Below are 57,671 nucleotides of genomic sequence, written 5' to 3'. Positions count from 1 at the left end.
AGGACAAAAAGCACAAATGGTATGTATTCCTACAACATCAGGAACAGGTAGTGAAGTAACCCCGTTCGCGGTTATTACTGACAAAGTGGCAAACAAAAAATATCCACTTGCAGACTACTCAATGGTTCCAAACGTTGCGATCGTTGACCCTATCTTTACGACAAACCTTCCAGCATCTGTTACTGCAGATACAGGACTTGATGTCTTGACTCATGCTACAGAAGCGTTTGTATCAAACTTTGCAAACGATTATACAGATGGACTTTGCATTCAAGCGGTTAAGATGGTCTTTGAATACCTCGAACGTTGTGTTCATGATGGTAAAAATGACTTAATTGCACGTGAAAAAATGCATAATGCATCAACAATGGCTGGTATGGCATTTGCGAACGCATTCTTAGGAATGAACCACTCATTGGCTCACAAAATCGGAGGACGTTTCCACGTACCTCATGGACGTATCAACGCAATCTTGATGCCACATGTAATTCGTTATAACGGAACCCATCCAGAAAAACCATCATTATGGCCAAAATATAATGTCTACCGTGCACACGAACGTTATGCAGAACTTGCACGAATCTTAGGATTAAAAGCAGATACTGTTGAAGAAGGTGTTGAAAGCTATGCTCAAGCATGCCACGACCTCGCAGTGCGTTGTGGTGTCACAATGAATCTTAAAGCACAAGGTGTTGATGAGAAAGAATTCCTCAAATACGAAAAAGAAATTGCTTACCTTGCTTATGAAGATCAATGTTCACCATGTAACCCACGTCTTCCAATGGTTGAAGATATGCGTACAATCTTAAAACAAGCATATTATGGCGAATAGTTAATCAAACATAAAACACGATGATTTTGTCATCGTGTTTTTAATTGGATTGAAACAATTTTTATTCGTTTTCTGAAAACTGTTGCAACAATCCTTTAACGTGCTATAATCACTGTAATAAATATCAAAAAGGAGGATATTATGAAGAAATTAAACCAAGAAAATGAAGCAGAATTGCGAGCTTTCTTAGCCGTTGAACCTCACTATAATCTCTTCCTCATCGGTGACTTAGATGCTTTTGGATTTGATGATACGATTCAAACATATTATGGTGATTATAAAGATGGGGAACTTATTGGCGTGATCTTTCGTTTTCGAGATGATTCGATCCACATCTATGCTACAGAGATTCAAGATTCACTGATTGTAATGATCGACAAATTATATAAAGACTTACCCTTTAAACGAATCATGGTTACGAAGCCAACCATGGACTTATTGGGCGACCATATTTTGCCTTACATTCAAGAACCTCGCCCAACAACCATGTCGGTTTATACACCCAACGATTTTGATGTAGATACACATTTGGTTCAAAAGTTGGATTCGACCTATGCAGCACAAATTGCGCACATCGAAACACAAGCTTTTGCGAGCGAAGAAAGTCGCGATATCGATCGTATTCGAACCGGCATTGAATCCGGGGAACGAGTTGTTTACGGATTCATTGAAGATGGTAATGTGGTGACAGTCGCAAGCTATGTTGCTCAGACAGAATTTAGTGCGATGATTGTCGGTGTCGCAACTCTAGAAGCTGCTCGTAAAAAAGGGTATGCTACTCAAGTTGTCAAAAAGTTAAGTGATGACTTGTATGCAGCTGGGAAACAAGGAGTGCTCTTCTACGATAACCCCAATGCCGCTCGAATTTATGAGAAAATGGGATATGCACCTTTAACACAGTATTTTATGAACGATGTGAAACGTTAGTCTTATATCTATTGCCACTTTCATGTATAATGAAAATAGATGATGTCAGGAGGACAATAGATGGCAACACCACATATTAATGCAGAACAAGGACAAATCGCAAAAGTTGTACTTATGCCAGGAGATCCATTACGTGCAAAGTTTATTGCAGAAACTTTCTTAAAGGATGTAAAGCAATTTAACGAAGTTCGTAATATGTTTGGATATACAGGAACTTACAATGGGGTAGAAGTATCCGTCATGGGTTCAGGAATGGGACAACCAAGTATTGGTATCTATTCCTATGAACTTTATACACAATTTGGCGTTGAAGCAATCATTCGTATTGGTTCAGCAGGTTCATACAAAGAAGGACTTAATGTTTACGATGTAATCATGGCAGACAGTGCGTATAGCGAGTCTAGTTTTGCGAAAGTCGCTTTCGGTTACGAAGAAGATACTTTGAAACCAAGTGCAAAAGTTAACGAATCATTGCGCGCAAGTGCCGTTAAACTTGGAATTCCAATGCAAGAAGATCGTGTACACTCAAGTGATGTATTCTACCGTGACTCTGGTGAAACATGGCAAGAACTTCGTGATAACCACGGTGTATCATGTGTTGAAATGGAATCATTCGCATTATTTGCAAATGCACAAAAATTAGGTAAACATGCAGCATGTATCCTAACAATTTCAGATTCATTTGTAACTTCCGAAGTTACCTCAGCTGAAGAACGACAATTGTCATTTACTAAAATGATGGAAATTGCGTTGGATACAGCATCCACCATTACATTCTAAGAGTAGCGTAAGCTACTCTTTTTTTGTTTCAGTGTTGAGTATTTTATGTGCCTCCTATATTATAGAAATACAAGGAGGTACACCTGATGGACCTATCACCTGCAATTATCGCAAGCATCATCTTAATGGTCACAGGTATTTTTCTCGCTCTCATCGTGAGTACCTTTACAGTACCTGAACACAGTAAATTTCGTAAAGTCCAATATGGAGTCTACATTGTAGCCGGATTGCTTCTTACAAATCTCGGACTTACGATCCTTTTTTTGGATGTATCGAACCGCCTAAAACTTGCTGATATCATGTTTATGATGGTTGGAATGTTTGTGGTAGGATTCAATGTCAGGAACCTGATGAAAACTTTTAAAAAGTAACAACGCAGTTGAATTTAACCCAATTGATTTTATAAGGATAATAATGCACATCCATCCAAAACAATTCATCAAAAGTGACAATAAACACACAATACATTATAATAAATGTATCAATACAGAGATGGTGCGTGCATCATATCTTTAAAATGAATGCACCACTTGTCATAGGAGGGAAACATGACAAAAAATGGGAAATTTGTTTTGAAATCGCTTCTCATGAAGGGATTAGCGGTTGTGAGTGTTATCAGTGTTGGGCTTTACACTTCACCCTATAGTGTCGTCTTTGCAGAAACAACAAAGAAGGAAAATAGTATCTTTGGAATGTCTTCGGGTCAATTTACGTCAATACTTTTAGTGGTCATCGGTTTTGGACTGCTTATGTATTTACTTGATCGATCAGCGCGACGAAATGATGAAATCGACCGCAGTGAAGAAGAGATTAGTCGCAGCAAACAAGATAAAATGTAAATTTAAGAAGGATTGAAAAACTCTTTGGATTTAATACGTTAAAGCAAAGAGTTTTTTTACTGCTAGATATTGCGTTAGAAAACCACTTAAATGGGGTTATTGCTACCTTTATAAAACAGATGTATTTGTAAAAGATATTAAAATTTTGTGAATTGTGCAAACTTCTTTTGCATTATAGCAAAGATAGATTATAATTAGAGTATCCTTAAGTAGGGTACGAGACGCGAACACAACCCCCCGTGTTCGCGTTTTTGTGTGCGCATTTTGATTTTGATTACAAATGTAAACTATTTGAAGTCAAACTCTTGCAATTCCCAAAAAACAATGATAGACTACAAATGTAAACGATATTAAACCAAGGAGGATTTACCATGGAAAAAGAATTTAAAGTAACAGGAATGACATGCGGAGGCTGTGTCCGACACGTAACACATGCTGTACAAGATATTGCGGGAGTTGAAGCAGTCGATGTTGATCTTGCATCAGGCATTGCGAAAGTTAAAGCCGATGTATCTGTTACCGATGCACAAATCATTGCAGCTATTAATGAAAGTGGTTATTCAGCACAATAATCCACCATCTTGGAGGAAAGACTATGAGTACTAAAACATATGAAATAACAGGGATGACATGTTCTTCATGCCAACTACACGTAGAAAAAGCAATTTCGAAGGTTGCGGGTGTTGAGGCAGTCGATGTGAACCTGGTAACAAATAAAGCATCAGTGACCATGAATGATGATGTATTAGAAGCAACCATTATCAAAGCTGTCGAAGACAGTGGCTATGGTGTTGCTGAAGAAGTATTAACGAAAAGTGTAGACCTAAAAATTACAGATATGACATGTTCATCATGTGTTGCGAACGTTGAAGGTGCACTGAGTGCGGTTCCGGGAATTGAAAAAGCAACCGTGAATCTACTTATGGAACGTGCTCACATTGAATATGATCCCAATCAAGTGAAGCTTTTCGATATTATTGAAACAATCAAAGGACAAGGCTATGGTGCGGTTCGCATGGACGATGTGATTGAAGATGATGACACACTTATCAAAGCACAACGTAAAGAACGTCGTGGAGTTATTGTTGGATTAATATTAGGTGCGATTATGCTCTACATAACAATGGGGCAAATGTTCTCAATAAAATTACCACAACCTGCATTCGTCGATATGATGAAAAATCCATTAAGTTATACCTTATTCCAATGGGCAATCACAATTCCTGTGGTATGGGTTAACCGTGGTTACTTTATTCGTGGATTTAAAACATTAATGAAACGTTCTCCAAATATGGATACCTTGGTAGCCATTGGAACAGGGGCAGCCATTGTCTACAGTTTCTATGGAACCGCTCGTATCTTCATGGGTGATGCAAGTTATGCTCACCATCTATACCTAGAAACAGCCGTTGTTATTTTAGCGCTTATTAGTCTTGGTAAATACTTCGAATCAATGAGTAAAGCAAAAACTTCATCTGCTATCAAAGCACTTCTAAATTTGAAACCTGCAACAGCGATTCTCTTGCGAGATGGCGTTGAGGTCGAGATTGACAGTGACGAAATTAGTATTGGTGATCACTTAGTCGTAAAACCCGGATCATCGATTCCAATGGATGGAATTGTTGTTGAAGGACACAGTAGTGTCGATGAAGCGATGCTAACTGGTGAAAGTATGCCAGTTGATAAAGTTGTTGGTGATAATGTTGTAATGGGAACCATGAATATAAATGGACGAATGATCGTTGAAGCAACTGTAAGTAATGAAGATACTGCACTTGCGAAAATCGTTCAACTTGTTGAGAATGCTCAAAACGAAAAAGCGCCGATATCGAAAATGGTCGATAAGGTATCGGGTATATTTGTGCCAATCGTGATTGCAATCGCAATTATTTCTGGAGTATTCTGGTACTTCTATTCTGGTGATGTTGAATTAAGTATGACTGTGTTTGTAACAGTACTTGTTATCGCATGTCCATGTGCATTAGGATTAGCAACCCCAACCGCAATTATGGTTGGAACGGGTGTTGGTGCACAAAATGGTATCTTCATCAAATCAGCAGAATCATTAGAAGAAGCATCTCATATTCGTACAGTTGTTTTTGATAAGACAGGAACATTAACATATGGTGAACCAGTGGTGACAGATATCGTGTCTCATGACCTTGATGATGTAACCTTGATGACAATTGTAGGGTCAATTGAGCGCATGTCTGAACATCCTTTAGCACAAGCGTTAGTCAAAGGTGCAGAAGATCTCAATGTTGTCTATGAAGATATCGAAGGTTTTGAGGCGTTGGTTGGTCGTGGGGTGCAAGGTTTCTATCAAGGGAAACCACTCTATATTGGAAATGAAAACCTAATGCGTGAGCAAGACAATGATATATCCGCTTATCAAAATGACGTCAATACATTTGCGAAGTCTGGAAAGACAGCTATGATTGTATCGTTAGATCATCGTGTTGTCGGTGTTGTTTCCGTTGCGGATACGATTAAAGATGAAGCGATTGAAACAGTTGCTGCGTTACAAAAAATGGGGCTTGATGTTGTGATGATGACAGGTGACCATAAAGATACGGCAAAAGCAATCGCCGATCAAATTGGTATCTCTCATGTTTTAGCAGAAGTTTTACCCGATGAAAAAGCATCTAATATTAAGCACCTGCAAGAAGGCGGAGAAAAAGTAATGATGGTCGGTGATGGAATCAACGATGCCATTGCACTTGTTCAAAGTGATGTAGGAATTGCTGTGGGAACAGGAACGGATGTCGCCATTGAGTCAGCGAAAGTTGTCTTGATGCGTGATAACATTAAGGACGTCGCAAATGCGATTGCTTTAAGTAAAGCGACAATGCGCAATATTAAACAAAACTTGTTCTGGGCATTTGCTTATAACGTTGTTGGGATTCCATTTGCAATGGGACTCTTCAAACTCCTCTTCAACGGACCGTTATTAGACCCAATGATTGCTGGAGCCGCGATGGCATTCTCATCCGTGTCTGTTGTTACAAATGCACTGCGTCTTCGCAAATTCAAAGTGAAGCATTAAGCACATTTCAAAATGCTTTCATTGAAAATTGTGTCATAAAAACGTACAATGGCACTAAGAGGTGTTTGAATGAAACATATAATTTTTGTTAAAGGATTAACAACTGAAGAAGATCGTCAGAAAGTACAATACGAACTCGAAAATACGCGTATTGAATTCACAATCAGTACAGCGACAAGTAGTGTCACGGTAAGTGGCTCGAACGATGTCATTCACAGTGCAAAACAAGCAATAATCCAAGCAGGCTATGTTATACAATAGTCTGCTTTTTTTCTGTGATATAATAGATGCACGAGGTGATTTCATGGAACCATTTAATTTGGCTATCATTGATAAAGCTGCAGAACGTCTCTTTGAAATCGAGACGTTACTTCAAAAACCGGCATACCGCTTAAATGCAATTACCTATACGGTTTCGTCACAACATGTGAAAGCCAAGAACATTATTAAAATTTTAAAAGTTGAAGTGGAAACATTAATGCCACTGTTGGAAGCCGTCGAAAATGAATTTGAACGGTGTCATTATGCGAATGCGCTAACTTATCAATATGATGCAAGCTATCGAATTCTTCAACGATTTGATGCAACAACAGTCAATCATACCAAACGGCAAATCTATAAAGCAGTTTATGGTATTGAAGCGGTGTTTGCCCGTCTCTATCGAATCTTGACAATGATCGAACAAGATATTGTCGTCAATCATACCGCTTAGCGGTATTTTTTGTGATGGAATTGAAACATTTCGCAACCAGTCAAAATATAGGTGACAAATTATAAGACTATTGTGAAAACGAGAACAAGAGGTGTTGATATCATTGTTTATCCAGTGTTTATTTGCTATAATAGTCAACGTATATAAGGAGGCAATTATGACAAAAAGAACTGTCACAGATTTGGATGTTGCTGGCAAACGTGTCATTGTACGTGTAGACTTTAACGTTCCGTTAAAAGATGGCGTCATTACAGACGACAACCGTATCAATGGTGCATTACCAACAATCAAATACTTGGTAGAAAATAACGCAAAAGTTATTCTTATGTCACACTTGGGGAAAGTAAACCATAAGGACGCTGAAAAAACAGAAGCTGACAAAGCTAAAAACAACATGGCTCCAGTAGCGACACGCTTACAAGAGTTAATGCCTGAAACAAACGTTACTTTTGTTCCTGTAACACGCGGAATTGAATTAGAAGACGCTGTTGCAGCAATGAACGATGGTGACATTGTATTAATGCAAAACACACGCTATGAAGCAGGTGAAAGCAAAAATGATGACAATCTTGCAACGTACTGGGCAGGATTGGGGGATCTCTTTGTAACAGATGCATTTGGATCGGTACATCGTGCTCACGCATCAACTGTAGGTATTGCAAATCACTTACCTTCAGCACTTGGATTCCTTGTGGAAAAAGAAGTTAAATTCTTAACAGAAGCAATCTATGCACCAAAACGCCCATTTGTAGCGATTTTAGGTGGAGCTAAAGTTAGCGATAAGATCAATGTTATTGAAAACTTGCTTGATGTTGCAGATAAAGTTATCGTTGGTGGTGGAATGGCTTACACATTCTACAAAGCAATGGGACGCGAAATCGGAACATCACTTGTTGAAATGGATCGTATTGACGTTGCGAAAGCAGTTATGGAAAAAGCTGGAGATAAATTGATTCTCCCAATTGACACAGTCGTTGCCGCTGAATTTGCACCCGATGCAACACCAGTTGTTGTATCAGCAGATGCTATTCCAGCAGATATGATGGGGCTCGATATCGGACCGAAATCAATCGAACTATTCAAAAATGAATTACAAGGCGCTAAAACAGTAGTATGGAATGGACCAATGGGAGTCTTCGAATTTGAAGCATTCGCAAATGGAACATTAGAAGTATGTAAAGCAATTACAGAACTTCCAGAAGTCTTAAGTGTTATCGGTGGTGGTGATTCAGCTGCCGCAGCTATTCAATTAGGATTTAAAGACCAAATTACTCACATCTCAACAGGTGGTGGTGCAAGCTTGGAATTTATGGAAGGAAAAGAATTGCCAGGAATTGCTGCAATTCAGGATAAATAAAAAATGAGAAAACCAATTATCTTCGGAAACTGGAAAATGAACAAAACAAATGCGCAAGCACAATCATTCTTTGATGGTGTTGATGCATTCGCAACAGACAAAGCTGACTTTGGTGTTGCAGTACCTTTTACAGCATTACACACATCTGTAAATGCTGCGAAAAACATTCACGTTGCTGCTGAAAACGTACACTGGGCACCAAATGGTGCTTACACCGGTGAAGTTTCAGTCGAAATGTTGAAAGAAATTGGTGTTAAATGGGTTGTTTTAGGACACTCAGAACGCCGTCAATACTTCAACGAAACAGATGAAGAAGTCAATAAAAAAGCTGCAGTTGTTATTGAAGTTGGAATGACACCAATCATCTGTGTTGGAGAAACATTATTTGAATTTGAAGCTGGTAAAACCGAATCAGTAGTTCGTAAACAAGTTGCTGGTACATTAGCTGGATTAGCTCCAGAAGCTGTATCAAACTTAGTAATCGCTTATGAACCAGTTTGGGCTATTGGTACAGGTAAGAGTGCAACAATTGAAATTGCACAAGATACATGTGCATTAGTTCGTGATGAAGTTCGTAACATCTTCGGTGATGATGTTGCAAGCAAAGTACGTGTACAATACGGTGGATCTGTAAAACCAGATAACATTGCAGAATACATGTCACAAGAAGACATTGATGGTGCTTTAATTGGTGGTGCTTCATTGGAAGTTGACTCATTCAAAGCAATCATTGATGCAATTAAATAATTAGATAATCAATAAAGAGGAGGACATATTAATATGCCATTTATTATCGATATCCACGCTCGTGAAGTTTTAGACTCACGTGGTAACCCAACAATTGAAGTTGAAGTAGCAACAGATTCAGGTGCTTTCGGACGCGCTATGGTACCATCAGGTGCATCAACAGGTGAACGTGAAGCATTAGAACTTCGTGACGGAGACAAATCACGTTACGACGGAAAAGGTGTTTTAAAAGCAGTCGAAAACGTAAACGAAATTATTGCTGACGCATTAATCGGATTTGACGTTACAGACCAAAACTTACTTGACTTAACAATGATCGAATTAGACGGTACAAAAGACAAGTCAAAACTTGGAGCAAACGCTATCTTAGGTGTATCAATGGCTGCTGCACATGCTGCTGCTGATTTCTATGGAATGCCACTTTACAAATACTTAGGTGGATTCAATGGAAAAGAACTTCCAGTTCCAATGATGAACGTTATCAATGGTGGATCACACGCTGACTCATCCGTTGATTTCCAAGAATTCATGATTATGCCAATTAGCGCAAAAAATATCAAAGAAGCAATCCAAATGGGAGCAGAAACATTCCACGCTCTTAAATCAGTTCTTAAAGCTAAGGGTCATGTTACAGCTGTTGGGGACGAAGGTGGATTTGCACCAAACTTAGCATCAAATGAAGAACCATTAGAAGTTATCGTTGAAGCTATCAAAAAAGCTGGATATGTACCAGGAACTGACATTGTCTTAGCAATGGACGTTGCTGCTTCAGAATTCTATGACACAGAAAAAGGTGTTTACGTATTAAGCAAATCAGGTGGAGCAGTCTTAACATCTGATGAAATGATCGATATGTACGAAGGATTTATTGAAAAATACCCAATCGTATCAATCGAAGATGGACTTGGAGAACGTGACTGGGATGGATGGAAACGTCTAACAGAGCGTATCGGAGATCGTGTACAAATCGTTGGTGACGACTTATTTGTAACAAACCCAGCAATCCTTGCAGAAGGAATCGAAAAAGGAATTGGAAACTCAATTCTTATTAAAGTTAACCAAATCGGTACATTAACAGAAACATTTGACGCTATGGAAATGGCGAAACGTGCAGGATATACATCAGTAGTTTCACACCGTTCAGGAGAAACAGAAGATGCAACAATCGCTGACATCGCAGTAGCATTCAACGCAGGTCAAATCAAAACAGGATCAATGTCACGTACAGACCGTTTAGCAAAATACAACCAATTAATCCGTATTGAGGAAGAATTGGGAGCAGCTGCTAAATACTCAGGTGCAAAAACATTCTTCAACATCAAAAAATAATTGATGTATCAAAAGGGCATCCGAAAGGGTGTCTTTTTTTTTGTGAGTTTGCCATAAAATAAGCAAAAATACATTTGAATCCTTGCTTTGATGTGAGTATAATAACACTAGTAAACAGGGGGAAATGGAATATGAAATTGAAACTCGATAAGAAATATATTGGTGAGCTCCAGGCGACATACGGTACACCAGGTGTTAGCTCAAATGTTGTTTATGCAATTCAACAAAAGGCATTTGCGATAACAGCGTCACCCAAAATAATTCTCTTGGAGCCATCAGTGGTAATAATTATTAGTTTGAATGCATTTTCATTAAAAGTTTCCAGTGTGGAAACCTATAGACTTGATGAAAATACGTCGTTAATCGCGAAACGCGGTATCTTGTATTGCAAGTTAAAAATCAAAGCGAATGGTAAAAAAGTTTTTAAAGCCAATGTGCTCAAAAATGTAATGGGGCTTAATGATATTCAAAAACCGGGTGTTCAAGCACTTCTCAAATACTAAAAACACGTTTAACGTGTTTTTTTTATGACAGTAATGTTAGATGAAAATTAAAGCAACATGCTATAATTGAAAAAAAAGTTAGGAGCATCGATGAAAAAGAATCTAAGGCGACTTGTAATCGCACTAATTATCATTATATTCATTTTCAGTTTAAATATGATTATGAATAAGAACATAAATACCGAATTTGAGGCACTGAGTAGGACGAATCAGGAACTCATTCAAAACTATTTTAAGCTTCAGCGTAGCGAGGCCGAAGACCCAATTTGGGATGACTTTACCCTGACAGAAAAACCAGTAATCTTTGTTGATAAGTCAGCATGGTTTAATAACGCCTACGGCTTTAACATGAATGATCTCCAGGGACTGAATCAAGCGGGTACGCAATCAATCATGACTTCTGAAGGAACCCTTCGCCGATTTGCGACTTTAAATCCGTCAACCTGGTTTCTAAATCTCTCAATAGGAAATTTCCCCTCTTTTGATACACACCATACGGTAGATCGTTATCACGATGTCTTCTATATTAAGTACACATCTGGTGATATTGCAATTCAAAACTCGGAACCGAATCGCTATCCGATTTCATTCTTTATGCATGAATATACTCATTATACGATTCAACGCAATTGGCCCGATGGATCAAACGGACTTCCTTCATTCGAAGTACCTCTTAATGCAGAGGGTGTTGCACTTGCCTTTTTGCAATATCATATCTATGATGCGATGATTACTGCGCTTAATATGAACCTAGACAAAGCGGCATTAGAACAGTTAATTATGGATTGGGCAGTAATTCAAGAGGCAAGATCACAAAATAATTCGAATTTTGTTGCCAGTGAAAGCTACAAATTAACGTTGGAAGGTGTTGCAACGTATATCGACCGACACGCGGCGTTGCGAATTGGCCAAAAATATGAATATTTGACGGATGCAGCAGGCAATGAGTCGCATTTTGCGAAAGCAATTGAATTTGTTGATCAAGGTAAATTGGATCCAAGTTTTATTGCGAATGGTGCAATGTATTATCTTGGTTCAGTACTTGGGGATGTCTTGGATAAAGTCTATCCAGAGTGGCAACGCGAGTTAAATACAATGACTATCGATAATCCAATAACACTTTATGATCAATTGCACGTTTACGCACAATCGAGTGAAATGAAGGGAAGGCCGCTCTCAGAGCTAAAGGCCATGTATGACTACGACACGATACTTGAAATAGCTCAAAAGGTAACGCAATAACATAAATATATAAAAAGAACTCGAAAGAGTTCTTTTTTGTTCTAGAGATGCGTAACAGAAGCCCGTACGTAAGTCACAATTTCCTGGAAAAAGACCCAATCTTGATAGGAAGGATATCCATTAATACAGAGTGTCTTGCACGTGGTGTGGGTAATGCCAGGGATCGTGGTAATTAGAATTTGGTACCTATTTAAGTCGTTCATTAACTGGTTCTTAGAGTAGGCATCAATAATCTCGACGGCTACCCCATAGGGAAAACTCGAAAGAATATCTTTATAGATTAAGGTTGCTAATTCATAGTCGCGATCAACACAAATTGCGACATTGACTGTTGTAATTTGCTGGTGAAGCGAGTCTAACAGCCCTGACCAATGCGAAAGAATAATATACAAAATTTCGTGTTTTTGTTCTAACGATAAGGAATCCTCGAAAATTTCATCAAACATAGCATCAACTTGAGTATAGATTTTTGCTTCAGTTTTCTTGAGATGTTCTAGGAAGTCAAGGTTTCGATCATAGAGAATAAATGTTGGAGAATAGGTCATTCGAACAATGTTGAAAATATTGATAATCATGTAATCGCGATTTTTGATACTTACTTTGTCGTTGCTTAAAATCTCATCAATCAATGTTTCCAAATTTTTTAACAAGCGTGCATCTTCTGCAGATTCAGCGGCTTGTAACGTTGCTTGTTCAAGGGAAAATGAGAATCGGTTGATTAACAGAAATTCAAAGCAAAAATTTATTATTTCATCCGAGAGCGGCATGTTAAACGCCATTTGGAATTGAGTTTGAATTGATTCATTCTCGATGATTTCAAACGCTCGGTAAATTTGCTTTGGCTGAATTAACTGACTTAAAGTAATCCGTACAAAAAGCCAAATTTTAAGATGATTAATGTCTTGGGTTGTGGTGAGTTTTAACTCGACATCACCCATGTTCTTTGTCAGTGTGTTAATTGCGGTAATTTGTAATGGATCGATGAAATCTTCTAAAAAAGAGTATCGTTCTGAAAAATATGCAACAAAGAATAAAGATATCGAACGATCCGATCCTTTGAGGGTCATGGTTCCCAGATCAATTGCTATGTCATGGAATTTTAGTTCCTTATTCAACGTATGGATGGTTCGACGTATTGTCGCATCACTGACAAAGAAAGTTTCAGCAAGGTTCGCAACCGATTGTTCAGGTTGAAGGAAAATTGATTCCAAAAGTTGGAACTCGAAACTATAGGTGAGTATTTGTTGATAATAAAATCGTTTGGATGTTTCGGGTTCGTCGTGAAGAGAAATACCGTTTGCATGGGTAATTATTGAACCCGGTGCAATGATTTCATTCAAGCGATTGATAATGCTTTGTAAGGATCGTAGGGGAATGCCAGTTGTATCACTCAAATTGCTAAGTGTCGATTCATTATTATCGAGCATATATGTCAGAACTGAATAGGCTCTAAGATCTTTCGTTGATAAAAGTCGTCTCATACATAAACCTCACATTTTCTTAATTACAGTATAACAAAAGTTGCATATGGCGATGCAATTTTTGATGACGAAGTTTCTTCATTGATTGTTAATATTTTAAAGTAGTACTGTAAAACGACACAAAAAGGAGCATAAATAGTATGAATTCACGAATTACGCAAATGTTATGCGAGATGGTCCGCATTGACTCGGAGTCTGGAGATGAGAGAATCTTTCATAATTACTTAAAGACAACATTTACCAATCTCGGATTGAAATGTATCGAGGATGCATCACTAAAAAAAACAGGATTGGGAGCAAATAACCTCATCTTCATTTTAGAAGGGGATAAAACGCAAGAGCCACTATTTTTTTCTAGTCACAGTGATACGGTGAAACCTGGTAAAGGTATCGAGCCTGTGATCGTTGATGGTGTGGTGTATTCCAAAGGGGAGACAATCTTAGGTGCAGATGATAAAGCGGGCATCGCAATCATGCTTGAAGTTATACATCGCCTTAAAGAAGCTGCAACGTTACATCCAACTTTAGAGTTTGTGATTACCCCTGGAGAAGAAATTGGATTGATCGGCGCGCAAGCATTGGATATGTCATCAATTCGTTCGCGTTTTGGGATTGTCCTAGACAGTGCAGGGCCTGTAGGAGCTATGACTTTGGCAAGTCCCACGTTATCAACATATACCCTCGAAATCGAAGGTAAAGCGGCACATGCGGGTTTAGAACCAGAGCAGGGTATCAGTGCGTTGGAGGTTTTAGCTAAGATTATGGCGAATCTTCCGCATGGCCGTATAAACAGTGAAACTACATCTAATTTTGGAACAGTAGAAGGTGGTGTCGCAAGTAATGTTGTTGCAGACGCGGCAGTCTTGACAGGTGAAATTCGTTCAATAAACTTTGACCAATTTGAAGGAATTCGCCAGATTTACCGCAACACTATTGATACAACGTCAAAAATTTACGGCACGACTGTTCGCTTTGAAGAAGAAATCAAGTGTTATGGTTACCGTTTTGATCAACATGATGCGGACGTTGAACGAGTGACTCGTGCAATGATGAAAGCAGGCATTACGCCTCGCTATGAAGTTAGTGGTGGTGGAAGTGATGCGAATGTTTTTAATCAAAAAGGAAAGAAAGCAATCAATATTTCAATTGGTTATGAAGAAATTCATACCGTTAACGAATATATTCCAATTGCTGCAATGGAAGAAGCGGTTGATGTCTGCCTTGCATTGATTGAGTCATCCTCAGAGGTTAAGCATGTTTAAAACATTAAATCATTATTTTCAAATAATCGTAGGTGTTGCACTTGTTTCGTTTGCAATTAATCAGTTTCTAGCGCCTCATGATATTGCAGCAGGGGGAGCGAGTGGGATTGCTATTCTTCTCTATCATGTTATGGATTGGGAAATATCACGAACTGTCTTAACGATTAATGTCATTATGTTGATTTCAGCATTTCTACTCTTGGGAACCAAAGTATTTCTCAAATCATTATTTGGAAGTATGTTGCTTCCGTTTATGCTGTATTGGATCCCAGTTCAAATGCTTGTTGAAGATCGCTTTCTTGCGGTCATAAGTGGCAGTGTTATCTTTGCGTGTGGGGTTGCATTGCTCTATCGAAATCAGGCTTCAAGTGGTGGCACAACCATTCCACCACTTATCATGAAAAAATATTTTGGCATTGACAAATCAATAGGTCTTCTCATGAGTGACTTAATAATTGTTGTCGCGTCATTGTTTGTATTTGGAATGGACTCCTTTGTACTGGCGGTTATTTCAATTGTCATCACAATGATGTGTATGAACTATCTGAGCACAGGGTTTAATCAAAAAATATCTATGGAAATTATTAGTGTTTCACATCATCGAGATATTTTGAATACCTTACGGAATCTTAAAACGCGGGGTTTGAGCGTTTTTCCGGTGCATGGTGGGCATATGCTTGAACGTCGACAGATGATTCTAATTGTAATGAAACGTAGTGAATATTTGGATTACTACGATTTAATTCACAGTATTGACCCCCAAGCATTCATGATTGTTCAAAATGTCAAAGATGTCCACGGAAATGGATTTACATACACAAGTATTGTATAGGAGAAACTATGAGTTCATTATTATCAATTACCATTATTATGCTAATTTGGACAGTCAGTGATTTTGTATCGAAAAAAACAAAATCACTTGTCTCTTCATTATTGGTTGCTAGTTTAATTTTCTTAGTTGGGTTTAAAAGTGAATTGTTGCCCCCAACTATTTTACAAGATTCGTCTCTACTCGCTTTAGGGACTACGATTCTAGGTTTCATTATCATTCATATTGGAACGATGATTCGCCTCGCAGAATTTAAGCGCCACTGGCGGACGGTCGTCATCGGAGTAAGTGCAACACTCGGGATTGTGGGTGCACTCGTGTTGGGTGCACCATTGCTTGGCTCTCTTAACTATTCAATTGCCGCTGCAGCAGGTGTCACTGGGGGTACAATATCGGTTATTTTGGCACAGGATGCAGCTCTGAAGTTTGGGTTAACATCGGTAGCCGTATTGCCAGTTTTAATTACAGCGTTCCAAGGTATTATTGGATTTCCTTTAACGTCTCTAATTCTAAAACGAGAGGCACAGCGGATTAAACGAGAAGACGATTACCACGCCATCATCGAAACATCAGATGACAACACGAAAACGATATTACCAGAATCACTTCAAACAACTGCGGGGACGCTTTTTATAGTTGGATGTGTCATGTTGGTTGCGACAGCTCTCAGCCAACTAACTAATGGAGTGATTAACGAGTTTGTGATTGCACTGGTACTGGGAGTGCTACTTTGTGAACTTGGCATCTTAAAACGCAATATTCTTGAAGGGATTGATGCCTATGGCTTAATGATGCTATCGATTATGATTATTATCTTTGGCCCTCTGGGAACTATTTCAGTTCATGATCTTATGGATCTTGCTTTACCACTAGTGCTCTCATTCGTGATTGGGGTAAGTGGAGGATCCCTCGCTGCATTATTCGTAGGAAAACTATTAGGATACAGTGCTTCAATATCTATTGCAATCGGTTTAACATCACTCTTTGGCTTTCCTGGAACTATGATTCTCAGTCAAGAAGCAGCACGAAGTGTTGGAGCTAACGACTTAGAAATTGAAAAAATTCAAGCAGAAATTATGCCGAAGATGATCATAGCTGGATTCTCTACGGTAACAATAACTTCAGTGCTTGTCGTAGGTCTTTTAGTATCGTTCATTCACTAGACGTAACATGAATAATAAATTTACAACTATGTATTAGATTTTAATCAGAAGTTCACATGAGTTTTTAAGATTCGTACGATTATATCTTCGAATAATGAATTTATAGGACACTAAAATTAAGGTCTAGGACAATAATAATCAAGCGGATTTGTAGCAAGGTAGTATGTATAAAGAGATTTGCATACATCCTTAATGTTAAGCGAATGACCTGCATAGCAACAGAGAAAGGAAACAAAAATCATGATTATACTGCTATCAATTATTGCGATCCTCAGTATCTATGCTTGGATACAGATTGCATCAAAAATTTTCTCGCGAAATTACCACTTTAAACTGATTGATTTTCTACTGCTCATTGCGTATACTTTGATTTTTGTTTATGTTGATTCTCTAGATTTGGTACGTTCAAGTCCGATTCTGATGGCTTTATGTCTTCTCGCTTTGATGCGTATAATGTTTTCGACTTCCTGGATAGATATTTTGACTTCTGTATTTATTGTTGTCATTGGTTTTTTCTTAATTCGAGGATTTTATGCATCACTTTTTGCGATACTCTCTGATGTCACAACACATGATGTTCTAGTAAACGCCAAATTAAGGTGGATTGTATTCATTTTGACCTATTTAACGATTGATGGATTAGTCGTTAAGATGCTTTCAACCAATGAGATAATCAAAAATCTGAAAACATTGTTTCGAAATCGCATGAAAGTAAAGCATATTCTGCGCATTGAAATCATAATGCTCATCTACATTTTAATAATAAATAATGGACGGTTCTTGGACATTGATGTTCGATGGTTTAATGTTGTGTATCTCACGTCATGTTTCTTCATCTTTGTTATCATGTTTGTGGCTTGGAAGGATGCGGTGCGAAGTGCGTCTCTATTTGAGACAGAGCGGTATACAAAGAAGGTTGAAGATCAGCTGAAGTTACAAATTGAACATTATGAATCATACAGCCAACTGATGGACGATTTTCGAAAGTTTAAGCATGATTACCGTTCAATATTGGATAATGTCAATCATCTCATTGCGATGAATGAATTTAGTACTGCACAGTCAATTATTGATCAAACAAATGAAACATTTGCAGATGCAGAATCCCACGAGAGCTATTCACAAAGCTATCTGTTAGATTCAATCATTAAAGGTTTTGAGCAACGATGTAACGACGAGAATATTAAGTATCATCTTGATATTCAACTTCCAAGTACTTTTATACTTTCGGAGTTGGATATGTTACGTGTTATTACCAATTTGACCAACAATGCTATTGAAGCATCACTTCGAATTGATAATCCAGAAGAAAGACTTATTACAATTGAAACCAATGTTCATCGAGAGTGCCTCTCGTTGCGTATCATCAACAACTATGACGTTGCCCCACGATTCAAGTACGGAAAATACCAAAGTACTAAAGAACAACCGGACATTCACGGTATTGGACTTCAAATTGTTAAGGATATCATTGACTCTGTGGATGGTGTTTTCAATATTCAAGTCGATGAACGTAAGAAAACATTTCAGAACACAATTATTTTGCATTATAAACACACTGACAAAGACTTAAAACAAGCGGTTTAGCGTTGACAGTCTTGGGGTACAGTGTTACCATATCGCTATGAAAACTACCATATAATTCTGGAAATAAGGTCCGGAAGTCTCTACTCATGACCCGTAAAGTCGTGTACTATGGCAATAGTTTCAAAAGCGGTTTTTTTTTGTACCTTTTGATGCTACTGCCTGTTGGCAGTTTTTTTGTATTCAAAAGGAGGAGACTATGAAAACATGGTTGAATACGTATTTTAAGATTGAGGAATCAGGATCTACGATTAAACGAGAGTTTGCTGGTGGTCTTACAGCATTCTTATCAATGTCGTATGTAATCTTTGTAAATCCAATTATTCTTGGAAATGCTGGAATGCCTCAGGACGCTGTTTTTATGGCTACAATATTATCATCTGCAATTGCAATGTTAATTATGGGCCTTTATGCGCGCTTTCCTTTGGGTCTTGCCCCATGTATGTCAATGAATGCATTCTTTGCATTTAGTGTTGTGTTGGGTATGGGAATGGCATGGGAAGTTGCTCTTGCGGCAGTTCTTGTGTCATCAGTATTGTTTATTATGCTCTCATTTTCAGGCATTCGTGCAAAAATCATTAAAGGTATTCCGTTGCCAATCAAGCAAGCTGGTAACGTTGGATTGGGTTTATTTATTGCCTTTGTAAGTTTTAAAAATGCAGGAATTATTGTGCCTGATGCTAGTATGTTTATCACTTTCGGTGGATTCAACAATCCCAATGTTGTGATTGCTATCGTTGGCGTCTTAACAGCTGCATTTTTCTTAGTTAAAAAGAACCAATATGCTGTGTTCTTTGGCATGATTGGGGCAGCAGTGTGTGGACTCTTGATTCGCTTTGGCTATGACATGGGGTGGATTTCAATGGCATCTGAAGTCGCTGCAACATTACCGCAATTGCCATCAGGAAGTCCGATTGTTGTGCCTTTTGGACCCATGCAGTCGATGATCGATAATACATTGTTTGTCGGATTTAAAAATTTAGGGGAACTTTTAAATCCACAAGCAATCGTTGTCGTATTAACATTCTTGTTCTTAGATTTCTTTGGAACCGCTACAACACTATCTGCCGCAGCATCACAGATTCCCGATTTACCTGCTGAAGCATTTGAAAACAACCATCGTATTTATGTTGCCGATGCAGTTGGAACGTTTATCGGTGGTGTACTGGGAACATCGAATCTATCAACCTATATTGAATCGGTTTCGGGAATTATTAATGGTGCCCGTACAGGCTTAATGGCTGTTGTCACGGCATGTTTGTTCTTGTTGTCAGTCTTTATTTATCCATTACTTTCATTAGTAACGGCAGCAGTAACGACGCCTGCAATGGTTGTGATTGGAATCTTCATGATGCAAAACATCGTAAATATCGATTGGCATGGGGGTTATGAAGTGATTGTACCCTCATTCATCACAATTGTTATGATGCCATTGACCGGTTCAATTGCATTAGGATTAACGATGGGATTTGTTTCTTATGAACTCTGCATGATTTTTGCAGGACGTCATAAAGAATTAGGTTGGATTATGCATGGTATTACTTTAGTCTCACTTGCATATATGTTTACACTTTAGAAAGAGGAAAAGATATGGAATTGTTGAAGCAACGAATTAGAGAAGCAGGAATTGCGCGTACCGAGGAAATATTAGATGTGAGTACATTTTTCAATGCTCAAGTTGATGCAACATTAATGCAGGCCATTGGTCAGGATTTTGCCGATTACTTTGCAAATCATGAATTTGATGCATTTGTTACAGTGGAAAGTTCAGGGATTGCCCCATCAGTTTTTGCAAGTCTAGCAGCGCAAAAGCCACTTGTTATTATTAAGAAATCACAAAAATTATTGGATGATCCGCGTTACATTCAACAAGAATCTTTTTCATTTACCAAAGGAAATGCATATCATCTCACAACGCAGCTTGATTTTATTAAAGGAAAGCGTATTATTCTCATTGACGATTTTCTGGCACAGGGAAGCGTTGTAACAAACGTTGAAACGCTGTTAAACAAAGCGGATGCGACCTTAGTTGCAACTGGAATATGTATCTCTAAAGATTATCAACCTGGATTCCAAAAACTATCTGCAGCGGGTAAAGATGTCTATTGTCAAGTGCATGTGACGGGGTTGAACCCAGAGACAAATGCAATCCATATTAAATAGAGAGTTCATTATTAATCTAAAAAAGCGTATAATAACCCTATAAGAGGTGAAACGATGACACGATTATTAGAAGTAGTAGGACGTGGTTCTTTAAAAGCAGAGCCTGATATGATGCGTTTTAATTATGAATTGGTTCAGGATGCTCCATCCTATGGTGAAGCATTTGATAAGTTATCGAAACAATTTGATGCTTTGGTAAAGGTTTTTAAAACAGTTGGGTTTAATGTCTCACTCATTCAGACATCATCCATTAATGTTTCAATCATTCACGAAACGGACGTTCAAAAGAAAAAATTTAGAGGCAATCAGAGTCTAGTTTTTGAAGATCGCATCAATCTTGCGAAAATGTCCAAACTTTTGGATGGACTCCGTTCGGAAGATGACTTTAATTTTTCACTTTCGTATTTCATCAAAGATGCGACTAAGTATACAAACGATGCTCTAATACTTGCGATTAACGATGCGCATGATAAATCGAAAGTTATCGCAGAGAGTGCGGGTGTGCGTCTGGGTTCTATTACCAATATTGTTTACGAAAGTGATTCGCAAAATAACCCTTCATTGCTGCGTGCATATGCCTTTGATCGCGGTGGATCAAACATTCATGCAACCAATATCACGATCGAGCAATCCGTTACCATGTCCTGGGAAATAAAATAGCACAAAAAAAGCAAGCGACGTGAATCGCTTGCTTTTCGTTTCTTTAAGCAATGGCAAATTGACTGTGGTATAAGTCTGCATAAATACCACCCAACGCCAAGAGTGTATCATGATTTCCACTTTCAATAATATTACCCTTATTCATAACGAGAATAATATCTGCATTTCGGATTGTCGATAAGCGGTGTGCAATCACAAAGCTTGTACGATTTTCCATCAGAGCATTGAGCGCTTTCTGGATTTTTTGTTCCGTTATGGTATCAATATTTGAAGTTGCTTCGTCAAGAATCATGACGGCTGGGTTTGCTAGTGCAGCCCGGGCAATTGTAAGAAGTTGTTGTTGTCCTTGAGAAACAATAGCGGCATCACTGGAAATGATGGTGTCATATCCTTGTGGCATTTGCATGATGAAGTCGTGACTTTGTGCGAGTTTCGCTGCTTCAATAATTGCTTCGCGCGAGGCATCTTTGCGTCCATAGGCAATGTTATCAGCAACAGTACCTTCAAATAACCACGTATCTTGTAACACCATTCCAAACATATTCCGAACGTCAGTTCGCGTCATTGCTTGAGTATCAATGCCATCAAAAGAAATCTCACCACTGTTAATATCGTAGAAACGCATCAACAAGTTAACAAGCGTCGTCTTACCGGCACCAGTAGGTCCCACAATCGCAACGGTTTGTTTTGCTTTCACATCAAACGTAACGTCAGTCATAAGAAGGTGGTCGGGACCATAACCAAACGATACATTTTTAAATGAAATGTCGCCTTTAGGGTGTGTTAGTTTTGGCGTTTCATGGTCATGTTCAATCTCATCTTCTATAGCCGTAATATCATATACACGTTCGAGTGACGCAAGCGCTGCTTGAAATGAGTTAATAATAAATGACGCTTCTGTAATCGGTTCAGATACTTGGGAAACGTATTGGAGATATGCTTGAAGGATACCCACACTGAGGGATCCACGAATTGCAAAATATCCTCCAATGACAGCACTCGCAATGAATGCAAGTTGATTGAGAAAACGTACGGCCGGATAAATCGCATAGTTTAAGAACATTGCTTTTAGATGTGCTTTTTCATGTGTTGCATTTGACGTGATGACTGCATCCATCGCATGGTCCTGTTTGTTATACGATTTTAAAATAACATTACCAGTGAAGTATTCTTCAACAAGACTATTAAAATCCGCTAGGGAACTAAAGTTTTCCAAGAAGGATCGTTGACTCTTGATGGAAATGACATACGTAACCAGTCCACTAAAAAGAATTAATGCAAAAATCAGTAAGGTTAGTGAGCTTGCAATTTGCGTCATCACAATTAAACCAATAATTATATTGAAAAAGGATGATATGAATTGGTTGAAGCCAACGACTAAAATTTCAGCAACCCGCTCAATATCAACAGAAACACGACTTAAGATTTCACCGACTTTAACGTCATCGTAGAAACGTAAGGGAAGTGTCGTCATTTTATCAGTGATTACTTTGCGTAAAAAAGTACCGGCATCTTCACTGACTGATGCCATAATTCGTTCTTGAATAAACGAAAATAAAAATGAAAAACCAGATGCAATAATAAGCCAGATTAAGGGTTGCATGATGACTGCTTCAATATTTTCGATTGAAAGACTTTGAGTGCTGATTAGGTTGGCAACCGCATCAATAGCAAGTCCCATTATCCAAGGGATAACTGTATAGGTGATACTTCCGAGTAATGCAACGATCAAGACAAGTGCGATTTTGCCTTTCCAATGAAGCAATAACTGGATAAAGAGACGGAACGCATGCTTCATGTTTGAAGGTTGCTCTTGTTTCAAAGTGGGTGTTAGTCTTGATTTTTTTCGTTTAAACATGGTCTGTTTCCTCCTGTTCATCAAAGATATGTTGTGATTCTGCAAATTGTCGGTAAACTGGACTTGTTTGCATGAGAGATGCATGGGTACCGATACCGACGATGCGTCCTTGATCCATGACAATAATTTGATCGGCGTTCATAATTGTACTTACACGTTGTGCAATAATTAAGTAGGTCGCTTCTGGCATATCTGTTTTTAGAGCTTGACGTAAAATTGCATCTGTTTTGTAGTCGAGTGCTGAGAAACTGTCATCGAAAACATACAAGTCAGCATCCTTGTAAAGCGCACGCGCAATACTGATGCGCTGTTTTTGTCCACCGGAGAAGTTCATTCCTCCACGGACAACTTCGGAGTGGTACGAAGCATCTAAAGATTCGATAAAAGCAGCTGCTTGCGCGGTTCGTGCTGCTTGACGCATTGCTTCGTTACTCCCGTTGGGTTTGTGGAATTTAATATTCTCTTGAACGGTACCGCTGAATAAGAACGATTTCTGCGGAATATAGCTAATTGAATCGCGTAGATCGTGTTGGGAAAGATCACGGATATCTGTATCTTGGAACATGACACGCCCGTTGGTTGTATCATGGAATCTCATAATGAGTTTCGCAATCGTACTTTTACCAGATCCTGTAGCACCGATAATCGCAGTTGTTTGTCCTTTAGGAATGTAAAAACTAACATCAACCAAAGCATCACCATCTTCGCCTTCATAGCCAAAGAAGACATGTTCGAAGCGGACGATATCATCACTTGCATGGGAGAGTTTATGGACGGTCTTAATATCCTGAACACTTGGCTCAATCGCAATCAAGGCATCAACACGTTGTAAGGCAGCGAGTGCACGTGGAATCATCACAATCACAAGCGCAGCCATAATCAGTGTTAAAATCGTAAGTGTTGTATATTCAATAACTGCAGTTACTTCACCTAATTGGAGGGTGCCATTTGGAACATCGATAAGTCCAAACCATAATATCGCAACCATGGATAAACCTAAGAGGGCATACGCAATCGGCGATAAATAGGCAAAGAGGCGGTTGATCTTAATCATATTTTCAGCATGTTCTTCAAATGTTTTATCGGTTCGTTTTTGTTCATATTCTGAGTTATCAAATGCACGAATAATACGCACACCGACAAAAAATTCTCTTAAAACAAGAATCATGCGATCCAAATAATACTGAATTGCATTCATGTATGGAACTGCACGTTTTGTGACAATGATAGCGGCTCCCAAGAATACAAGGATACTCATTAATGCGACGAGACCAAGAGTTGGTGAAATCATGTATGACATGATGACACATACGATACCAATTAAGGGTCCAGGAAGAATCATTTGGAATAGCATTACCACTACTTGTTGGATGTTCACCACATCGGAGGTGATACGAGAGACAAGTGATGAGGTTCCATAATCTTCGACATCTTTGACCGATAGGACTTGAACTTTTTTGAAGACTTGTAGGCGTAAGTCTGTTCCAAAGCGGGTTGCAATCACAGATGAGTAGTAACTACATGCTACTGCGGCGATAACGCCGATAATTGCGACGAATAACATTTCTAGTCCCAATGAATAGATGGTATTGAGGTTGTTTGCTAGGATACCGTCATCCACAATATGAGCAACAAGATATGGGATATATAATGTCGCGGTGAGTTGGACTAAAAGTAAGAATAAAGTCCCTAAAATAAGACTTAGATTTTGACGTATAAATTGCTTTACTAATTTCATAAATACTCCTTCTGTTTGATAAATTAAAAGGACGTCACGGCTGCTTCTTCGTATGGCCTACGAAGCATCGATAACGTCCTTGAGTTGTCCGGCGAAAACTCTTAGGGAATTTGGGTGCCATGCAAAATAAAAGAACGTCTTGAATGCTTCTTCGTATGGCCTACGAAGCATCAATAACGTCCTTGAGTTATCCGGCGAAAACTCTTAGGGATTTTGCTCACTCGATAATAGCACACCCATAATTTATTGGCAAGAAAAAGCACTGAAGATTTTAAAAAAAGTTTGATATTTTGTTTCTTTTAGGGGCATTTCGCGTGATGGTTGCAGAATATATAAAGCCCTTACAGTCTAAGCAAAATATGAAAGTTAATATACTTATAGATAATAATCAATGATACAATATGAAAAGAGGTGAGACCATGTCCAAACAAGATTATACGTCAGTATTTGATATTATCGGTCCGGTTATGACGGGGCCAAGTAGTTCCCATACAGCTGGTGCCGCTCGCATCGGTAAAATAGCGCGAGAAGTTTTTGGGGAGACGCCAGAGTCCGTAAATGTCTATCTATATGAGTCGTTTGCGAAAACCTACCGTGGACACGGCACAGATGTCGCAATCGCGGGTGGAATCTTAGGGATGAATGCAGATGATGAAAAACTGCACGAGTCATTGCTAATTGCTCAAGCACACGGTGTTGCGATACAATTTATTCCCCTTGCAGAGGACGTACACCATCCGAATACCGCCAAACTTGTGATGCGTGCTCGCGATAAAAAAATGACCATTGTGGGTGCATCCATTGGTGGTGGAAGTGTTAAAATCACAAATATTAACGATATTCCAGTTGATATCAATGGTGGTACCCCCACAATTCTAATTTTCCACCAAGATTTACCAGGTCTTATCGCGCGTGTGGCTACAATTTTATCTGATTTGGAAATTAATATCAGTACGATGAAAGTGGATCGAGATTCCAAAGGGAATAATGCTTATATGGTTATTGAACTTGATCAAGAAGAATTGCACACATCGCTTGATGCAATTCGCGAAATTCCATATATCAAAAGTGTGACATATATTGGGAGGAACATTTAATGTTTGAGTCGATAGAGGCGTTGATTCATCAAGCCGAGAAAGTGGGTTCGATTGCGGAAGCTGTCATCCTTGCGGAAATTGAGAATTCAGGAAAAAGTCGCGATGCAATCACAAGCCTTATGGGAAAACAACTGGATGTAATGCTACGTTCTGTTGCACAAGGGATTCAAGGCGTACAATCCAAAACAGGACTAACTGGAGGAGATGCATTGAAACTTGACACTTATCTTGAATCTCACGAAACGATATGTGGACCAACTGTAGTACGGGCCGTAGCAGGTGCGGTAGCGACGAATGAGGTCAATGCAGCCATGGGGCGTATTTGCGCAACACCGACAGCGGGTAGTGCTGGCGTTGCACCAGGAGTGCTTAGTGCCCTTATTGAGCGTTATTCCCTTACCCGTGAACAACAAATAAATTTCTTGTTTGTTGCAGGTGGATTTGGTTTGGTTGTTGCAAATAACGCATCGATTGCTGGTGCAACCGGAGGGTGCCAAGCAGAGATAGGGAGTGCATCTGCAATGGCGTCGGCAGCCACTGTCGAGATTTTAGGGGGCAGTCCTCAAGCGGCGGAACAAGCATTTGCAATGACCATCAAAAACATGCTCGGACTTATTTGTGATCCGGTTGCAGGACTTGTCGAAGTTCCTTGTGTTAAAAGAAATGCACTCGGTGCCGCACAAGCTCTCGTTTCAGCAGATATGGCTCTTGCTGGTGTGCGAAGCGCCATTCCAAGTGATGAGGTTGTCGCCACGATGTATAAAGTTGGAAAAGCCTTACCACGTGCGTTCCGTGAAACGGGTGAGGGTGGTTTGGCCGATACGCCAACGGGTAGACGGTTTGAACATCAAATATTTAATAATGATGATACACTTTTATAAGAAATTCATATAATACTTACTTTGCACATAAAATGTGCAAAGTTTCTTTTTTTTATACAAACAACGTTCATTTTTTGAACACGAAGATAATTTAGAGGCATCACACTTCATAAATACAATTAACAATATTGTGAAATCTTAACATTTGAGATACTATACTTACATAGAGGTGGGGCCAATGATAACGATATTCTTATGTGATGATGATGCGTCAATACGTACGCATTACCAAGAACTCCTGCAAGAAATTGCATCCAAACATCAACTTTATATTTCGATAACAACTTTTGATTCTGCTGAAGAACTCTTTTTTATGCTTGAAGATATTAAAATTTTACCGGATATTGTTTACCTTGATATTCAAATGGGCGCGATGAATGGTTTAGAAGCAGCTGCAAAATTACGCGAAATGGGTGTACAAGCAGAAATCATTTTCTTATCAAACTTGAAAGAATATGTTTTCGATTCGTTTGATGTCATGCCCGCAAATTACTTACTAAAGTATGCGACCACAAATGATCGCTTTGAAGCTGTATTTCTAAAAACTATCGAGAATCTCACCATCACCCGCGAGCAACTTTTCCGTTATGATATTAAAGGTTTATCACACACGTTGATTATTTCAGACATCATGTATCTAGAGGTTAAGAAACGGATCATCATTATCAAAACACGGCAAGGTCAGCATATTGAATTTTACAGTACAATAACAGATGTCGAGAAACAAATTCAAGGCAGTCCACTGGTTCGTGTCCAACGCTCGTTTATCGTGAATATGACGTACATTAAAACATTTGGGAAAAGTGAAATCGAACTTCTCGATGGCAGTTTAGTTCCTGTGGGCCGAACGTATCAAAACGTTCTTGAGAATAGATTTGTAGAATTTATTAATCGTTAGGAGGAATTAAAATGATCAGTATTTTCTTGCCTCTTCTTTTGTTTAGTGGGTACTTGTGGATCAAGAATCTGTCCAGAGTATTCGAAAAACGCTTTGATACACAATATCTGGAGTATTTGCTTATTATCGTATATGCCCTAGATTTTTTCTTTGTGGACCAACTTGGTGCTGTGCGTATGAGCACATTTTACTTGCTCATTTATTTACTAATCATGACCTATGCGGTATTTACCATTTCGCACCGAAATCTTCTCACCATATCCCTCTTCCCAATTTTGTTTATTTATACTGTCAGAGGGTGTCTTGCTGCAATCGTTGCGTTTCTTCTCCAAACAACAACCCATGAAATTCTAACTACGACGTCGTGGCGCTGGTCAATTCTAGTCGTGACATATCTTATCTTCAATACCTTTGTATGGATTGGCATGAACAGTGAAAGTACTGTCCAAAAGCAAATTAAACTCTTCCGAAATACCATGAAGACGAAACATGTCTTACGGGTTGAAGTTATTATGCTCTTTTATTTGATGATTATTAATGACGGTCGGTTCTTAATAAATAACGTTTTATGGTTTAATACACTCTATTTATCATCATCCCTTTTTATATTAGTGATTTTGTGTGTGTCATGGACAGATGCTTTACGCGGTGCAGAGTTACTTGAAAATGCACGCTATACGCATAAGATTGAAAATCAACTCAAGATGCAAATCGAACACTACGAAACATACCGAGAATTAATGATTGAATATCAGAAATTTAAACATGACTACAGATCAACCTTACGGACGATAAATACGCTTATTAACTCAAATCAGATTCAAAGTGCCCAAAATCTCATTGATCAAACCAATAATTCTTTTAAGGATACGGTCGCGTTGGACCCGTATTCGCAAAGTCATTTGTTAGATGCAATTATCCGGGATGTGAAAAAAAGATGTACCGAAAATGGAATCCGCTATGATTTGGATTTACACTTACCAGAGTTGTTTCGCTTGTCTGAATTAGATATGCTACGCGTCATCACCAATCTTGTAAATAACGCCATCGAAGCATCACTTCGTATCGAAAATCCAGACGACCGCTATATCGCCGTTTCAAATCATGTAAATAAAAATTGGCTTTCATTAACAATTACGAATAATTACAGTGTGGCACCAATTGAGAAGTATGGTGTCTATCAAAGCACCAAAGAAAATGCTGATATCCATGGTATTGGTTTACAAATTGTTCGTGAAATCATTGAAAATGCCCACGGTATTCTCAAAATTGAGGTCAATGAAGTTCAAAAACAATTTATTGTCACAATTCTTGTTCAATATGAGTAACCTCAGTCATGGGGTTCTTTTTTATTTATGAATGCAGTTGGGAACGTTTTTGTTGCGTTCTACGCCTTTTTGGGGTTCGGTTATGACTTATGATTTAGTATTTATATATGAGGGAGATATATAAGTATGAAGAAAAAGAAATTAATTGGATTATTAGTCAGCGTGGCTTTAATCCTACCAGTATTTTCGATTCGTGCCGATGAAGCAATCGTAAGCACACAAGAAAATAACGAAACAATGACGGACGGTACTACGACTGACCTACAACAAGAACCAGTCCAGTCAGAGGCAGAAATCAGTGAAGAAGTGGAAGTACAAGACGTTCCAAAAACCGATGTGGTAACCGAAAAGGACTCCAACGAAGAAGCGGTACGTGAATCTGATCATAAACTAGAAGTTGAAATTCAACAGCCTGCGACGCAAGTTGCGGCAATAGGTATCGATGATGAAACAGCCTTAATCCAAGAACTGGCAAATGCTCAAGGAGATGTGGTTCTTGAGATTGTTGGTGGGAGCGTTATTAATTTAACAAAACCACTTGTAATCGACACATCAAAAATTACAAGTCTGAACATTCAATCAACCAATGATAGTCCTGTTATCTTGAATCATGCGAACGCACAACGCCATTTTACAACATCTGGAACGGGTGTCTTAGACCTATCATTTTCAAACGTAGTTTTAAGTACCGATGGTGACCATGGCTTAACAATGGGTGGTATCGCATTCTCAAGTAACTTAAAAGGGAATAAAATTTCCGGATTAACGGCGATGAATAACCCGCAAGTAGCGACAGGGTGGAATTCAGGATTCCTTGTATTTACGGGAAATGGCGGTAGTCTGGATATTACTAATACAACATTCATCAATAATGGCATCGAATCTCGAAACGCCGTCTCGTCGGCATTGATCCTTATTGATACGAAGAATACAGATGTAAACTTTGACAACATTGTGTTTACGAACAATAAAAAAACAAATCAAAGTGGTGGTATGATTAGCGTTTATGCGCAAAATGGTGCAATCACAATGAATAATGTTACGATGACCGATAACGAAGCAGCAAGTAATAGTGCTGGCGTGTTCTATACCGGAAGTGGTACATCAACCCTTTCAGTTACTAACAGCCACTTTAAAGGCAATCGAAACACTGAAGGAATGGGCGGTGCCATTAATCTTCGACTCAAAGATGCATCGGCAACAACCTTATCGAATACACATATCGAAAATAACTTTGCCGATCGAGGTGGTTCAGGGATTAATGCAGTTCTTGAAACAACAAACGGCTTAACACTCGATACCGTTACAGTTGATGGAAATACAGGTTCAAGACATCTTTACAATCCAGAAACTGGAGAACAATCAGGAACATCAAGTAGCGGTGGTGGTATTTATGTTGAGCAGCTTCGCGACTTAGGCTATGTTACAATTACAAATTCTACAATTTCAAATAACATTGCGACTTCAGGTGGTGGATTCTATATCTATACGGATTTTAGTGGAAATACGAATGTCTTAATTGAGAATTCCACGATTACAGGTAATATCGCAGACTACCACGCAGGGGCGCTTAATTTTAATACCAACAGTAAAACTGAAACAGTAGGTTCAATTCAAATTAATGATACAGAAATCACCCACAATACGGTAACTGGAAATGATGCAGGACCGGGATATTACGAAGGTGGTTATGGTGGTGCAATTTACTATGGTAATTTTGATGACAGTCTTCGTGCATTAAAACTCAACGGTGTTACATTCTCTGACAATAAATCGGAATATCCTGTCGAATGGTCCTTGAGCGAACGCAGTGATGATGCACTAAGTAGCATCCATCACGACAGCATTCTCAATACAACATACTCAGCATCACAAAATGCATTTATGGCAGCATATGACAATGCTTACAATGGGGATGACATTCACGTCGATTATTCCGCTATCGTATATTTTGATCCCAATCCAGACATGATTGCGGGATTTGAGACTTTGGAATATAATCAAGAACTGAATTACGCGTTAACGATTCTTGGACAAAACATCCAAGAACCACTAACGCCAGTGATTCCGGGATATCGTTTTGTTGGTTGGTTTGATGAAGCGGGAATGCAATGGGATTTCGCAACACGTCAAGTTCAAGAAGTGCATCAGTATCTCCATGCTCAATGGGAGAAGGTAGAGACCTATACAGTAACCTTTGACCTTAATGGCGGGACAGGTATTCAACCAGATATCCAAATCCTAGAGAGTGGTTCAAATGTCGAGGAGCCAGTGACGCCAACGCGCCCTGGATATACTTTCCAAGGATGGAGTTTGAGTAAATCAGACATTTCCACACTTTGGGACTTTACAACTAATACAATCGCACAGGAAAATATCGTGCTTTATGCACAGTGGGCCGAAATCATTGTGCCTGTTGAAACGGCTACAGTGACATTCGACTTGAATGGTGGTGTTGGGTCTTTTGATTTAATACAAGTATTACAGCTTGGTTCGAAAGTGTCAAAAGTCATGAATCCAACACGAGATGGTTTTGAATTCATGGGATGGACCTTGCAAAAGTCAACACGGGTTCTTAACTATTGGAACTTTGATACAGATCTTGTGAATGGTGATATTGTACTTGTTGCACAATGGAAAGCAATAACAGAGGAACCTGAAGTTCCAAGTGAACCAGAAGTTCCAAGTGAACCAGAAGTTCCAAGTGAACCAGAAGTTCCAAGTCTACCAGAAACTCCAAAAGAACCTGAGAGCAATGATACATTACCCCAAACGGGTGTTGATGCTTCATCAGTAATAACTTATGGAACTGGAATCGTAATGCTCGGACTGGCGATGGTAATGATTTCGAAACGCCGTCAAGCGAAACAATAGATAAAAAAAGAAAGTCACAGTGTGACTTTCTTTTTGCGTGATACCACGGATGGACTAATGCTCTCGAAGCTTAAATGTCTTATGCGCAAATAAGCGAACCAAGATGGTACTAATAACAATAATCACAAGACTAAAGACTGTAATCACGATATCAGCGGAAGCGAGTGATGCAACCATATTGTTGCTGTAAACAAAGAAAATGATCGCGAACTCAGCAATGTGGTAGGTGATACTTTTAACCTCCATATCACGGTTGTACGGTTGTAAGATATAGTATAAGAAAAGATGAACCGTTGTGTACAATGCTGAAAGTGATAATAAACTAATGCAAAGAGGTATAAAATTCGTAAATTCAAAACTGAGAAGTCCAACGATGTTCCATAAGACAAGACCAAGTAATACTGCAAAGACAGGTACAAAGTTAATAAGTATTAAGATTGCAAGTCGCGAGAGATATTGCTTCCAGATGGTCTCTTTGCGACGGTAAAAGGCATAATGGAGTAAACTGTAATCAGCATTGAGAAAACATGCACGCGTAATTTTTTTGGTTACATTAATGAAATAGAAGACGAGCATGAATTGACTGATTAGAGTGCTGTTTGAACCCACGATTGTTTCGAAAAAATTGGGGCCAAACAAATAAACAGAACCCACTTTGATAAGAACCCCACCAACTACAAAGGCAACGATAATTCGAAGTATCCAAATAAGCGGTTTATACCACATCCGACGATGCCGGAGGAAAAAGGCAACATTAAGAAGTTTGTATCCCGAGTAGCGATGACTTAATTCTGTATCTTGATTTACTTTTAGGTCATCGATGCGGAGTTCTTCTTGTGTGAGTTCTTTGACTTTTTGTGATGTTTCTGTACTGAGACTCATGTTTTGTGTCATGAAACGATTGACTGCAGCGGGATCGGCATTACGTTTCGTATAACGAAGGCTCCAGATACTCAAAGCAATCATGAGTAAACTAAGTAGGATATAGACATAATTCAGTGTTGCGGGTAGGAAAAGCAGTAAAAAGGGAATAAGACCCGTAAGCACGGAAATGATAAGCTCGTAGCGCATTCGCATCTTCTTTTCGTGGCTGTTGAAGTAGCGAATGGTGAGAGCTTCTCCCAGATACATGGTAAAGCAAGGCACCAATAGCACAAATAAAGCAAGGATAAGTGCATAAGCGTGTCGAGAAGGCCAAAGTGTGACGCCCGTTACGATACTTGCCATTACACCAAGTAAGATGCGGTCGTAGGTGCGTTGGTTCAATGAATACGCGTAATAATCTACACTCGGTGTCTTAAACAACGTCAATAACATCCATTTTGACTTTGAATCTTCGAGAATTCGTGTACTGGTAATTGATAAAGCATTCAGGGCGGTAAAGTAGATGACAAGTGACATCGAAGTGTCATTCAAGATTGCCAAAGGAACCGTATTCGCTAATAGAAAGATAATAGCGAGATAGATCGCTTTCTTCGCAAGACGTGTCATAAAAAGGATGACATTTGCCAATTTTGCCAACTTTATTTTGATGTCTGCGTTGTAGTAAGCATAAGGACTCATTAAATTCTTAAGAACAGGAATCTTCCGAAGGTAGAAGATAGCTTGGTTCATAAACAATGTAGCGCGAATATCAGAGAAAATTTTGTTATTCATGATCTTCTCGGAGAATTTCCACGATTTCAGCTTCGAATCCTTCACTGTGAAGCTGGTCGGTATCTAATTGTTGGAGTGTTCCCTTATGGAGAATGACAACTTCATCACAAATATCTTTCGCAATTTGTAGAATATGTGTCGATAGAATCATGATACAGTCGTGTTTGAGTTCAAGGAGTAAGTTCTTGATTTCAATCGAAGCGATAACATCAAACGATGTAAGTGGCTCGTCAAGAAAGAGAACGGTAGGCTTCAACATAATAATACTAATCATTTGAAGCTTATTACGCATACCAAAAGAGTACTCTTTGATGAGCTTATGTCGGTCATCTAAGGTGAACTGAATCCGATCAAAGTAACCATCAATATCTTCGCGTTTGAGCCCTTTATCTTTATGAATATCAACAAAGAAACTCAAGAATTCAAAACCAGTCAAAAATTCAGGAAGCATTGGCATCGCATACACGTAGCCAAAATCCTGTTCAGAAATGGTCTGGGATTCATCGAGATAAACGCGACCTGAGTCGGCTTGCATTTCTTGGCTAACACAGTTAAAAAATGTTGTTTTCCCACTTCCATTCCGTCCGAGTAGTGCATATATTTTTCCTTTTTCAAAAGTTGCATTAATGTTTTTAAGGACATGATTTTGGTCAAAACTTTTGTTTAAATCTTCAATCACAAGTTTCATAAGCGACTCCTTTGTGTTATATTGTTGATACAATGATACGATAATGCTATTGAGCAGTCAAGAAAATATAGAGAGAGTTAGGGTAAGAAACTATGAAAAAAGAAGATAAAGTTTTAGATGTGTTAACGCGTGCTCATTTCTTAGAAGATGTCTTGCAACTGTGGAATCATCAATCACCAGAATCAGAAGCGGAAACAAACTTGCTTGAGATGCTTGTTAAATTGGAGTCACTGGTTGACACGTACGCAACGAACGGTATCCCGCAATCAATTTTAATTGATAGTCTTAGAGATTTTAGATATCGGACAAGTCGCTATAATAATGAAAAGGGCGGGGTAGGACTTTCGAAGCATGACATGCATTGGTTGCATGATTTTTTAAATTTCAGATTGTTTGATCTTGGTTCCTTGCGCTATCAAATCTTTCCGTTTGATAGAACTTATATCGAACGTGAGGGCATGGATTCCCTTCCATTGACTCAAGAACAGAAATCTCGCTTTCAAGATGGCGATGTGTATCTTAATATTCATATTATGAAAGGGGCAGATTTATCCCCAATCGCCATTGAGGCATCGCTTCAGCAGGCTCGTGATTTCTTTTCAAAATACTTTCCCGAGCTCAATATTAAAGGATTCATCACCCGTACTTGGTTGATTTACTCGAAAATGTCCTATCTTTTGCCTTCAGAAAGTAATATTGTCAAATTTGGTCATCGGTTTGAAATTATCCAAGAAGCACCCATTCGATATCAAATCCTAGAACGTGTCTATGGAACACAAGATTTAGAGGTGATAGCCCAGATGCCTAAGAAAACGTCACTTCAAAGAAACATCTTAAATAATTTAGAGAATGTTGGAGTATCGTTTGGCTACATCCCTTTTTAAACAGATGCGTGCTACGTTATAATAAGGCTATGAACAAAAGGAGCAATCTATGAAACAAAAAGAATATTTCATTGAGCATCTTAACCTCGAAAAACATGTGGAAGGAGGCTGGTTTGCGGAAACTTACAGTTCGGATAAAGCCGTCGATGGCAAACCCATCGCATCGAGTATCTATTTTTTATTGGATGAGACGAATTTTTCTGCTTACCATAAGCTTACATCTGATGAAATTTGGTACTATCACTACGGTTCAAGCTTGCATGTCTCAATGATTGATTTAGAAGGAAATTTACATGACATTAGAATCGGTCCTAATCTTGAGGCGGGAGAAGTGCTTCAGTATACGGTGCCCAAAGAATGGATTTTTGCATCCTATGTTGAAGCGGGATTCAGTGTTGTTGGCTGTATGGTTGCACCGGCATTTACGTACGAAGACTTCAAACTGTACTCTTATGATGAACTCGTATCACGGTATCCACAACATCACGAGATGATTCGTGCTTTAACGCGATAACCTTACGCTTGCTAGGCAAGCGTTTTTAATTGCACATTCATCACACAAAAACGTATCCTTGTTGGACACAAAAGCTACGGGTTAGTGATATTTTTATCATAAATATGATACGATATCGGAAAAGAAAGAAGGCAATACTAGAATGAAAGCAATAATTACCGTAGTCGGATCAGACCGTGTTGGAATCATTGGAAGTGTTTGTACATACCTCGCGAAAGAAAATATCAATATTCTCGATATTAGTCAAACCATCCAAAGCGAGTTCTTTAACATGTTGATGGTCGTAGATATTACCGCAGTTATCGATCGCTTTGATACTGTACAAAAGGCGTTAACAGCACACGGCCAAGAAATAGGGGTTGAAATCTCCATGCAACGTGAAGAAATCTTCTCGTCAATGCATAGATTGTAGGTCAATGATGATAAGTACAAAAGAAATATATGAAACACAAACGATGATTCTTGAGCAGAATCTCGATGTCCGCACAATTACGATGGGTATTAACCTCATGGACTGTGCCGATGAAGACATTGATGCATTCAATGAAAAAATTTATGCAAAAATTACGCACCGTGCCAAAGATTTGGTCACAGTGTGCGATACAATTGCGCGCGAGTATGGCATTCCTATCGTCAATAAACGTATTTCAATTACGCCAATCGCGATAGCTGCATCGGCATGTAAAACCGACTCATATGTCTCCATTGCGAAAACACTTGATCGTGCTGCAAAGGAAGTTGGCGTTGATTTTATTGGTGGATTTTCAGCACTTGTTGAAAAAGGGATTACCCCCTCCGATCAGATCCTTATAAACTCAGTTCCAGAAGCCCTTGCGGTTACAGATCGTGTTTGCTCGAGCATTAATATTGGGTCGACACGTGCAGGTATTAATATGGATGCGCTCTTACAGATGGGAAATCTTATTGTTAAAACGGCCGAACTAACTGCAGATCGTGATAGTATTGGCTGTGCTAAGTTTGTTGTTTTCTGTAACTCTGTAGAGGATAACCCTTTTATGGCTGGAGCATATCATGGCGTTGGCTTAGCGGATACGGTCATTAATGTGGGTGTTAGCGGCCCAGGTGTCGTCAAGAAAGCGCTTGAGAATGAAGATATTTCAAGTTTCGAAAATCTCTGCGAAACGATCAAGAAGACCGCATTTAAAATTACACGTGCTGGACAATTGATTGCTCAAGAAGCATCCCGTCGTTTAGGTTATCCATTTGGGACCATCGATTTATCACTGGCACCAACACCTGCTATTGGTGACAGTATTGGAGAAATCTTCCAAGTGATGGGACTGGAACAACCGGGTGCGCATGGTACAACCCTAGCCCTTGCATTGTTGAATGATAATATTAAAAAGGGTGGCGTCATGGCTTCATCTCATGTTGGTGGTTTATCGGGTGCTTTTATTCCTGTTAGTGAGGACCATGCCATGATTACAGCGGTTGAAAAAGGTGCGCTGACACTTGATAAGTTAGAAGCAATGTCAGCAGTCTGTTCCGTTGGAATCGATATGGCCGCGGTCCCAGGGAAAACGACTGCAAACCAACTCTCAGGGATTATTGGTGATGAATGTGCAATTGGCTTTATTAATAATAAAACTACAGCCGTCCGTATTATTCCTGTCATCGGAAAAGATGTTGGCGAATCGGTAGTCTTTGGCGGATTGTTAGGACATGCGCCAATCATGCCAATCAATGACTTCACGAATGATGCATTTATTTTACGTGGAGGCCATATTCCAGCACCAATTCATAGCTTTAAAAACTAAGAAAAAGACTTCAATGTGAAGTCTTTTGTTTATATAATTGGAATCAAAAATTAATCGAGTGAGTCGACGTTAAACTTAGTGCGTGAGAGACATTCGCGCGCGAACAGCCCTGCTAGAAGCCCAACAATACCTACACCTAATGTTGCATATACCATTGTAAACATTTTACCTAGAGCCGCTACTGGAACCAAATCGCCATAGCCAATCGTCATTAGTGTGACAAAGCAAAAGTATAAGGCATCAAGTGGCAACATCCCTTCATAGAACGTAAAGAAGCATGTCCCTGTGAGTAGAAGCGCTAAGACAAGCACAATTATGGCACGTGTTTCATGACGCTTGCCGATATTCGCAAAAATTTTCCAGATTTGCTTAAATCCTAAGAATAGAAAACTCACCACAGGGGTGAGTCGAATTGTGAATTGGTGTTCCCACTCGGGATCGAACCGAGGACCCACAGATTAAGAGTCTGTTGCTCTGCCGGCTGAGCTATAGGAACACAAATAAACACGGCATCAAACAACATCTTGGTGTCTGTTTATAGTTTTATTATACGCCGATTTCATGAAATCGCAATCGTTAGTGATAAAGTATTTCGTTTATTTTGAAAGTGGGATTCGATATAATTAGTCTAACTGAGTAGCGTGTGCACAAAATGACAGGTTTTAAAAGCGTAGAAGCGTTACGATTGTTTCAGGAGGTGAAGGGATGCAAACTATAGTACACAAAATCGTTGATACAATCGAGGACGATTTAGAAACAATTTCATTGGACGAACTTGCGCAGACATTAAATTATTCTAAATTCTATTTGCAAAGATTGTTTGCGTTCGAAACTGGGGTGGGTTTAAAAACCTACATTCGACTACGTCGACTGAGTCGAGCCGCTTTTGAACTCAAAGAGAGTGAACAACGTGTCATTGATATTGCCTATAAATATGGCTATGAAACACCCGAGTCGTTCACAAAGTCCTACAAGCAGCAACACCATCAAGCACCATCAAAGACACGCTCAGATAATCAACCACTTCGTATCTATCCAATGTATCGTCAAGAACCTTCCAGAAAGCAGGAAACTATGATGAAAGTTAGAATCGAAACACGCGATGCATTTGTTATTTGTGGTACAAAATATGAAATGAGTATTGAGAACAATGAAAATTTAAAACTGATTCCAAGTCTTTGGGAGGAACTCAATACATCAGGAAATGATCAAACTCTTTTTGAAATGAATGACGGTCCAATCAAAGGGGTACTCGGTGTATGTGTCCCCATTGATGAATCAAGGATGGCATATTGGATTGGAACCGTAACGCAACAAGTAGTGTCAGGCTATGATGCCTTACATGTTCCAACATCACGGTTTGCAGTATTTGAGGCAAAAGGGGCACTACCAGACGCGATTCAAACGGCATGGCAAGCTATTATGCAAGATTGGATTCCAACAAGCGGTTACCAAATAGATGGTGGTTTGGATTTTGAAGTGTATCCAAATGAAGACCCAACAAGTGACGCTCACATTGCAGAGATTTGGATAAAACTAAAATAGAGATATCTTCGGATATCTCTATTTTAAAGTTTTTAGGAGCTCAAAAAGATCGCGATGGTTGGATACCTGAAAATCTGGAAGCGGACTTTGCGAGTGTTGTTTCTGACTAAACCAAATACTGCGCCAACCTGCCTTATGTGCACCAACAATGTCTTTCTCGTAATCATCCCCAATATAATACGTTGGATTATCTGGCAATTTTGAATGCATATAATCAAAGATAGCACGATTCGGTTTCGCAACCCCGAATGATTCTGAAATTACAATCAGATGACTTTGAAACCATTGCTCAAGATTTAAGTTCTTAATTTTTTGTGTCTGATGTGCGGTATTTCCATTTGTAATAATTCCTATAGGAATACGCTCATTTTTGCACCAATCCAAAATAGCCACAACGTCATCAGATAGGCTCAGTGCATACTGGTTTCGTTCATAAGACTGTTGCCATTTAGCAGCATCTTCAGAAGAGATGTCAATGTCATAGGAACGAAGCGTCGCTTGAATTCGAAGACGTCGCATTGTAACGAAATCAATGAGTTTTCGTTCGTGGTGTTCAAAGTAGACGGCACTAAAATGTTCGAAATGCTCAAACAGGGTCGAAATATCTTGATTTGCCACGGCTGGAAAAACATCCTGAATTGCATTCAAAAATGCTGTTTCGCGAAAATATAACGTATTGTCTAGGTCGAAAATTAGATTTATCATACAAACTCCTAAGAAAGAGACACCGTAAGTGTCTCTGTATCATTAAATGCGATCGAATAAATTTATAAGATTAAAGGCAACAGCATAGTTGTGGATTGGCTGTTTGATGGATTCAATCACGTACCGTTTCCCGTCGATGCCACACTGGCTCAAGTTTTGGTAGAGAACGCTTGTTTCACGGATAATGTCAGGATCATTAAAGGTATAGTGGCCTGCGATATCCAAGATTTCAAGTGAAAGTTCAGGATCCTTTTTTATTGTCTCAACCGTAATGTTTGGATCAATAACCCATTTTTTCCAGCGTTCACTATCAATCGCTTTCGTTAGCAGTATATCATACAATCGTGAACGATTGGTAATGGCACCTTTGTCATGAAGGAATGTTTCAACGTTGGTTAACGTAATCAATGCGCGTGTTTCTTGAGTACCATATTGTGGTGCAACATTGACTGCAGAAATCATTGTTGGTCGGTGTAATAACAATGTTTCATCGGATAGGTAATCCCCGTTGTGTTCTTTTAAACTCACACCATAAGAAGCGGCCATTCTAGCAAGATTTTGTGCATTATTATAGTTAAAGGTTCCGACTTGCTCAGTTTTCCGTGTGAGCGTTCCAGTTTGCCCAACAATAAATGAAGGATGAGGTAATCCCAGCTTATCAAGGCGTTGATTTAATGCTTGAATGAATTCTTCATAGCGATCTGTGCTTGTGAGCCCACCATTTGTTTCTTCGGTACCAACCTCATATGCAATTTCTGGAAGACCTCGCTGGATTCGCTCAGCTTCGCAATACTCGATAAGTTCAACAGTCATGTCAATAACGGCTTCTAATGGAATTACTTTCCCAACTTCAAAGGGATCTTTAGTAGGGTCAATCATTAGTAAATCAAATCCTGCCAGAATATCTTCAAGGTAAGATTGCTTTGCGATAGCCATTGCTGTTTCTTTCGCGATGTGATTGTTGCGTTCTTCATCACGTTGCCATGGTCCCCCATGATCTCGACATAAGTAGTATGAACCGGTAAATCCAATTTCATTCGCAATATTTTGAATATCCTGAGCGAAACGCGCCTGGTTCCATCCGTTAACATAGCCGGCCCCGAATTCATCCGAATCGACTTGATTTCGACTCGCTATAAACATGATTGGAAAGTTACCGTCACGAGCAAGCTCTAAACTCGCAATAATCAGATTTGAGGACATGGGACCAATCCCTAATAGGGTTGCGCCATTACCTTGTTTCTCGAGCTCCAACAAACTGGTGAGGAGTGAATTGAGTTGTACTTTCATAACTATTTTTCCTCAACATCTGGTCTTAAGACATGTAAAATTCCTGCAGTAACACATGCACCAATTAACATATCGAGAACAAACCATAACTTGTTAGTTGCGGCAGCAATAACAATTAACCCTCCATGAGGTACAAAGACTTCGACATTGTGAATCATTCCCAAGCCGGATCCCACAGCGCTACCGATGATAATTGCAGGAAGAACTGTTTTGATACTCTTGACTGCAAATGGGATTGCACCTTCTGTAATTCCGATAAGTCCCATAAAGAACGCAGATGCACCTAAATTCTTTTCTTCAGTTGTATATTTCTTCTTAGAGATAAATGTTGAAAGTGCGACACCAAGTGGTGGAATGGCAACAGCAATTCGGAATGCACCGTTTGGTCCGTATATTCCCTCTGCCATTAGTGCTAATGTAAATGCGGATGCTGTTTTGTTGATAGGTCCTCCCATATCAATTGCTGTCATAGCTCCAATAATGACACCTAAAATTACAGCTTGCGACCCTTCAAGACTCGATAATAAATTCATGAGCCAAGCCATCAGTGATCCCAGTGGTGCAGCAAGTACATACATGTAGGCCATACTTACTACAAACGTTGTGAGCATTGGGATAATAAGGATTGGCATAATTGTACGAATCGTATTGTTAACGTTCCAAGTTTTCATCCAACGTGCAAAGTATCCTGCTAAAATCCCAACTAGCATCGCACCTAAGAACCCAGTACTAACATTGTTTGCTCCGACAGGATTATTAGCGATGAATCCTGTAATCATCCCTGGTATCAAGCCAGGTTTCCCAGCTAATGAATATGCGATGTATCCCGATAGTATTGGAATCATCATTGCAAATCCAGCTTCACCTATTTTAAGTAAATTTTGGAAGAATGGGTTTGTAACAACCATTCCAGCGTCTGTAGCTTCTCCAGTTGCGAGTGCAGCAGCAAGGAATATCCCACCGACAACGACCGCTGGCATCATATAGGAAACACCGGTATTGAATGCCTGCGTTAAATCTTTGAAAATTCTGTTAGGTTTCTTTTCCATGATTCTTTCTCCTTTTATGTTTATTTATTAATATTTAATGTTGCTTCAATATCATCAAAAACAGCACTTGCATTTTTGATGACAACAGATGGATCCATATGGAAGACTTTGCCGTCTTCTTTTTTCTGATCAAACCGTTCTGGCATTTCGATTCCAATCGAAGTAGCCATAATGACATAATCTGCCGCCTCGATTTCTTCATCAAATAACTCATTATCAATTCCCATACCGCCTTGAGTTTCGACCTTATAGTCATAACCACGTTTTTGTGCTTCGACCTCAATGGCTTCTTGACCCATGTAGGTATGTGCAATCCCGACAGTACATGCAACGACTCCAACTATTTTCATTATGAATGCTCCTTTTCTGTAAATAATGTATAAATTTCACGAACAGATGCTGCATCGTGGAGTTTCTGTCTAAAGTCAGCATGAATTAACATCTTACTGATTTCAGAAATATATTTTAGATGTAATGTATCACTATCTTCAGAAACACCGATGAGGAAAATAAGTCCTACTGCTTCATCTTTTGAATCATCATCCCATTGGATGGGATTGACAGGGCGAATCATCGCGATAAATGCGTCTGAGACACTCTGAGATTTTCCGTGTGGGATGGCAACTCCTAATCCAACATTGGTTGAGATGCTTGCTTCGCGTTCTAAAACAGCTCCTTTGAATATGTCTGCGTTAGAAAGATAACCTGCACGATATGCAAGATCTATTAAATAATCGATAGCATCATTCTTAGTGTTAATGGCGACATCGATTGCAATCAGCTTTTTACTAAACATTGTAATCACCCCTCAATATACTGATAACGTCATTTTCGGTTTGTGCTTTTCGTAATTGACTCAGATAATCTGGATTATTTACGAGTGCATATATTTCTTTAAAAATTGCTTTTACATGTACGACATCACATTGTTTAATGTGAATTAAAATAATGATGGTTATATCCTCTTGATCCCATCGGAATTTACGCTCATTAATCAAAATGGAAAGTCCTGATACATAGACATGGGATGGATCACCATGAGGAATCGCGACTCCGGTCTTTAAATCGGTTGGACCTTTACGTTCACGCTCCATAACCGAAAGTGTGTACTGATCGTCAACGATCTTTTGTTCTGATAAACTATCGAGCATAAACTTTAACGCATCCTCACGTTTACTAAAAGTCCTATTAAGATAGATGCGTGATGGATTAACAAGCTTTGAAATCCATGGCAACGTTAAGACATCCGTGTGAGTATCTCGCATAGAACTTCGAATAAAGTGTTTATCGTAGAAGTTCAAAATATTTTCCTTGTCATCATTACTCAATAATGTCGAAACAAGAATGACAGGAATATGGGTGATATCTAACTTAATGGTCGAAATAATAAAATCGATGGTTGATAGATCCAAAGATTGGATGTGAGCACTTGAAGCGATATGAGTAATGCTAAGCGGCGGTAAAATTTTTTGAACTTCAAGGCTTAGAATTTGTGACGCAGAAAGTCCTAAAGGACATACAATCAAAATATTTTTGCGTGTCTTTTTGCGCTCAAGAGCTAACTGGAAGTAAATCATCAGGAATCCAATTTCGTCTGAATTGAAGGAGACCTCGAGCTCTTCTTCAATCTCCGGTACAGAAAACCACAAAATATTAAAGACTAAGAAGTAATCACGCTTTAATTGACCTAAAAAAGGGTTAGGGTGTGAAATGTTGTTTCTAAGTCTATTGACCATTGGCTCGAAGTGATTACGGATATTCTCTTTTAATAAGGGATCGTTCGTTAAGTCAGTATCGATCAGATTACTAAATGTCGTAATGAGCGATTCGATAAGATCTTCAAAGTTGGTCTCTTGCACGGCTGTAAATTTATTGGCCTCAAGATAAAGTGTCAAGTAGGTGATATCTGTATCCATATAATTAAACATCAGCCGACTTGATAGTGTTTCGAGCATCGATTGTGCTACAGACATTGTTTGTGGAATATCGTGTACTATCTTAGATGTTATGTCAGCGGATTGATGTTCAATATGGTTCTCGTGCATAAGTTGATAACAAAGAACAATCAATGCATTCATAACATTAGAGATGTAAAGTTCGTCGATGACTTGAAGGTTATTCAAGACGTATTCGTATAAAACATCGTGGACTGAAACATAACACGCATGTCCGTAGAAATAGGAATAGAAAGCTGCGATTAATGTATCGTCAGAAATCATGCTGGGAATTTTAGCAAGATAATAATCATTGAATCGTATCATCGACTTTTGAATTAAGGTTTGAGGGCCGTCAAGTCGTGTGCCTTTTGAATCACTAACCAGTAACTCTGGAGTTGCGAGCAAGTGATGCCGTAAAGTATCAATATCATTCATGAGTGAGCCGTGACTGATAAACAAGGTCGTTGATAAGTCCTTGTATGTGACCGTTTCGTTTTTTAGCGCTACCAAATCAAAGATTTGTATAAGTCGCTTGTCAGAAGCACTAAAGAGGTCGTAGACATTTGATTTACTAAGAGTCCCTTGATCCAAGTCATAGGTTAATGTCACTGAAATTCCTGTATGATCTCGATTCAAGGTATATCCGAGTTTGGCTAAATAGTCTGAAACATTGTCTAGGTCGTTGTAAATTGTCCGATCAGATACATTGTAGAGCGCACTATAATATTTGATGGATTTTGATTCGTGTTGTTTAAGAATCGCAATCGCAAGTTTCTGTTGACGGTTGTTTAGTTCCATGATTCACCTCCTTGGTACCGCTTACAATCATAGTATAAACGGACACCAATCTTTCTAAAATGATAAATGGTTGCAACATATTATGAAATATATTGAATGTAAATATCATTACCGTGTTACCTGAAGAAGTCAATGAACTCGAAATTAGAAAGAAGCAATAATCGGTAGTAAAAAATATGCGTAAAACCTACATAAAAAATCTAGTTTTGGTATTATATAAGATACAGGTTGAAGGAGTGTTGTTATGATCAAAACAGATGCATTAGTGATTGGGAAGGGTCCTGCTGGGATTCAAGCATCCATATATATGAAACGAGGAAATATCGATCCAATTGTTATTGGAAAGGGAATCGGTGCTTCAGAACAAGCTCGAATTATCGATAACTATTATGGATTTGAAACAATTGGTGGTCCTGAACTGGTTCTACGAGGAATTGCACAAGCAGAAGCATTGGACATTCCAGTTGTTTCTGATGAAGTGTTATCAATTACATACGATACCGAAGGATTCATTGTTAAGACAACAACCGAAACATACCTTGCGTTAACCGTACTTATTGCAACAGGATCACATCGAAACATTCCGCGCGTCAAAAGAATTAGAAATTACGGAGGAAAAGGCGTTTCCTACTGTGCCGTGTGTGATGGTTTCTTTTACCGTAAAAAAACAGTTGCTGTTATCGGAAGTGCGGATTATGCGGCTAGTGAAGCTGCAGAACTTGTTGAAATTGCCGAAAGAGTTGTCATTCTCACAAATGGTGAGCCTGTGACAGGAACGTTTGACCCGCGGTGTGAAATCATTACAGACAAAGTAATTTCAGTGTATGGTGAAGGAAAAGTTCAAGGCGTTGAACTAGAGACAGGAAACCTTGAGTTAGATGGTATCTTTGTCGCCATTGGGTCAGCAAGTTCGACGGATCTTGCAACCAAGATGGGGATTGAAGTTCAAAATGGACGTCTCATCGTTAACGAAGAAATGGAAACAAACATACCGGGTATTTACGCAGCAGGCGATTGCATACCCGGAGTACAACAAATCGCTAAAGCAGTTTCAGATGGCTGTATTGCAGGATATGCAATGATCGCAGCTGTAAGAGCAAAACGAAGAGAGGCAAACAAATGACACATATTTTTGCAAGTGACTTTGATGGCACATTATACAAGGACCATATTATAAGAGAATCAGACCTAGAAGCGATTGCTGCATTTCGTGAACAGGGTCATAAATTTGGACTGGTGACAGGCCGTAGTGTGGATTCCATTTTGGCAGAAGCGGAAAAACACAACATTCCCTATGATTTTGTAATTGGTATTAATGGGGGTGCTGTCTTGACACACGATCACCAGGAGATATTCAGTAAGACATTGTCACAAGAAATTTCGACAGAACTGGCACAGAAAATCGATGACTTTGGTATTGAATTTTATGGCGTGACAGATGGTTACCGATTAGCTCGCGTTTATGGGAATCCTGAAGCCCGTGATTCATTTGAACCAAATATTCAAACAACACCCGTAGAAGAAATTCTTGAAGTGGGTGCGCGGGGATTCTATGTTAACGCAGGTTCTGAGGAGCATGCACTCGCACTTTCAATCGAGATAAACCATCATTTTAAAAATCGTGGCGTTCAGTGTTTCCCTAATGTATCCGCTGTTGATATTGGTGTTGAGGGAGTAACAAAAGCAACCGGTATTCAATCGATCATCGATCATTATGGTTATGCTGGCTCGGTCTATACCATTGGAGATAGTTATAATGACCTCCCCATGATTAAAGCTTTTCATGGATTTGCGATGGATAACGGTGTAGCTGCGGTTAAGAAACATGCGCAAAATGTCGTTGCAACCGTCGGTGATGCCCTAAAAAGTATTGCAGAATAACGCATCATGGATGAGTCTTTGTGAAAACTTTGGTATACTAATATCAAGAAGGTGAAAACATGGAACATAAATTAATGACTGTCGAAGAGCGCAAAGCGGTTCAAGAAACCTTACATTCTGAAAAGCATTATACGGATTTATCGATGCTTTTCAAAATGTTTGCAGATGCAACACGCCTCAAAATATTCACAGTTCTCTCGCAAAAAGAAGTGTCTGTCGACGATTTAAAAGAAATTTTAAATATGACCCAATCCGCTGTTTCACATCAACTCGCATCACTTCGAAAACTAAATCTCGTTAAAGTTACAAAAGTTGGAAAGTACTCATATTATTCGCTAGCGGACGATCACGTGATGGAAATCTTTAAACAAGCATTGGATCACGTTCAAGAATAAATATACATTCAAAAAATCATCAAATTATTCAGGGACTTGAAACTTTTACATAAACTGAGGAACTATTTACAATTTATGTAACACACGTTATAATGTCATAAGATATAAGAGAGGTAGATTCGATGCAAGAACTATTAAACAATGGCTATTTCTGGCAGAAAATCGACTCACTCGTCTTGTCCACGAATGTCGTTATTTCCCAAGATAAAGGATCACGTCATCCAAAGTACCACAACATGGTGTACCCAGTTGATTACGGTTACTTAACGGATATTGAACCGATTAAGGTTTTTAAAGGAAGTGTCAAACGTTCTACGATAGATGCGGTGATGATCGTTGCAGATATACTCAAACGGGATTTGGAAGTTAAACTCTTATGGGGTTGTACTCCTGAAGAAGAGGAAGAAATATTGCGATTCATCAACCAAACAGACTACCAAAAAGGAATCTTGGTAAGACGTGGTAATGAAATGCCTGAGTGGGCAATAACAGATTAAAGCAATACTAACTAGAGGTTAAGCTAGATAGTGGAATAAAGGGACAGTCCTAAGAGACTGTCCCTTTTAAATGCGCTTTCTTAACAAACCCAACATACATTAAGTCGTTTTGAAATAACGTTAACATTCTCTTAATAGATTGAATAAACATACATAAGTTTGTATCATGACATTCGTGTGTGAAATATTTAGGTGACGAAGAGGAAGAAAATGAGAAAGAAAAAGCACAAGTTTTTTAGTTTTATCGTTTTATCATTATTTATGAGTTTAATGACTGCACAGCCCATCCGTGCAGAAGAAGCACAACCCGTTTCTGAATTATTTCCAAACCCATCGCTTGCACAATATGTAACGGATCATCCCCAACTCAATATTGTGGATGGTAAAGTGACACAAGCAAGCCTTGATACTGTTGAATTTATTGATTTGAGATCCAATGTGACGATTACTTCTTTGCAAGAATTGGCACCGTTTAGAAATGTAACTGAAATTCACCTTCGGGAACAAGCAATCACAACCTTAGAGGGGTTGAGCAACTTTCCCCAATTGACCGGATTGTTGGTAAATTTTAGTTCACTACAAACCTTATCTGGAATCGAAGCAGCACCTAATTTAATAGGATTATACATTTCCGAGAGTAATTTAGAGTCTCTGGATGGCCTTCAACATATAAAAGGATTAAGAGCCCTCACCATCTTTAACCCTTCCCACAAAATTGTTGAACAGGGGACACAAATGCTTGAACCAATCCGTAATCTACCAATTACAGATTTAAGGTTGCAGAACATCGGTGTAACGGATGCAATGATGGATCCTATCACAAGCCTCAAAGAACTCCGAACGATTCATTTGAATTCATCATTCTCTAAAGATAAGGATGATTCCAGGGATCATGTTACAAAAACAACGGACGTCCTTGCAAACAAGATCACAAGTTTGAGTCCACTTACAACACTATCGTTACTGGCCGATATTCAGCTGAACAATAACCGATTGACAAGTTATGAAGGTATTGAATCATTTACCAACCTTCAAACGTTCACAGTAAATACGGATCTGGAATACAGTCCTTTACTTAACCATGCTGTTGATTTCAATCGATTTATTTTTGCGGAATACCCAACAGCCACGAAGGGGATTACAGGAACCATTCGTGATAGTATCGTTAATAGTTCGTATACTTTAGAGTATGATGCACAAGCAGAGACGTATTCTGTCTCGTTAAGCAATATTACACCCCCACGAACCATTAATGAAACAAGTGGAAAAGTCTATGAAGGTACCATGCGACCAATGATTGGTAAGGACGATTTCCCAATGATTGCATTCAATGGTAAATTTGATAAAGAAGCCAATCGAATAACATGGCAAGCGTTTGACCTTGAAGGAAAAATCGATGCCACACACGTCGAGATTTTCTCGTTTGGTATCTTTGATATGGATCCATTCGAAGGGGAAACAGTCGGACGGACACGTCGCTTTGAAGTCATCGGATATGGACGCGTTGAAGCACGTGATGCAGCGGATGTTACTGTAAATTACATGGACACCAAAGGGAATACACTTGAAGTATCAGAAGTTTTAAGTGGTTTGGGTAAACTCAATCAAGATTATGTTACCCAAGCCTTAGAATTTGCAAACTTCAATTTAGTGCGTGTTGATGGTCCAAGACAAGGCACATTCACAACAGAATCCAAAGTCGTTAATTTTATCTATGAACGAAAAGACGCAGCACCTGTTATCCTCAACCATACCGATGAAACGGGAAATGAATTGGCTCCGTCTCAATTGCTTGAAGGAACGCAACAATTGGGTAACCCTTATACAACTCAAGCTCAAGTCATCGAAAACTATACCTTATCAGTCCGACCAGAAAACGCAGTGGGTGTCTTTATGGACGCGCTCCAAGTTGTAAATTATATCTATACACGTCGGGATGCTAAAGATGTAATCGTCCATTATGTAGATGTGAATGGAAACTCACTTACAGATGATATCGTACTTTCAGGTACAGGAAAACTTGGTGTATCGTATCAAACAGAAAGTAAGCATTTCCCATATTATACACTTAGAGAAGTACCTTTAAATCAAAAGGGTATCTTTGGTGTTGACGACCAAGTTGTGACATATGTCTATGCGAAGCAACAAAGCACGTTGACCGTTTATCATGTTGATCAAGATGGTAACCCCTTAACAGGCCCTCAAGTCATTACCGCAGATGTTGGTACAGCGTATCAAACAAATCCTAAGGTTTTCTTGGGTTATGATTTAATCGCAATGCCTGCGAACGCAAACGGACTCTTGCTTGAAACGCCACAGACTATAACGTATCGATATTTAGGTGCTGAAGTCTTAGGGGTTACCAAGCCGCCTAAAGGCAAAGAACCTCTTAAGCCAACAGCACCCAATGTTTCAAATCCCGTGGAGAAAGAAACATTGCCAGCAACCGGTATGGCACAATCGACAGTCGGTTATTGGGTATTAGGGTTTGGATTGCTCAGTGTTATGATTGCGAAAACCAAACATCAAGAAGCATAAAACGCAAGTACTATTGAAAAAATGATTGAAATGTCTGCATGATTTTTTAACCAACCTATATTTCACATAACTAAAAAGCACAGTGATATAAAAATCACTGTGCTTTATTTTGTTATAGTAATTCACCATACTTGCGAATGAAGTAATGTTTTGCGATGGTTGCAAGAATCATGTAAGCAAGAATGGTCACTGCGAGCCAAGCAAAGTAGATGCCAGGAACCGGAGCAAGTCCAATTGAGAGACCAAAACTTGTGAATGGAATGATGGTTAAAATTCCAATAGCTGCGAACGTAAGTAGGGTTAACGAAGTCGAAGCACGACTTTGTATGAAGGGAATCTTCGGTGTTCGAATCATATGGATAACCAATGTTTGTGACCACATTGACTCAATGAACCATCCCGATTGGAAGACCGCAATAAATAATGCGATGTCTTGTGGGTTTGTTAATTGGGCGAATTGTTGACCACCAACGACCATTGGCGATATAACGAAGAACATTAGGAAGAATGTTGTGATATCAAAGACGGAGCTTGTTGGGCCAATGATTAACATGAAATTTTTAATAGATGTAGCATCCCACTTGCGTGGTACTTTGAGATAGTCTTCATCAACATTATCCCAAGGAATCGCAATGCATGAAATATCATAAATGAGATTGAGCAAAATTAAATGTAATGCTTCCATTGGGAGGAACGGTAAGAAGAAGCTTGCAACCAAGACCGAGAAGACATTTCCAAAATTTGAACTTGCTGTCATCTTGATGTACTTAATCATATTTGCATATGTTTTTCGACCTTCGATAATTGCATCTTCAAGCACCAGTAAGTCTTTTTCAAGTAGGATAACATCTGAAGATTCTTTGGCAATATCAACAGCGGTGTCAACGGAAATACCAATGTCTGCAGCTTTCATTGCAGGTGCATCATTAATCCCATCACCCATAAAGCCAACAGTGTGACCAAGGTCACGAAGCGTATGAACAATCCGTTGTTTTTGGATTGGTGATAATTTCGCAAAAAGATCGTAGGTATTTACAGCTTCTTGCAGTTCTGCATCGCTCATTGCATCAATGTCCGATCCTAAAACGACGTGGTCGTTTTCAAATCCAATCCGTTCAGCAATCGATTGGGTGACGATATCGTTATCACCGGTAAGAATCTTTGTGGTGACCCCATATTCTGATAATTTTTGAATGGCTTCAGCAGCTGACTCTTTAGGTGGATCAAGAAATGCTAGATAGCCCATTAAGACCATTTCACGCTCATCATCGGTGCTAAAATCTACTTTGCCATTTGGTTCCGTCTTGCAGGCAATGGCGAGCACACGCAAACCTTTTTCATTTAAACCATGGGCCGTTTTAAGAATCGTCTCAGTGAGTGCGTCAGTGAGTGGTAAAACCTCATCGTTGATCATTACAGATGTTGAAATTTTAATCATTTCTTCAACGGCACCCTTGGTGATGATTTCTTTATGATTACGGCTGTCGGTAACAATGACGCTCATTCGGCGGCGGTTGAAGTCGAATGGAATTTCATCAAGTTTATTGTACTCTGTATCAAGATTGCGAAGTTCAGGGTGTGTTGCTTCAAGATCTTCACGACGTTTAATGACTGCACGATCCATAAGGTTCCTTAAACCTGTTTGATAGTAACTGTTAAGGTATGCGTATTTGAAAATACGGTCATCTTCGGTTCCCATCGGGTCCATGTGATATTGCAATACAACATTATCTTGGGTTAGCGTTCCGGTTTTATCGGTGCACAGAATATCAATCGCACCCAAATCTTGGATTGCATTGAGATTCTTAACAATCGTTTTCTTTTTACTCATTGTGACGGCACCTTTTGCAAGGGATGTCGTAACAATCATCGGTAACATTTCAGGCGTAAGACCGACTGCGACGGAGATTGCGAAGAGTAATGCTTCAGTCCAATTTCCTTTACCAAATCCATTAATGACAAACACGATCGGTACCATGATTAGCATAAATCGAATCAGTAACCAGGATACGGAGTTCACGCCTTTTTCAAAAGATGTTTCATCTTTTTTGCCAGAAGCACTGTGGGATACTTCGCCAAACATGGTATCATCACCTGTTGCGATTACAATACCACGAGCACTTCCACTGATGACATTTGAACCCATGAAGACGAGGTTTTGTGTCGCTGTTAATTGTGCGTTAAGAGCCTCTAGGTCATTACTAAATTTTTCAACAGGTTCACTTTCCCCCGTGAGCGCTGCCTGTGATATAAAGAGATCTTTACTTTCAATAATACGCATGTCGGCAGGTATCATATCACCTGCGGAAAGGATAATAAGATCCCCGACGACAACTTCGTGTAATGGAAGTTCTTGAGGTTCATTTCCTTTTCGTGCGACGCGTGTTGTGGTTTCCACAAGTTCGCTTAGTTTTTTTGCTTCATTGGAAGAGCGGTATTCTTGGATAAAACGGAGTAGCCCGCTAAGGGTTACCATGACCAAAATAATAATAACTGTCACGGGATCTTCTTCGCCAGGTGAAACCATCGCGATATCTGTAATGTATGAGAAGCATGCAAGTCCAATTAAGATGAGTGTAAATGGATTAATGAATGCTTGAATGAATTTCATCCATGTTGGCGTTTCTTTGTGGCTGCTTATCGTGTTCTCACCGTATTGTTTACGGTTCGATTCAACGCGTAGTCGCGTCAAACCTTGTGGTGATGATTTGTAGTGTGTATAAATTTTTTCGGTCGATGCAGTGGCTGCATCAACATAACGACGTGTGTCGTTGGTGTAAGTTGTTTCTTTCATAGTAGTCTCCTCGTTTCTATTCAATTGAGGACGACAAAGTGATTACAGATTGGACGCACATGTGGCATCAATCAAGTCAAAATTATGTATGTAAATCCAATCGTCATCATCAATGGCGTCAGTTGTTTTTTGCATGTGATGTCACATCCTTTCTGTCTGGCAATATAAAAACCACGCATGCTTGAACAAACGTGGTTAAAAAATCACATAAATCGTTCAAGCTTTAACTCAATAGGGCAATGTTATTACACTAGTTTACGCCTTCGTGACGTATACTGTTGACCAGCGCATAGTGTCTCCACTATTTTGCGGTAGTAATCCGTATCCCTAAAGTAGCCTCACCTACCGTAGTTTTTATTTACTCAACAACCATACTTCGTATTTTTAGGAATTGCAAGGCTTAGAATTATAAAAAAAGTTCAATTCATAATTTTATGAGTAAAAAGAGCCACTGTACAAAGGCTCTCAGACGATTTTAAAAAATTTGAAAAAAAACTATATATGTGTGTCAAGCCCTAAATATATGCACGATTAAGGATCCATACCCAGTCAAAGATTGACCTACTATGTATATCTAGGTATAATATACATAGATATACATAGTATCGTTTAAACAGACTCTCATTGCTGTCATTTTAAGTTCAGTGACCATAATAAAATCGACATCCAGGACATAATCCCAAAAAGGAGATTTGCGCATGAATCGATACCACATTTTCTTAGATACATTGACGAAAGAAATAAAATATCCATTTGCTAGGCGGAAGATACGAAACGAGTACACAGTGCATCTTGATGATTCTTATGAAGCATTCCTTGCACAAGGAATGAATCCGAAGACAGCTGAATCGTATGCGATTGCGGCCATGGGGGATCCTCAAGAAATTGGTCAGATGCTCAACATCGTGCACCATCCGATCTTCAGTTGGTTGTATTTGACGAGCAAACTCTTTCTGATTGTCACAGTACTGAGTTTCTTACTATTGTTTGGGCCAAGCTTATGGCAACGCATTTCAACGCTTGACGAATATTCGGCGTCGATTACGGATGAACTGCAGGCACTCGAACCGCTATACTACCAGCAACTCGATCAGCATATTGTTGTCGGCAATACAGAGTTTTCGTTTCAAGATTTTGTGTACACAGAAGATGGCAGGGTACTCATCAGCGTCAAGCACAAAAGTTTAACCAGTAGAAGTCCATTTCTCGGTAATTTATTTGCCTACGATTTTGAAACAATGATTGATGGCAAACCCATTGCGCTTACTGGCTCTAACTTTACAATTATTTCGGGGATACCAGAAGGAGGACTCGATTATGTATTCGCCAATAGCCCTACGTATACGAAGACATGGTCTTCCCATCTTTTACTCGTCTACCGAGGGATTGGGAAAGTGCCTCAAGAAGTTGTAATTAATATTCAAACATTGGATGGATCAACGCGTCAGATTCAAATAAAAAGGGGGAATTAACGATGTCGAAGAAACGTAAAGCGGCACTATTTGTGATTGTATCAAGCCTACTGATTGGTGTGGCTGTGTACCTTCAGGGGTGGTATCTTTCAAAAGATCGACTGCTTAGCGACTTTTGCGAAAGTGCTGGGGTAGCAAACTGTAACATTGAAGGCCCAGTTCCTGTTTATGAAAATGAACGTCTGTATATATTTGAAAGTGACACTCATTATATCCCAATGATAGTGGAATCATGGGGTCCGTTCTCCCGCTTTTCAATTCAAAACGATCATAATTTGGTCAAAAGTTATGCAAATAATGCAGGTAATCTTGATCTTCGGTGGACACCAAAGCAAACACCGACGGAGAATATGACGCGGGTGAAAGCATATCACGGTCGCGAATGGGTGGTTCGAAACTATGAGGTTCTTGTTATGTACCGTCCCGGAAATATACAATTTGGATTTGGATACGATAACCGTAATGGCAGTGTTGGAAAACAACCAACCACCGATGCACTCTTTGAGAAGACCAACCCCATGAATACGGTTGGAAATTATGCCTATGAAATAATGCCGCTGATTGATAAAATGTATGATCGTAAGTACCGAATTGCAGCGTATGACGCAAATCAAGACGTGCAAAAATACTACTATCCATTCCCGTTCCAGCGCTCAGGGACATTAAAGAAAGCAACGGATTTTTCCTATGATGTATCTTTTAATTTTTATGACGATTCGTCGTTGTATTTACAAACAGGGCCGCGCATCACGAATAGCAGTGATTTTGAAGTGCAAGTAGCGCAATCGTTTTTCGATACGCCTGTTGAAACGTATCCCTTACTTTTGGAACTGGAGTTGACGGGAGTGAAGATTGAATCAATGAATCTGGATCAAATGCGGATTCGTTATTACCAAGATACAGATGATACAGTAATCGTTGAATACTCATCCGCCGCTGTTGGGTATCAAGAATGGTTTGTGGCGCCCCAGCACGTTTATGAGCAAATGCAGTCTTCAATTTTTGTACCCCGTCTGTAAAACAAGACCAATCGTTTAACCGTTGAGGGATCTATGTATAACAACTTATGAATATAATAAAGCAGATTAATAAGTATATTTTGATTCGAAAGCGTTTGCAATATATTGGTTTCGATTTCTCCCTAAAGATGGATTAAGATCCTGATGTTCTGTTGCGATGTGTTTTATCATGTGATAAAACTGAAAAATATCACAAAATACACCGATTTCAATATGAAGATTCTTTAGCGGGGTTAACATAACAGAATTATATGGGCGGATTGTTTGTTATATGAATATAATGATGTTAATCTTGAATTATATGAGGGGGAAATTATGAAAAAGAATCATACATTTTTACGTGTGGGCACATTGTCCATACTTATAGCTGCCATCGCAGCGACACCAATTATTGCGCAGGAAACAGCGGATCCGCAAACATCTGAAGCAACCGCAACTTTTACTGCACCAGATACGGACAAACCAGTTGTCCCAGTAGATCCAACAGATCCTACTAAACCATTAGATCCAATCGATCCAGAGGATGGTAAAGAAACAGGAGCTGTAGGTCCGATGACTATTGACTACGTGCCACACTTCAAATTTAAGCCAACTGCTATCGAAGAGAAAGCACAAACCATTCAAGCAATCTCGATGAACCCATACGTTCAAGTATCTGACCGTACGGCTACTGGTAAAGGATGGACACTTTCAGCACAATTGGGTGATTTTACCAATACGATGCAAACACCTGAAACTACCGATGATCATACATTGAACAGTGCAACAATCACATTGACAAGTGGTGCTGTTTCATCAACAGATGCAACAAACCTAAATAAACCAGTTGGCCAAACACCGATTGTATTGACTGCTGGCGGTGGCCAAGTCACAATCATGCAAGCAACAACACACAATGGTATGGGTACCTGGTTGATGAGTTGGTTAGGCGATAGTGCACAAACAGAAAATGCGAAAGTAACACTTAATGCCGACACAAAGGGCGCTCGTGTCGGAGATTATAAATCAGAAATCAACTGGACTTTAAGCCAACAACCTTAGACCTATATGTCTTTTATTAAACGAAACATTAACGTAACATCACGAACAGTTATTTTTACATTGGTTGCGATGCTTATCACATTGTTTATCGCACCACAGTTTTCTGCCCATGCAGAATCCTATGGTGCGTTTTATGTTGAAGCCACCCTTCCGGAAAATCAATACGATCCCAATGTTGGATATTTTGATTTAATGATGGAACCCAATATGAAACAAACTATTTCTTTTGATGTTATTAACCAAGGGGATCAACCGATGCGTGCGTCCATCAATTTTCAAAATGGAACCACAACATTAAACGCTGAAAAGTCCTATATCCATGAAGAAACACCAGACGTATCGATGAAACACCCGATGACAACAATGGCTGTTCTTAAAACGCAAGAAGTCATTATTCCAGCAAATCAAAGATCCACCATTGCCATTGATGTAACGGCACCCAGTGTTGCATTTGATGGTGTGAGTGTGGGTGGTTTTTCGGTGACTGCGGATACGATTGAAACTCAAGCTGACACATCAAAAAAACCAAAAGGTGAGATCCAAATTGGAAGTCGTACCACATACTTAATTGCACTCCAAATTCGCATGAATGAAACAAAGGTAGAAAAAAACCTTAACTATATTAAAAGTGGTGCAGAAGTTGTGGATCTCAAACCTCAGTTTGTATCAACACTTCAAAATGATCGTGCGGTTGTAATGAATGATATTAGTATCAATGGTACCGTGACCCCAGAAGGTTCGGACCAACCCATTGCGCGAATTCAAAAACAAGTAGGCGGAATTCTGCCAAATACACAATTTCCAATCGCCTATCCGGTTCAATCCCAAAAACTCGAACCGGGTACCTACGTCATTGATTTAGAAATTAAGAGTGGTGAAGAAGTGTGGCGTTGGCAAGAAGTTCATACCGTTGAGCCTGATACTGCCGATGCTGTGAATGAAGGATCTGTCATTCCAAAACAAACCAATTGGATGCTCGTACTCGTCGTGGTATTACTGCTAATCATATTAATACTTTTGGTGGTTATCCTCTATATGCGCTATCGCCAACAACGTGAAA

Annotated in this window: 53 protein-coding genes, 1 tRNA gene and 2 riboswitches (2 of these 56 cut by a window edge); of the genes, 40 read left to right on the top strand and 14 right to left on the bottom strand. The window is 39.2% G+C overall.

Annotated features, from left to right (window positions below):
* From adhE to GVV22_RS06680, 14 genes are all read left to right on the top strand, one after another.
* Window positions 1-832 carry the 3' portion of a bifunctional acetaldehyde-CoA/alcohol dehydrogenase gene (gene adhE, locus GVV22_RS06745; protein ID WP_159649372.1) on the top strand. It extends 1,778 nt beyond the left edge of the window, so only the last 832 of its 2,610 coding nucleotides appear in the window; the start codon falls outside the window, past its left edge; it ends in the stop codon at window positions 830-832.
* Between the two features lie 141 nt (window positions 833-973).
* Window positions 974-1,759: a GNAT family N-acetyltransferase gene (locus GVV22_RS06740; RefSeq protein WP_159649371.1), complete on the top strand. Its 786-nt coding sequence runs from the start codon at window positions 974-976 to the stop codon at window positions 1,757-1,759.
* 60 nt (window positions 1,760-1,819) lie between these two features.
* Window positions 1,820-2,539: a purine-nucleoside phosphorylase gene (gene deoD / locus GVV22_RS06735; protein ID WP_159639186.1), complete on the top strand. Its 720-nt coding sequence runs from the start codon at window positions 1,820-1,822 to the stop codon at window positions 2,537-2,539.
* An 86-nt stretch (window positions 2,540-2,625) separates the two neighbouring features.
* Window positions 2,626-2,910, top strand: a complete 285-nt coding sequence (locus GVV22_RS06730) for a hypothetical protein (RefSeq protein WP_159649370.1) — start codon at window positions 2,626-2,628, stop codon at window positions 2,908-2,910.
* 177 nt (window positions 2,911-3,087) lie between these two features.
* Window positions 3,088-3,378, top strand: coding sequence for a hypothetical protein (locus GVV22_RS06725; RefSeq protein WP_159649369.1), 291 nt, complete (start codon window positions 3,088-3,090; stop codon window positions 3,376-3,378).
* Window positions 3,379-3,749: 371 nt separating this feature from the next.
* Window positions 3,750-3,950: a heavy-metal-associated domain-containing protein gene (locus GVV22_RS06720; RefSeq protein ID WP_159649368.1), complete on the top strand. Its 201-nt coding sequence runs from the start codon at window positions 3,750-3,752 to the stop codon at window positions 3,948-3,950.
* Window positions 3,951-3,973: 23 nt separating this feature from the next.
* Entirely contained in the window at window positions 3,974-6,424 is a 2,451-nt protein-coding gene (locus GVV22_RS06715; protein WP_159649367.1) for a heavy metal translocating P-type ATPase, read from the top strand.
* 69 nt (window positions 6,425-6,493) lie between these two features.
* On the top strand, window positions 6,494-6,685 hold the full coding sequence (locus GVV22_RS06710; protein WP_159649366.1) for a copper chaperone: 192 nt from the start codon (window positions 6,494-6,496) through the stop codon (window positions 6,683-6,685).
* Window positions 6,686-6,728: 43 nt separating this feature from the next.
* Window positions 6,729-7,136, top strand: a complete 408-nt coding sequence (locus GVV22_RS06705; protein WP_159649365.1) for a hypothetical protein — start codon at window positions 6,729-6,731, stop codon at window positions 7,134-7,136.
* Between the two features lie 157 nt (window positions 7,137-7,293).
* Window positions 7,294-8,493, top strand: a complete 1,200-nt coding sequence (locus GVV22_RS06700) for a phosphoglycerate kinase (protein WP_159649364.1) — start codon at window positions 7,294-7,296, stop codon at window positions 8,491-8,493.
* A 3-nt stretch (window positions 8,494-8,496) separates the two neighbouring features.
* Entirely contained in the window at window positions 8,497-9,240 is a 744-nt protein-coding gene (tpiA, locus tag GVV22_RS06695; RefSeq protein WP_159649363.1) for a triose-phosphate isomerase, read from the top strand.
* A gap of 33 nt (window positions 9,241-9,273) precedes the next feature.
* Window positions 9,274-10,569, top strand: a complete 1,296-nt coding sequence (gene eno / locus GVV22_RS06690) for a phosphopyruvate hydratase (protein ID WP_159649362.1) — start codon at window positions 9,274-9,276, stop codon at window positions 10,567-10,569.
* A gap of 131 nt (window positions 10,570-10,700) precedes the next feature.
* Window positions 10,701-11,072, top strand: coding sequence for a hypothetical protein (locus tag GVV22_RS06685; protein WP_159649361.1), 372 nt, complete (start codon window positions 10,701-10,703; stop codon window positions 11,070-11,072).
* A 90-nt stretch (window positions 11,073-11,162) separates the two neighbouring features.
* Window positions 11,163-12,314, top strand: coding sequence for a hypothetical protein (locus GVV22_RS06680; RefSeq protein ID WP_159649360.1), 1,152 nt, complete (start codon window positions 11,163-11,165; stop codon window positions 12,312-12,314).
* Between the two features lie 41 nt (window positions 12,315-12,355).
* Here GVV22_RS06680 and GVV22_RS06675 read toward each other — a convergent pair whose 3' ends face one another.
* The gene (locus GVV22_RS06675; protein WP_159649359.1) at window positions 12,356-13,795 is read right to left on the bottom strand and encodes a helix-turn-helix domain-containing protein; all 1,440 of its coding nucleotides are present in this window, start codon (window positions 13,793-13,795) and stop codon (window positions 12,356-12,358) included.
* Window positions 13,796-13,935: 140 nt separating this feature from the next.
* Here GVV22_RS06675 and GVV22_RS06670 point away from each other — a divergent pair, with 140 nt between their 5' ends.
* From GVV22_RS06670 to GVV22_RS06640, 7 genes are all read left to right on the top strand, one after another.
* Window positions 13,936-15,057 carry a M20/M25/M40 family metallo-hydrolase gene (locus GVV22_RS06670; RefSeq protein WP_159649358.1) on the top strand — a complete coding sequence of 374 codons (1,122 nt, stop codon included), beginning with the start codon at window positions 13,936-13,938 and terminating at the stop codon, window positions 15,055-15,057.
* A complete protein-coding gene (locus tag GVV22_RS06665) occupies window positions 15,050-15,889 on the top strand; it encodes a YitT family protein (RefSeq protein ID WP_159649357.1) in 840 nt (279 codons plus the stop codon). Before GVV22_RS06670 ends, GVV22_RS06665 begins: the two co-directional genes overlap by 8 nt.
* A gap of 8 nt (window positions 15,890-15,897) precedes the next feature.
* Window positions 15,898-17,049, top strand: coding sequence for a hypothetical protein (locus GVV22_RS06660; protein ID WP_159649356.1), 1,152 nt, complete (start codon window positions 15,898-15,900; stop codon window positions 17,047-17,049).
* A gap of 240 nt (window positions 17,050-17,289) precedes the next feature.
* Window positions 17,290-18,636: a GHKL domain-containing protein gene (locus tag GVV22_RS06655; RefSeq protein WP_159649355.1), complete on the top strand. Its 1,347-nt coding sequence runs from the start codon at window positions 17,290-17,292 to the stop codon at window positions 18,634-18,636.
* A gap of 27 nt (window positions 18,637-18,663) precedes the next feature.
* Window positions 18,664-18,765, top strand: a riboswitch (purine riboswitch).
* A 67-nt stretch (window positions 18,766-18,832) separates the two neighbouring features.
* A complete protein-coding gene (locus GVV22_RS06650; RefSeq protein ID WP_159649354.1) occupies window positions 18,833-20,209 on the top strand; it encodes an NCS2 family permease in 1,377 nt (458 codons plus the stop codon).
* A gap of 14 nt (window positions 20,210-20,223) precedes the next feature.
* Window positions 20,224-20,796, top strand: a complete 573-nt coding sequence (locus tag GVV22_RS06645) for a phosphoribosyltransferase family protein (RefSeq protein ID WP_159649353.1) — start codon at window positions 20,224-20,226, stop codon at window positions 20,794-20,796.
* A gap of 54 nt (window positions 20,797-20,850) precedes the next feature.
* Entirely contained in the window at window positions 20,851-21,456 is a 606-nt protein-coding gene (locus GVV22_RS06640) for an SIMPL domain-containing protein (RefSeq protein WP_159649352.1), read from the top strand.
* A gap of 43 nt (window positions 21,457-21,499) precedes the next feature.
* Here the strand turns inward: GVV22_RS06640 and GVV22_RS06635 are convergent, their stop codons facing one another.
* Together GVV22_RS06635 and GVV22_RS06630 are read right to left on the bottom strand one after the other, a co-directional pair.
* Window positions 21,500-23,314, bottom strand: coding sequence for an ABC transporter ATP-binding protein (locus GVV22_RS06635; protein WP_159649351.1), 1,815 nt, complete (start codon window positions 23,312-23,314; stop codon window positions 21,500-21,502).
* Window positions 23,307-25,052: an ABC transporter ATP-binding protein gene (locus GVV22_RS06630; RefSeq protein ID WP_159649350.1), complete on the bottom strand. Its 1,746-nt coding sequence runs from the start codon at window positions 25,050-25,052 to the stop codon at window positions 23,307-23,309. Before GVV22_RS06630 ends, GVV22_RS06635 begins: the two co-directional genes overlap by 8 nt.
* A 419-nt stretch (window positions 25,053-25,471) precedes the next feature.
* Between GVV22_RS06630 and sdaAB the strand changes: the two genes are divergently transcribed.
* From sdaAB to GVV22_RS06605, 5 genes are all read left to right on the top strand, one after another.
* Entirely contained in the window at window positions 25,472-26,149 is a 678-nt protein-coding gene (gene sdaAB / locus GVV22_RS06625; protein ID WP_159649349.1) for an L-serine ammonia-lyase, iron-sulfur-dependent subunit beta, read from the top strand.
* On the top strand, window positions 26,149-27,030 hold the full coding sequence (gene sdaAA, locus GVV22_RS06620) for an L-serine ammonia-lyase, iron-sulfur-dependent, subunit alpha (RefSeq protein ID WP_159649348.1): 882 nt from the start codon (window positions 26,149-26,151) through the stop codon (window positions 27,028-27,030). Before sdaAB ends, sdaAA begins: the two co-directional genes overlap by 1 nt.
* Before the next feature lie 178 nt (window positions 27,031-27,208).
* Window positions 27,209-27,928, top strand: a complete 720-nt coding sequence (locus GVV22_RS06615; RefSeq protein WP_159649347.1) for a LytR/AlgR family response regulator transcription factor — start codon at window positions 27,209-27,211, stop codon at window positions 27,926-27,928.
* Between the two features lie 11 nt (window positions 27,929-27,939).
* Entirely contained in the window at window positions 27,940-29,256 is a 1,317-nt protein-coding gene (locus tag GVV22_RS06610; RefSeq protein WP_159649346.1) for a sensor histidine kinase, read from the top strand.
* A 126-nt stretch (window positions 29,257-29,382) separates the two neighbouring features.
* Window positions 29,383-32,130 carry an InlB B-repeat-containing protein gene (locus tag GVV22_RS06605; RefSeq protein WP_159649345.1) on the top strand — a complete coding sequence of 916 codons (2,748 nt, stop codon included), beginning with the start codon at window positions 29,383-29,385 and terminating at the stop codon, window positions 32,128-32,130.
* A 54-nt stretch (window positions 32,131-32,184) separates the two neighbouring features.
* On the opposite strand, the gene GVV22_RS06600 is transcribed toward GVV22_RS06605, so the two are convergent.
* Together GVV22_RS06600 and GVV22_RS06595 are read right to left on the bottom strand one after the other, a co-directional pair.
* Window positions 32,185-33,786 (bottom strand): hypothetical protein, encoded by a 1,602-nt coding sequence (locus tag GVV22_RS06600; protein WP_159649344.1) that lies wholly within the window; start codon window positions 33,784-33,786, stop codon window positions 32,185-32,187.
* Window positions 33,779-34,474, bottom strand: a complete 696-nt coding sequence (locus GVV22_RS06595) for an ABC transporter ATP-binding protein (RefSeq protein WP_159649343.1) — start codon at window positions 34,472-34,474, stop codon at window positions 33,779-33,781. The genes GVV22_RS06600 and GVV22_RS06595 overlap by 8 nt, the downstream gene beginning before the upstream one ends.
* Window positions 34,475-34,566: 92 nt before the next feature.
* Here GVV22_RS06595 and GVV22_RS06590 point away from each other — a divergent pair, with 92 nt between their 5' ends.
* From GVV22_RS06590 to GVV22_RS06575, 4 genes are all read left to right on the top strand, one after another.
* On the top strand, window positions 34,567-35,358 hold the full coding sequence (locus GVV22_RS06590; RefSeq protein ID WP_159649342.1) for an acyltransferase domain-containing protein: 792 nt from the start codon (window positions 34,567-34,569) through the stop codon (window positions 35,356-35,358).
* A gap of 49 nt (window positions 35,359-35,407) precedes the next feature.
* Window positions 35,408-35,872: a cupin domain-containing protein gene (locus GVV22_RS06585; RefSeq protein ID WP_159649341.1), complete on the top strand. Its 465-nt coding sequence runs from the start codon at window positions 35,408-35,410 to the stop codon at window positions 35,870-35,872.
* Between the two features lie 142 nt (window positions 35,873-36,014).
* Window positions 36,015-36,284: an ACT domain-containing protein gene (locus GVV22_RS06580; RefSeq protein WP_159649340.1), complete on the top strand. Its 270-nt coding sequence runs from the start codon at window positions 36,015-36,017 to the stop codon at window positions 36,282-36,284.
* Window positions 36,285-36,291: 7 nt separating this feature from the next.
* Window positions 36,292-37,650 (top strand): PFL family protein, encoded by a 1,359-nt coding sequence (locus GVV22_RS06575; protein ID WP_159649339.1) that lies wholly within the window; start codon window positions 36,292-36,294, stop codon window positions 37,648-37,650.
* 50 nt (window positions 37,651-37,700) lie between these two features.
* On the opposite strand, the gene GVV22_RS06570 is transcribed toward GVV22_RS06575, so the two are convergent.
* The gene (locus tag GVV22_RS06570; protein ID WP_159649338.1) at window positions 37,701-38,048 is read right to left on the bottom strand and encodes a potassium channel family protein; all 348 of its coding nucleotides are present in this window, start codon (window positions 38,046-38,048) and stop codon (window positions 37,701-37,703) included.
* 22 nt (window positions 38,049-38,070) lie between these two features.
* Window positions 38,071-38,146 (bottom strand) — tRNA-Lys (locus GVV22_RS06565).
* Between the two features lie 209 nt (window positions 38,147-38,355).
* On the opposite strand from GVV22_RS06565, the gene GVV22_RS06560 reads away from it, so the two are divergent.
* A complete protein-coding gene (locus GVV22_RS06560) occupies window positions 38,356-39,195 on the top strand; it encodes an AraC family transcriptional regulator (RefSeq protein WP_159649337.1) in 840 nt (279 codons plus the stop codon).
* A gap of 18 nt (window positions 39,196-39,213) precedes the next feature.
* Here GVV22_RS06560 and GVV22_RS06555 read toward each other — a convergent pair whose 3' ends face one another.
* From GVV22_RS06555 to GVV22_RS06530, 6 genes are read right to left on the bottom strand one after another with little or no spacing between them, the layout of a single operon-like run.
* Window positions 39,214-39,900, bottom strand: a complete 687-nt coding sequence (locus GVV22_RS06555) for an HAD family hydrolase (RefSeq protein WP_159649336.1) — start codon at window positions 39,898-39,900, stop codon at window positions 39,214-39,216.
* Between the two features lie 42 nt (window positions 39,901-39,942).
* Complete coding sequence (locus GVV22_RS06550) at window positions 39,943-41,190, bottom strand: class II D-tagatose-bisphosphate aldolase non-catalytic subunit (protein ID WP_159649335.1); 1,248 nt, start codon at window positions 41,188-41,190, stop codon at window positions 39,943-39,945.
* A gap of 2 nt (window positions 41,191-41,192) precedes the next feature.
* A complete protein-coding gene (locus GVV22_RS06545; protein ID WP_159649334.1) occupies window positions 41,193-42,239 on the bottom strand; it encodes a PTS fructose transporter subunit IIC in 1,047 nt (348 codons plus the stop codon).
* A gap of 20 nt (window positions 42,240-42,259) precedes the next feature.
* Window positions 42,260-42,589 carry a PTS fructose transporter subunit IIB gene (locus GVV22_RS06540; protein WP_159649333.1) on the bottom strand — a complete coding sequence of 110 codons (330 nt, stop codon included), beginning with the start codon at window positions 42,587-42,589 and terminating at the stop codon, window positions 42,260-42,262.
* A complete protein-coding gene (locus tag GVV22_RS06535) occupies window positions 42,589-43,035 on the bottom strand; it encodes a PTS sugar transporter subunit IIA (protein ID WP_159649332.1) in 447 nt (148 codons plus the stop codon). The genes GVV22_RS06540 and GVV22_RS06535 overlap by 1 nt, the downstream gene beginning before the upstream one ends.
* Window positions 43,028-44,974 (bottom strand): BglG family transcription antiterminator, encoded by a 1,947-nt coding sequence (locus GVV22_RS06530; RefSeq protein ID WP_159649331.1) that lies wholly within the window; start codon window positions 44,972-44,974, stop codon window positions 43,028-43,030. The genes GVV22_RS06535 and GVV22_RS06530 overlap by 8 nt, the downstream gene beginning before the upstream one ends.
* 244 nt (window positions 44,975-45,218) lie before the next feature.
* On the opposite strand from GVV22_RS06530, the gene GVV22_RS06525 reads away from it, so the two are divergent.
* From GVV22_RS06525 to GVV22_RS06505, 5 genes are all read left to right on the top strand, one after another.
* A complete protein-coding gene (locus GVV22_RS06525; protein WP_159649330.1) occupies window positions 45,219-46,097 on the top strand; it encodes an NAD(P)/FAD-dependent oxidoreductase in 879 nt (292 codons plus the stop codon).
* The gene (locus GVV22_RS06520; protein ID WP_159649329.1) at window positions 46,094-46,855 is read left to right on the top strand and encodes an HAD-IIB family hydrolase; all 762 of its coding nucleotides are present in this window, start codon (window positions 46,094-46,096) and stop codon (window positions 46,853-46,855) included. Before GVV22_RS06525 ends, GVV22_RS06520 begins: the two co-directional genes overlap by 4 nt.
* A gap of 59 nt (window positions 46,856-46,914) precedes the next feature.
* Window positions 46,915-47,250: an ArsR/SmtB family transcription factor gene (locus GVV22_RS06515; RefSeq protein WP_159649328.1), complete on the top strand. Its 336-nt coding sequence runs from the start codon at window positions 46,915-46,917 to the stop codon at window positions 47,248-47,250.
* Window positions 47,251-47,372: 122 nt separating this feature from the next.
* On the top strand, window positions 47,373-47,747 hold the full coding sequence (locus tag GVV22_RS06510; protein ID WP_159633397.1) for an Inorganic pyrophosphatase: 375 nt from the start codon (window positions 47,373-47,375) through the stop codon (window positions 47,745-47,747).
* Between the two features lie 210 nt (window positions 47,748-47,957).
* Window positions 47,958-50,285, top strand: coding sequence for a MucBP domain-containing protein (locus tag GVV22_RS06505; protein WP_159649327.1), 2,328 nt, complete (start codon window positions 47,958-47,960; stop codon window positions 50,283-50,285).
* A 112-nt stretch (window positions 50,286-50,397) separates the two neighbouring features.
* On the opposite strand, the gene mgtA is transcribed toward GVV22_RS06505, so the two are convergent.
* The gene (gene mgtA / locus GVV22_RS06500; RefSeq protein WP_159649326.1) at window positions 50,398-53,079 is read right to left on the bottom strand and encodes a magnesium-translocating P-type ATPase; all 2,682 of its coding nucleotides are present in this window, start codon (window positions 53,077-53,079) and stop codon (window positions 50,398-50,400) included.
* Between the two features lie 200 nt (window positions 53,080-53,279).
* Window positions 53,280-53,436, bottom strand: a riboswitch (M-box (ykoK) riboswitch).
* Between the two features lie 341 nt (window positions 53,437-53,777).
* Between mgtA and GVV22_RS06495 the strand changes: the two genes are divergently transcribed.
* From GVV22_RS06495 to GVV22_RS06480, 4 genes are all read left to right on the top strand, one after another.
* Window positions 53,778-54,551, top strand: coding sequence for a permease prefix domain 1-containing protein (locus GVV22_RS06495; RefSeq protein WP_159649325.1), 774 nt, complete (start codon window positions 53,778-53,780; stop codon window positions 54,549-54,551).
* Between the two features lie 2 nt (window positions 54,552-54,553).
* Entirely contained in the window at window positions 54,554-55,570 is a 1,017-nt protein-coding gene (locus GVV22_RS06490) for a hypothetical protein (protein ID WP_159649324.1), read from the top strand.
* A 315-nt stretch (window positions 55,571-55,885) separates the two neighbouring features.
* A complete protein-coding gene (locus GVV22_RS06485) occupies window positions 55,886-56,611 on the top strand; it encodes a WxL domain-containing protein (RefSeq protein WP_159649323.1) in 726 nt (241 codons plus the stop codon).
* Between the two features lie 6 nt (window positions 56,612-56,617).
* Window positions 56,618-57,671, top strand: the 5' portion of a protein-coding gene (locus GVV22_RS06480; protein WP_159649322.1) for a DUF916 domain-containing protein. 14 nt of this gene lie beyond the right edge of the window; 1,054 of the gene's 1,068 nt are visible here — the first part of the coding sequence; the start codon lies at window positions 56,618-56,620; the stop codon falls past the right edge of the window.

It is taken from the genome of Erysipelothrix aquatica, assembly GCF_009828825.1.
Lineage (GTDB): Bacteria > Bacillota_I > Bacilli_A > Erysipelotrichales > Erysipelotrichaceae > Erysipelothrix > Erysipelothrix aquatica_A.
Note: the sequence above shows the minus strand (reverse complement) of the source record. Positions and strands in the feature narration are given on the sequence as shown.

Bases quoted from the DNA above. Each gene is read 5' to 3' on its own strand.
- GVV22_RS06740 (WP_159649371.1), top strand. From the start codon at position 974: ATGAAGAAATTAAACCAAGAAAATGAAGCAGAATTGCGAGCTTTCTTA.
- deoD (WP_159639186.1), top strand. From the start codon at position 1,820: ATGGCAACACCACATATTAATGCAGAACAAGGACAAATCGCAAAAGTT.
- GVV22_RS06730 (WP_159649370.1), top strand. From the start codon at position 2,626: ATGGACCTATCACCTGCAATTATCGCAAGCATCATCTTAATGGTCACA.
- GVV22_RS06725 (WP_159649369.1), top strand. From the start codon at position 3,088: ATGACAAAAAATGGGAAATTTGTTTTGAAATCGCTTCTCATGAAGGGA.
- GVV22_RS06720 (WP_159649368.1), top strand. From the start codon at position 3,750: ATGGAAAAAGAATTTAAAGTAACAGGAATGACATGCGGAGGCTGTGTC.
- GVV22_RS06715 (WP_159649367.1), top strand. From the start codon at position 3,974: ATGAGTACTAAAACATATGAAATAACAGGGATGACATGTTCTTCATGC.
- GVV22_RS06710 (WP_159649366.1), top strand. From the start codon at position 6,494: ATGAAACATATAATTTTTGTTAAAGGATTAACAACTGAAGAAGATCGT.
- GVV22_RS06705 (WP_159649365.1), top strand. From the start codon at position 6,729: ATGGAACCATTTAATTTGGCTATCATTGATAAAGCTGCAGAACGTCTC.
- GVV22_RS06700 (WP_159649364.1), top strand. From the start codon at position 7,294: ATGACAAAAAGAACTGTCACAGATTTGGATGTTGCTGGCAAACGTGTC.
- tpiA (WP_159649363.1), top strand. From the start codon at position 8,497: ATGAGAAAACCAATTATCTTCGGAAACTGGAAAATGAACAAAACAAAT.
- eno (WP_159649362.1), top strand. From the start codon at position 9,274: ATGCCATTTATTATCGATATCCACGCTCGTGAAGTTTTAGACTCACGT.
- GVV22_RS06685 (WP_159649361.1), top strand. From the start codon at position 10,701: ATGAAATTGAAACTCGATAAGAAATATATTGGTGAGCTCCAGGCGACA.
- GVV22_RS06680 (WP_159649360.1), top strand. From the start codon at position 11,163: ATGAAAAAGAATCTAAGGCGACTTGTAATCGCACTAATTATCATTATA.
- GVV22_RS06675 (WP_159649359.1), bottom strand. From the start codon at position 13,795: ATGAGACGACTTTTATCAACGAAAGATCTTAGAGCCTATTCAGTTCTG.
- GVV22_RS06670 (WP_159649358.1), top strand. From the start codon at position 13,936: ATGAATTCACGAATTACGCAAATGTTATGCGAGATGGTCCGCATTGAC.
- GVV22_RS06665 (WP_159649357.1), top strand. From the start codon at position 15,050: ATGTTTAAAACATTAAATCATTATTTTCAAATAATCGTAGGTGTTGCA.
- GVV22_RS06660 (WP_159649356.1), top strand. From the start codon at position 15,898: ATGAGTTCATTATTATCAATTACCATTATTATGCTAATTTGGACAGTC.
- GVV22_RS06655 (WP_159649355.1), top strand. From the start codon at position 17,290: ATGATTATACTGCTATCAATTATTGCGATCCTCAGTATCTATGCTTGG.
- GVV22_RS06650 (WP_159649354.1), top strand. From the start codon at position 18,833: ATGAAAACATGGTTGAATACGTATTTTAAGATTGAGGAATCAGGATCT.
- GVV22_RS06645 (WP_159649353.1), top strand. From the start codon at position 20,224: ATGGAATTGTTGAAGCAACGAATTAGAGAAGCAGGAATTGCGCGTACC.
- GVV22_RS06640 (WP_159649352.1), top strand. From the start codon at position 20,851: ATGACACGATTATTAGAAGTAGTAGGACGTGGTTCTTTAAAAGCAGAG.
- GVV22_RS06635 (WP_159649351.1), bottom strand. From the start codon at position 23,314: ATGTTTAAACGAAAAAAATCAAGACTAACACCCACTTTGAAACAAGAG.
- GVV22_RS06630 (WP_159649350.1), bottom strand. From the start codon at position 25,052: ATGAAATTAGTAAAGCAATTTATACGTCAAAATCTAAGTCTTATTTTA.
- sdaAB (WP_159649349.1), top strand. From the start codon at position 25,472: ATGTCCAAACAAGATTATACGTCAGTATTTGATATTATCGGTCCGGTT.
- sdaAA (WP_159649348.1), top strand. From the start codon at position 26,149: ATGTTTGAGTCGATAGAGGCGTTGATTCATCAAGCCGAGAAAGTGGGT.
- GVV22_RS06615 (WP_159649347.1), top strand. From the start codon at position 27,209: ATGATAACGATATTCTTATGTGATGATGATGCGTCAATACGTACGCAT.
- GVV22_RS06610 (WP_159649346.1), top strand. From the start codon at position 27,940: ATGATCAGTATTTTCTTGCCTCTTCTTTTGTTTAGTGGGTACTTGTGG.
- GVV22_RS06605 (WP_159649345.1), top strand. From the start codon at position 29,383: ATGAAGAAAAAGAAATTAATTGGATTATTAGTCAGCGTGGCTTTAATC.
- GVV22_RS06600 (WP_159649344.1), bottom strand. From the start codon at position 33,786: ATGAATAACAAAATTTTCTCTGATATTCGCGCTACATTGTTTATGAAC.
- GVV22_RS06595 (WP_159649343.1), bottom strand. From the start codon at position 34,474: ATGAAACTTGTGATTGAAGATTTAAACAAAAGTTTTGACCAAAATCAT.
- GVV22_RS06590 (WP_159649342.1), top strand. From the start codon at position 34,567: ATGAAAAAAGAAGATAAAGTTTTAGATGTGTTAACGCGTGCTCATTTC.
- GVV22_RS06585 (WP_159649341.1), top strand. From the start codon at position 35,408: ATGAAACAAAAAGAATATTTCATTGAGCATCTTAACCTCGAAAAACAT.
- GVV22_RS06580 (WP_159649340.1), top strand. From the start codon at position 36,015: ATGAAAGCAATAATTACCGTAGTCGGATCAGACCGTGTTGGAATCATT.
- GVV22_RS06575 (WP_159649339.1), top strand. From the start codon at position 36,292: ATGATAAGTACAAAAGAAATATATGAAACACAAACGATGATTCTTGAG.
- GVV22_RS06560 (WP_159649337.1), top strand. From the start codon at position 38,356: ATGCAAACTATAGTACACAAAATCGTTGATACAATCGAGGACGATTTA.
- GVV22_RS06555 (WP_159649336.1), bottom strand. From the start codon at position 39,900: ATGATAAATCTAATTTTCGACCTAGACAATACGTTATATTTTCGCGAA.
- GVV22_RS06550 (WP_159649335.1), bottom strand. From the start codon at position 41,190: ATGAAAGTACAACTCAATTCACTCCTCACCAGTTTGTTGGAGCTCGAG.
- GVV22_RS06545 (WP_159649334.1), bottom strand. From the start codon at position 42,239: ATGGAAAAGAAACCTAACAGAATTTTCAAAGATTTAACGCAGGCATTC.
- GVV22_RS06540 (WP_159649333.1), bottom strand. From the start codon at position 42,589: ATGAAAATAGTTGGAGTCGTTGCATGTACTGTCGGGATTGCACATACC.
- GVV22_RS06535 (WP_159649332.1), bottom strand. From the start codon at position 43,035: ATGTTTAGTAAAAAGCTGATTGCAATCGATGTCGCCATTAACACTAAG.
- GVV22_RS06530 (WP_159649331.1), bottom strand. From the start codon at position 44,974: ATGGAACTAAACAACCGTCAACAGAAACTTGCGATTGCGATTCTTAAA.
- GVV22_RS06525 (WP_159649330.1), top strand. From the start codon at position 45,219: ATGATCAAAACAGATGCATTAGTGATTGGGAAGGGTCCTGCTGGGATT.
- GVV22_RS06520 (WP_159649329.1), top strand. From the start codon at position 46,094: ATGACACATATTTTTGCAAGTGACTTTGATGGCACATTATACAAGGAC.
- GVV22_RS06515 (WP_159649328.1), top strand. From the start codon at position 46,915: ATGGAACATAAATTAATGACTGTCGAAGAGCGCAAAGCGGTTCAAGAA.
- GVV22_RS06510 (WP_159633397.1), top strand. From the start codon at position 47,373: ATGCAAGAACTATTAAACAATGGCTATTTCTGGCAGAAAATCGACTCA.
- GVV22_RS06505 (WP_159649327.1), top strand. From the start codon at position 47,958: ATGAGAAAGAAAAAGCACAAGTTTTTTAGTTTTATCGTTTTATCATTA.
- mgtA (WP_159649326.1), bottom strand. From the start codon at position 53,079: ATGAAAGAAACAACTTACACCAACGACACACGTCGTTATGTTGATGCA.
- GVV22_RS06495 (WP_159649325.1), top strand. From the start codon at position 53,778: ATGAATCGATACCACATTTTCTTAGATACATTGACGAAAGAAATAAAA.
- GVV22_RS06490 (WP_159649324.1), top strand. From the start codon at position 54,554: ATGTCGAAGAAACGTAAAGCGGCACTATTTGTGATTGTATCAAGCCTA.
- GVV22_RS06485 (WP_159649323.1), top strand. From the start codon at position 55,886: ATGAAAAAGAATCATACATTTTTACGTGTGGGCACATTGTCCATACTT.